The 57,053-nt window shown below is 67.3% G+C and carries 51 protein-coding genes and 2 pseudogenes (1 of these 53 running past the window's edge); 42 read left to right on the forward strand and 11 right to left on the reverse strand.

Translation table 11 applies throughout. From position 1 onward, the window contains the following. Positions 1-126 precede the first annotated feature (126 nt). On the reverse strand, positions 127-672 hold the full coding sequence (locus ABE487_RS06120; RefSeq protein WP_346442177.1) for a Smr/MutS family protein: 546 nt from the start codon (positions 670-672) through the stop codon (positions 127-129). A gap of 123 nt (positions 673-795) precedes the next feature. On the opposite strand from ABE487_RS06120, the gene surE reads away from it, so the two are divergent. The 4 genes from surE to ABE487_RS06140 are packed head-to-tail and all read left to right on the forward strand — an operon-like array spanning position 796 to position 3,576. Further along, on the forward strand, positions 796-1,578 hold the full coding sequence (surE, locus tag ABE487_RS06125) for a 5'/3'-nucleotidase SurE (RefSeq protein ID WP_346442176.1): 783 nt from the start codon (positions 796-798) through the stop codon (positions 1,576-1,578). Continuing rightward, positions 1,575-2,270 carry a protein-L-isoaspartate(D-aspartate) O-methyltransferase gene (locus ABE487_RS06130; protein WP_346442175.1) on the forward strand — a complete coding sequence of 232 codons (696 nt, stop codon included), beginning with the start codon at positions 1,575-1,577 and terminating at the stop codon, positions 2,268-2,270. The genes surE and ABE487_RS06130 overlap by 4 nt, the downstream gene beginning before the upstream one ends. After that, on the forward strand, positions 2,270-2,854 hold the full coding sequence (locus ABE487_RS06135) for a YqaA family protein (protein ID WP_346442174.1): 585 nt from the start codon (positions 2,270-2,272) through the stop codon (positions 2,852-2,854). Before ABE487_RS06130 ends, ABE487_RS06135 begins: the two co-directional genes overlap by 1 nt. Next, a complete protein-coding gene (locus tag ABE487_RS06140) occupies positions 2,851-3,576 on the forward strand; it encodes a peptidoglycan DD-metalloendopeptidase family protein (protein ID WP_346442173.1) in 726 nt (241 codons plus the stop codon). The genes ABE487_RS06135 and ABE487_RS06140 overlap by 4 nt, the downstream gene beginning before the upstream one ends. Positions 3,577-3,653: 77 nt before the next feature. On the opposite strand, the gene ABE487_RS06145 is transcribed toward ABE487_RS06140, so the two are convergent. Both ABE487_RS06145 and yhbY read right to left on the reverse strand, forming a co-directional pair. Further along, positions 3,654-4,037, reverse strand: coding sequence for an Mth938-like domain-containing protein (locus tag ABE487_RS06145; protein WP_346447409.1), 384 nt, complete (start codon positions 4,035-4,037; stop codon positions 3,654-3,656). Between the two features lie 17 nt (positions 4,038-4,054). Beyond that, on the reverse strand, positions 4,055-4,360 hold the full coding sequence (yhbY, locus tag ABE487_RS06150; RefSeq protein ID WP_346442171.1) for a ribosome assembly RNA-binding protein YhbY: 306 nt from the start codon (positions 4,358-4,360) through the stop codon (positions 4,055-4,057). Between the two features lie 82 nt (positions 4,361-4,442). Between yhbY and rlmE the strand changes: the two genes are divergently transcribed. The 20 genes and pseudogenes from rlmE to ABE487_RS06250 all read left to right on the forward strand — a co-directional run bounded on the left by rlmE (position 4,443) and on the right by ABE487_RS06250 (position 29,747). Further along, positions 4,443-5,069 (forward strand): 23S rRNA (uridine(2552)-2'-O)-methyltransferase RlmE, encoded by a 627-nt coding sequence (rlmE, locus tag ABE487_RS06155; protein WP_346442240.1) that lies wholly within the window; start codon positions 4,443-4,445, stop codon positions 5,067-5,069. A 115-nt stretch (positions 5,070-5,184) separates the two neighbouring features. Then, entirely contained in the window at positions 5,185-7,113 is a 1,929-nt protein-coding gene (gene ftsH / locus ABE487_RS06160) for an ATP-dependent zinc metalloprotease FtsH (protein WP_346442170.1), read from the forward strand. A gap of 233 nt (positions 7,114-7,346) precedes the next feature. Beyond that, a complete protein-coding gene (folP, locus tag ABE487_RS06165) occupies positions 7,347-8,246 on the forward strand; it encodes a dihydropteroate synthase (protein ID WP_346447410.1) in 900 nt (299 codons plus the stop codon). 82 nt (positions 8,247-8,328) lie between these two features. Then, the gene (gene putP / locus ABE487_RS06170) at positions 8,329-9,813 is read left to right on the forward strand and encodes a sodium/proline symporter PutP (protein ID WP_346451644.1); all 1,485 of its coding nucleotides are present in this window, start codon (positions 8,329-8,331) and stop codon (positions 9,811-9,813) included. A gap of 67 nt (positions 9,814-9,880) precedes the next feature. After that, complete coding sequence (gene miaA, locus ABE487_RS06175; RefSeq protein WP_346451645.1) at positions 9,881-10,861, forward strand: tRNA (adenosine(37)-N6)-dimethylallyltransferase MiaA; 981 nt, start codon at positions 9,881-9,883, stop codon at positions 10,859-10,861. A 144-nt stretch (positions 10,862-11,005) separates the two neighbouring features. Further along, on the forward strand, positions 11,006-11,284 hold the full coding sequence (gene hfq / locus ABE487_RS06180; RefSeq protein ID WP_346442166.1) for an RNA chaperone Hfq: 279 nt from the start codon (positions 11,006-11,008) through the stop codon (positions 11,282-11,284). Positions 11,285-11,304: 20 nt separating this feature from the next. Continuing rightward, the gene (gene hflX / locus ABE487_RS06185) at positions 11,305-12,627 is read left to right on the forward strand and encodes a ribosome rescue GTPase HflX (RefSeq protein WP_346447412.1); all 1,323 of its coding nucleotides are present in this window, start codon (positions 11,305-11,307) and stop codon (positions 12,625-12,627) included. Between the two features lie 197 nt (positions 12,628-12,824). Then, a complete protein-coding gene (gene hflK / locus ABE487_RS06190; protein WP_346442164.1) occupies positions 12,825-13,988 on the forward strand; it encodes an FtsH protease activity modulator HflK in 1,164 nt (387 codons plus the stop codon). Next, positions 13,985-14,848, forward strand: coding sequence for a protease modulator HflC (gene hflC / locus ABE487_RS06195; protein ID WP_346442163.1), 864 nt, complete (start codon positions 13,985-13,987; stop codon positions 14,846-14,848). Before hflK ends, hflC begins: the two co-directional genes overlap by 4 nt. Positions 14,849-14,856: 8 nt before the next feature. Continuing rightward, positions 14,857-15,048, forward strand: coding sequence for a DUF2065 family protein (locus ABE487_RS06200; protein ID WP_346447413.1), 192 nt, complete (start codon positions 14,857-14,859; stop codon positions 15,046-15,048). A 240-nt stretch (positions 15,049-15,288) separates the two neighbouring features. Next, positions 15,289-16,581 (forward strand): adenylosuccinate synthase, encoded by a 1,293-nt coding sequence (locus ABE487_RS06205; protein WP_346442161.1) that lies wholly within the window; start codon positions 15,289-15,291, stop codon positions 16,579-16,581. A gap of 200 nt (positions 16,582-16,781) precedes the next feature. Next, positions 16,782-17,837, forward strand: a complete 1,056-nt coding sequence (locus ABE487_RS06210; RefSeq protein ID WP_346451646.1) for a DUF2931 family protein — start codon at positions 16,782-16,784, stop codon at positions 17,835-17,837. A gap of 175 nt (positions 17,838-18,012) precedes the next feature. Further along, positions 18,013-18,624, forward strand: a complete 612-nt coding sequence (locus ABE487_RS06215) for an RNA polymerase sigma factor (protein WP_346451647.1) — start codon at positions 18,013-18,015, stop codon at positions 18,622-18,624. Beyond that, positions 18,617-19,768 (forward strand): FecR domain-containing protein, encoded by a 1,152-nt coding sequence (locus tag ABE487_RS06220; RefSeq protein ID WP_346451648.1) that lies wholly within the window; start codon positions 18,617-18,619, stop codon positions 19,766-19,768. Before ABE487_RS06215 ends, ABE487_RS06220 begins: the two co-directional genes overlap by 8 nt. Positions 19,769-19,871: 103 nt before the next feature. Next, the gene (locus ABE487_RS06225) at positions 19,872-22,160 is read left to right on the forward strand and encodes a TonB-dependent receptor (RefSeq protein ID WP_346451649.1); all 2,289 of its coding nucleotides are present in this window, start codon (positions 19,872-19,874) and stop codon (positions 22,158-22,160) included. A gap of 123 nt (positions 22,161-22,283) precedes the next feature. After that, positions 22,284-24,401 carry a TonB-dependent receptor gene (locus tag ABE487_RS06230; RefSeq protein WP_346451650.1) on the forward strand — a complete coding sequence of 706 codons (2,118 nt, stop codon included), beginning with the start codon at positions 22,284-22,286 and terminating at the stop codon, positions 24,399-24,401. A 55-nt stretch (positions 24,402-24,456) separates the two neighbouring features. After that, positions 24,457-26,607 carry a prolyl oligopeptidase family serine peptidase gene (locus ABE487_RS06235; protein ID WP_346451651.1) on the forward strand — a complete coding sequence of 717 codons (2,151 nt, stop codon included), beginning with the start codon at positions 24,457-24,459 and terminating at the stop codon, positions 26,605-26,607. A 448-nt stretch (positions 26,608-27,055) separates the two neighbouring features. Continuing rightward, a pseudogene (locus tag ABE487_RS06240) lies at positions 27,056-27,756 on the forward strand (EAL domain-containing protein). Positions 27,757-27,906: 150 nt separating this feature from the next. Then, the gene (locus ABE487_RS06245; protein WP_346442154.1) at positions 27,907-28,347 is read left to right on the forward strand and encodes a DUF2231 domain-containing protein; all 441 of its coding nucleotides are present in this window, start codon (positions 27,907-27,909) and stop codon (positions 28,345-28,347) included. Beyond that, positions 28,344-29,747 carry a sorbosone dehydrogenase family protein gene (locus ABE487_RS06250; protein ID WP_346447418.1) on the forward strand — a complete coding sequence of 468 codons (1,404 nt, stop codon included), beginning with the start codon at positions 28,344-28,346 and terminating at the stop codon, positions 29,745-29,747. Before ABE487_RS06245 ends, ABE487_RS06250 begins: the two co-directional genes overlap by 4 nt. 75 nt (positions 29,748-29,822) lie before the next feature. On the opposite strand, the gene ABE487_RS06255 is transcribed toward ABE487_RS06250, so the two are convergent. Beyond that, positions 29,823-30,224 carry a RidA family protein gene (locus ABE487_RS06255; RefSeq protein WP_346451653.1) on the reverse strand — a complete coding sequence of 134 codons (402 nt, stop codon included), beginning with the start codon at positions 30,222-30,224 and terminating at the stop codon, positions 29,823-29,825. A gap of 121 nt (positions 30,225-30,345) precedes the next feature. Here ABE487_RS06255 and ABE487_RS06260 point away from each other — a divergent pair, with 121 nt between their 5' ends. From ABE487_RS06260 to ABE487_RS06275, 4 genes are all read left to right on the forward strand, one after another. Then, positions 30,346-31,272 carry a LysR family transcriptional regulator gene (locus ABE487_RS06260; protein ID WP_346442151.1) on the forward strand — a complete coding sequence of 309 codons (927 nt, stop codon included), beginning with the start codon at positions 30,346-30,348 and terminating at the stop codon, positions 31,270-31,272. Positions 31,273-31,521: 249 nt separating this feature from the next. Further along, positions 31,522-32,289, forward strand: coding sequence for a histidine phosphatase family protein (locus tag ABE487_RS06265; protein ID WP_346442150.1), 768 nt, complete (start codon positions 31,522-31,524; stop codon positions 32,287-32,289). Next, positions 32,286-33,182 carry an NAD(P)H-hydrate dehydratase gene (locus tag ABE487_RS06270; protein ID WP_346451654.1) on the forward strand — a complete coding sequence of 299 codons (897 nt, stop codon included), beginning with the start codon at positions 32,286-32,288 and terminating at the stop codon, positions 33,180-33,182. The genes ABE487_RS06265 and ABE487_RS06270 overlap by 4 nt, the downstream gene beginning before the upstream one ends. 191 nt (positions 33,183-33,373) lie before the next feature. Then, the gene (locus ABE487_RS06275) at positions 33,374-33,706 is read left to right on the forward strand and encodes a hypothetical protein (protein ID WP_346451656.1); all 333 of its coding nucleotides are present in this window, start codon (positions 33,374-33,376) and stop codon (positions 33,704-33,706) included. Positions 33,707-33,815: 109 nt separating this feature from the next. Here the strand turns inward: ABE487_RS06275 and ABE487_RS06280 are convergent, their stop codons facing one another. Beyond that, the gene (locus tag ABE487_RS06280) at positions 33,816-35,207 is read right to left on the reverse strand and encodes an NAD-dependent succinate-semialdehyde dehydrogenase (RefSeq protein ID WP_346451657.1); all 1,392 of its coding nucleotides are present in this window, start codon (positions 35,205-35,207) and stop codon (positions 33,816-33,818) included. 420 nt (positions 35,208-35,627) lie between these two features. Here ABE487_RS06280 and ABE487_RS06285 point away from each other — a divergent pair, with 420 nt between their 5' ends. Continuing rightward, complete coding sequence (locus tag ABE487_RS06285) at positions 35,628-36,005, forward strand: hypothetical protein (RefSeq protein ID WP_346451659.1); 378 nt, start codon at positions 35,628-35,630, stop codon at positions 36,003-36,005. 5 nt (positions 36,006-36,010) lie between these two features. On the opposite strand, the gene ABE487_RS06290 is transcribed toward ABE487_RS06285, so the two are convergent. Then, positions 36,011-36,883 (reverse strand): hypothetical protein, encoded by an 873-nt coding sequence (locus tag ABE487_RS06290; protein WP_346452871.1) that lies wholly within the window; start codon positions 36,881-36,883, stop codon positions 36,011-36,013. A gap of 88 nt (positions 36,884-36,971) precedes the next feature. Here ABE487_RS06290 and ABE487_RS06295 point away from each other — a divergent pair, with 88 nt between their 5' ends. Together ABE487_RS06295 and ABE487_RS06300 are read left to right on the forward strand one after the other, a co-directional pair. After that, the gene (locus tag ABE487_RS06295) at positions 36,972-37,520 is read left to right on the forward strand and encodes a YaeQ family protein (protein WP_346451662.1); all 549 of its coding nucleotides are present in this window, start codon (positions 36,972-36,974) and stop codon (positions 37,518-37,520) included. Between the two features lie 57 nt (positions 37,521-37,577). Then, positions 37,578-37,799, forward strand: a complete 222-nt coding sequence (locus ABE487_RS06300; RefSeq protein ID WP_346451664.1) for a hypothetical protein — start codon at positions 37,578-37,580, stop codon at positions 37,797-37,799. Between the two features lie 201 nt (positions 37,800-38,000). On the opposite strand, the gene ABE487_RS06305 is transcribed toward ABE487_RS06300, so the two are convergent. Then, entirely contained in the window at positions 38,001-38,330 is a 330-nt protein-coding gene (locus tag ABE487_RS06305; protein ID WP_346451665.1) for a hypothetical protein, read from the reverse strand. Positions 38,331-38,508: 178 nt separating this feature from the next. On the opposite strand from ABE487_RS06305, the gene ABE487_RS06310 reads away from it, so the two are divergent. The 3 genes and pseudogenes from ABE487_RS06310 (at position 38,509) to ABE487_RS06320 (ending at position 42,065) form a co-directional block, all read left to right on the forward strand. Continuing rightward, positions 38,509-40,710 (forward strand): tetratricopeptide repeat-containing diguanylate cyclase, encoded by a 2,202-nt coding sequence (locus ABE487_RS06310; protein WP_346451666.1) that lies wholly within the window; start codon positions 38,509-38,511, stop codon positions 40,708-40,710. Positions 40,711-41,144: 434 nt separating this feature from the next. Further along, positions 41,145-41,644 (forward strand): annotated as a pseudogene (locus tag ABE487_RS06315) (winged helix-turn-helix domain-containing protein); the annotation flags it as partial. Between the two features lie 76 nt (positions 41,645-41,720). After that, positions 41,721-42,065 carry a DUF3024 domain-containing protein gene (locus ABE487_RS06320; protein WP_346442142.1) on the forward strand — a complete coding sequence of 115 codons (345 nt, stop codon included), beginning with the start codon at positions 41,721-41,723 and terminating at the stop codon, positions 42,063-42,065. Positions 42,066-42,167: 102 nt separating this feature from the next. Here the strand turns inward: ABE487_RS06320 and ABE487_RS06325 are convergent, their stop codons facing one another. The 4 genes from ABE487_RS06325 to ABE487_RS06340 all read right to left on the reverse strand — a co-directional run bounded on the left by ABE487_RS06325 (position 42,168) and on the right by ABE487_RS06340 (position 47,264). Next, positions 42,168-44,642: a hypothetical protein gene (locus tag ABE487_RS06325; RefSeq protein WP_346451667.1), complete on the reverse strand. Its 2,475-nt coding sequence runs from the start codon at positions 44,640-44,642 to the stop codon at positions 42,168-42,170. A gap of 398 nt (positions 44,643-45,040) precedes the next feature. Next, positions 45,041-45,553, reverse strand: coding sequence for a hypothetical protein (locus ABE487_RS06330; protein WP_346452872.1), 513 nt, complete (start codon positions 45,551-45,553; stop codon positions 45,041-45,043). A gap of 80 nt (positions 45,554-45,633) precedes the next feature. Next, positions 45,634-46,767: a hypothetical protein gene (locus ABE487_RS06335; RefSeq protein WP_346451669.1), complete on the reverse strand. Its 1,134-nt coding sequence runs from the start codon at positions 46,765-46,767 to the stop codon at positions 45,634-45,636. Next, the gene (locus ABE487_RS06340) at positions 46,740-47,264 is read right to left on the reverse strand and encodes a hypothetical protein (protein ID WP_346451670.1); all 525 of its coding nucleotides are present in this window, start codon (positions 47,262-47,264) and stop codon (positions 46,740-46,742) included. The genes ABE487_RS06335 and ABE487_RS06340 overlap by 28 nt, the downstream gene beginning before the upstream one ends. 169 nt (positions 47,265-47,433) lie before the next feature. On the opposite strand from ABE487_RS06340, the gene ABE487_RS06345 reads away from it, so the two are divergent. From ABE487_RS06345 to ABE487_RS06380, 8 genes are all read left to right on the forward strand, one after another. Beyond that, positions 47,434-47,697, forward strand: a complete 264-nt coding sequence (locus ABE487_RS06345; protein WP_346451672.1) for a YlcI/YnfO family protein — start codon at positions 47,434-47,436, stop codon at positions 47,695-47,697. A 3-nt stretch (positions 47,698-47,700) separates the two neighbouring features. After that, a complete protein-coding gene (locus ABE487_RS06350; protein WP_346451673.1) occupies positions 47,701-48,009 on the forward strand; it encodes a type II toxin-antitoxin system RelE/ParE family toxin in 309 nt (102 codons plus the stop codon). Between the two features lie 215 nt (positions 48,010-48,224). After that, positions 48,225-51,512, forward strand: a complete 3,288-nt coding sequence (locus tag ABE487_RS06355) for a helicase-related protein (RefSeq protein ID WP_346451675.1) — start codon at positions 48,225-48,227, stop codon at positions 51,510-51,512. Further along, positions 51,509-52,198: a DUF4391 domain-containing protein gene (locus tag ABE487_RS06360; RefSeq protein ID WP_346451677.1), complete on the forward strand. Its 690-nt coding sequence runs from the start codon at positions 51,509-51,511 to the stop codon at positions 52,196-52,198. The genes ABE487_RS06355 and ABE487_RS06360 overlap by 4 nt, the downstream gene beginning before the upstream one ends. A gap of 193 nt (positions 52,199-52,391) precedes the next feature. Next, positions 52,392-52,583: a hypothetical protein gene (locus ABE487_RS06365; protein ID WP_346451678.1), complete on the forward strand. Its 192-nt coding sequence runs from the start codon at positions 52,392-52,394 to the stop codon at positions 52,581-52,583. Positions 52,584-52,610: 27 nt separating this feature from the next. Continuing rightward, positions 52,611-54,488, forward strand: coding sequence for a site-specific DNA-methyltransferase (locus ABE487_RS06370; protein WP_346451680.1), 1,878 nt, complete (start codon positions 52,611-52,613; stop codon positions 54,486-54,488). Positions 54,489-54,497: 9 nt separating this feature from the next. Further along, entirely contained in the window at positions 54,498-55,553 is a 1,056-nt protein-coding gene (locus tag ABE487_RS06375) for a PDDEXK nuclease domain-containing protein (RefSeq protein ID WP_346451682.1), read from the forward strand. After that, positions 55,550-57,053: the start of a DEAD/DEAH box helicase family protein gene (locus tag ABE487_RS06380; protein ID WP_346451684.1), read on the forward strand. The gene runs 1,580 nt beyond the window's last position; 1,504 of the gene's 3,084 nt are visible here — the first part of the coding sequence; the start codon lies at positions 55,550-55,552; its stop codon lies off the right edge, out of view. Before ABE487_RS06375 ends, ABE487_RS06380 begins: the two co-directional genes overlap by 4 nt.

The following is a 57,053-nucleotide window of genomic DNA, read 5'->3' on the forward strand; positions in this document are numbered from 1 at the left end:
GCCCATTTTTTAGGGGTGTTCCCGGGCCGCCTTAAAACCCGCAAACCGGGGGTACTTTTTCCTTTTTCGCTACACTAATTGTCCATTTCACCCCGGTTCTGCCGGTTTGCAGCGTCTGCCGGCCGGTCAGCGCCGCGGGCGCAGCAGCACCAGCACCGCGCCGGTGCCGCCCTGGGCGCCGGGCGCGCTGTGGAATGCGAGCACATCGCCGCGCTGGCGCAGCAGGCGATCGACCAGGTTCTTGATGACCGGCGCGTCGGGCGAGGAGTTCATGCCCTTGCCGTGCACGATGCGCACGCAACCCACGCCGGCATCGATCGCGTCGCGCAGGAATAGCCGCAGCAGCGCGGTCGCCTGGGCGGCATCGGCATGGTGCAGATCGAGTTCTTCCTGGGCCGCGTACTCGCCGCGGCCGAGCCGGCGCAGCACCCGGGCGGGAACATCGTCGCGACGGTACTGCATCGCATCGCCGCCCTGCAGCAGCGGGCCGTCGAGTAACTGCCGGAACTCGCTGCGCGCCTCCTCGTCGTCGCGCTCGGCCATGCGCGTGGCCGGGCGCGGGCGGGGCGCCTGCGGCGGCGGCGGGGCGCTGGGCAGTTCGCGTACCGCGCCAATGGCGGCGCGGAACAGCGCGGCATCGTCGTCGTCGGGCGCGTCGTGATTGCGGCTCATGGCATCAGCGTAGCGCGGACGCCGGTCGTGCGCAGGATCGCGCGTCCGCGCAAGCTGGGGCGCGTGGGACGCATCCGCTATCATGTCCGCTTCGCCAACCGCAGGGGGCTTTCGGAAACGTTCATGCGCGTACTGGTCAGCAACGACGATGGCGTCGACGCACCGGGCATCCGGATCCTCGCCCAGGGGCTGCGCGATGCAGGACACGAGGTGCTGATCGTTGCCCCCGATCGCGACCGCTCCGGGGCCAGCAACTCGCTCACACTCGACCTGCCGTTGCGCGTGGTGCAGCTCGATGAGACGACCTGGCGGGTCCATGGCACGCCGACCGACTGCGTGCACGTGGCGATGACCGGCCTGCTCGAGCGCGAACCCGACATCGTCGTGTCGGGCATCAACAACACCGCCAATCTCGGCGATGATGTCATCTATTCGGGCACCGTCGCTGCGGCGATGGAGGGGCGCTTCTGCGGCTTGCCTGCGGTCGCGATGTCGTTGGTCACGGCCAATCACGACGGCCGCCATTACCAAACCGCCGCGCGCGCGGCGGTCGAGATCGTCGCCCGGCTCAAGGCCGATCCGCTGCCGGCCGACACGATCCTCAACGTCAACGTGCCCGATGTCGCCTGGGACGCGCTCGCCGGCTTCGAGGTCACGCGGCTGGGCAATCGCCACCGTGCCGAAGGCTGCACGCCGATCGTCGACCCGCGCGGGCGGACATTCTGGTGGATCGGCGCTGCCGGCCCCGAACAGGACGCCGGCCCCGGCACCGATTTCCACGCCGTGCGCACGCGGCATATCTCGATCAGCCCGATCCATGTCGATCTCACCCGATACCAGGCGCTCGAGCATGTCGCCAGCTGGGTCGGCGGACTGGAGGCCGGGCTCCGGGCGACGCAGGCATGATGGCGCGCTTGCGGCTGCAACCCGAGGCGTTGGGCGTGGGCATGACCTCGCAGCGCGTGCGCGACCGCCTGATCGAGCGACTGCGCGATGGCGCGCATCCGGGCGGCGGAATTTCCGATGAGCGCGTGCTCAACGCGATCCGTACCGTGCCCCGGCACCTGTTCGTCGATGAGGCGCTGGCGACCCGCGCCTACGAGGACACCGCGCTGCCGATCGGCCATGGCCAGACAATCTCCCAGCCCTGGGTGGTCGCGCGCATGACCGAGGCGCTGCTGGCCAACGGCATGCCGCGCAAGGTGCTCGAAGTGGGCACCGGCTCGGGCTACCAGGCGACGATCCTCGCCGCGCTGGGCATCGAGGTGCACACGGTCGAACGCATCGGCGAGCTGCTGCGCGTGGCGCGCAAGCGCTTCCGCTCGCTCGGCCTCAACGTTCGCAGCAAGCACGACGACGGCCGCATCGGCTGGCCGGAGAACGGCCCGTTCGACGGCATCGTGGTCACTGCTGCAGGCCCTGCGCTGGTCGATGCGCTGACCGCGCAGCTCGCCGACGGCGGCACGCTGGTCGCGCCGGTCGGCGCGGCGGGTGCGCAGCGGCTGTTGGTGCTGCACAAGCAGGCCGACGGTCGACTCGTGCAGCAGGATGTGGCAGCGGTGGCGTTCGTGCCGTTGCTTTCGGGGTATATCGACTGATGCGCCTGTTCGAAGCGCTCTACGAGCGCGTGCTGTCCTGGTCCCGGCATCGTCATGCGCCGCGTTACCTCACTGCGATGAGCGCGGCCGAATCGGTGGTGTTCCCGATCCCGCCCGACGTGATGCTCGCGCCGATGGCGCTGGCCCAGCCCCGGAATTGGTGGCGTTACGCGTTGCTGTGCACCCTCGGGTCGGTGATCGGTGGCCTCTTGGGCTACGTCATCGGTCACTACGCGCTCGATCTGGTCTGGCCATGGATCGTGCGCATGGGCTGGCAGCCTGCTTTCGAGCAGGTGCAGGCGCTGTTCCTGCGGCACGGTTTCGTCTTCGTTTTCCTCGCCGCCTTCACGCCGATTCCGTACAAGGTGTTCACGATCGCGTCGGGTTCGCTCGGTGTCGGGCTGTTACCGTTCATCGCCGGCTCGTTGGTCGGGCGCGGCGCGCGGTTCTTCCTTGTGGCCGGACTGATGGCCTGGGGCGGCCCGCGCGTGGAGCCGATCCTGCGGCGCTACATCGAGTGGCTGGGCTGGCTGATGGTCGGCCTGGTCGCGGTCGGACTGGTCTGGATGGAGTTTCGCCGATGAGGATCGTGGTACTGGTGTTGACGGCCCTGTTGCTCGTCGGTTGCGGCAGCAGCCGGGTGGTCCGGGAGGGTGGGGCGACGCGCGTCTCGACGCCCAAGCCCGGTCAGAGCGTGGTGGTGCAGCGTGGCGACACGCTCTACCGCATCGCGTCGGGCAATGGCATCAGCGTGCTGGACCTGGCGACCTGGAACAGCATCCCGCCGCCGTACACCATCTATCCCGGCCAGCGGTTGCGTCTGTATCCGGGCGGGCGCGGCACGGCCACCGCGGCGTCGTCCGGAGGCGGACGGCAGCCGGTCCGGCCGACGCAGTCGGCGCCGCAGCCGCCCGCGCCACCGCCGGCACGCAGCCCGTTCCAATGGCAGTGGCCGACCGACGGGCAGTTGATCGCGCGCTATGTCGCCAACGAACCCACCAAGCAGGGCATCGATATCGCCGGCACCGGCGGGCAACCGGTCCGTGCGTCCGCCGACGGCGTGGTGGTGTATTCGGGTTCGGGCCTGGTTGGCTACGGCGAGCTGATCATCGTCAAGCACGATGAGCAATGGCTGTCGGCCTATGGCCACAACCGCACCCGCCGGGTCAACGAGGGCGAGCGCGTCCGTGCCGGCCAGCAGATCGCCGAGATGGGCCGCAGCGGCGCGGCGCGCGACATGCTGCATTTCGAGATTCGCTACAACGGCAAGCCGGTCGATCCGCTGTCGTACCTCCCGGCTCGGTGAGCCGGCGTACGTAAGGGGGCAGGCGTGAAGGCGTGAGGCGTCGATGTCAGCGGTGAGTCGCTGACGTCAATCAGCGATCACCACGCGCCGCCGTCCAACACGAACGCCGCCACCACCCGCCGGCCTTCGCCGGCCAGCACGTTGAACGTACGCGCCGCGGCCGCATTGGTCATCGCTTCCAGGCCGACGCCGCGCGACAGGCAGGCGGCCATTGTCGCCGCCGGCGGGAAGGCCTGCGTGGCGCCGGTCCCCAGCAGGATCACTTCCGGCTCGAGCGCCAGGACCGGGGCGAGGGCGTCGAGATCGAGCGTGCGCACCGAGGTGGCCGGCCAGTCCTCGACCAGCGCGCGCGGCGCGACGATGAAACTGCGGGTCAGCAGGCGATCGTTGACCCGCGCACTGGTGCCGTCGGCGCCGCGCAGGACGTAATCGAAATCGGGCGTTTCGAGGCTGAGCTGCATCGGCGCGAACCGGCTGCTCAGGCCCGCGGCAGCACGATCTGGCGGCGGTCGCGGCTCTGCCGGTAGAGCACGGCGACGTGGCCGATGCGCTGGACCAGCGCGCTGGCGGTGCGCTCGGCCAGTTCTGCGGTCATCGCGTCGCGGGCCTCGCGGTCGGCCGCCCCGACCTTCACTTTGATCAGTTCGTGATGCTCGAGCGCGGCATCGATCTCGGCGACCAGCGCATCGGTGATGCCCTTGCCGCCCACCTGCAGCATGGCCTTGATGCCATGGGCCTGGCCGCGCAGAAAACGGGTCTGGGCAGCGGTCAGGACGTTACTCATGGATGAACCGGTCGCAGGAATGAAAACGGCCCGCAGGATATCATGGCCGTTCGCGTCCTCCGTTCAGCCCGACGAGCCGGCAATGGCCTCCCGCAGCAAAAGCAGCCAGCGCTGGCTGAAGGAACACTTCTCCGACCCCTACGTGAAGAAAGCGCAGGCCGAGGGCCTGCGCTCGCGTGCGGCCTACAAGCTCGAGGAACTGGTCGAGCGCAGCCGGCTGCTGAAGCCAGGCATGGTGGTCGTCGACCTGGGAGCCGCGCCCGGTGGCTGGTCGCAGTGGGTCCGGCAGGCCTTGGGCGACAGCGGACGGGTGATCGCGCTCGACATCCTGGAGATGCCGTCGCTGGCCGGAGTCGAGTTCCTGCACGGCGATTTTCGTGAGGATTCGGTGCTGGCCGCGCTCGAGGCTGCGCTCGGCGGCCAGCAGGTGGACCTTGTGTTGTCGGACATGGCCCCCAACAAGAGCGGTATCGACGCTGTCGACCAGCCACGGGCGATGCACCTGGCCGAGCTGGCGATGGCGTTCGCCGACGACCACCTGCGCACCGGTGGCACCTTCCTCATCAAGCTGTTCCAAGGCACCGATTTCGACGCCTACGTGAAGGACCTGAGGCAGCGGTACGAGAAGCTCTCGATCCGCAAGCCGGCTGCTTCCCGGCAGCGCTCGCCGGAGGTCTACGCCCTGGCCCAGGGCAAGCGGCCGCGCTGAGCGGACGCCGCTCCGGGCCTCGGGACCATGAACGGCGGCACCACATGGCCGTAGTACCATCGGCCGGCGTGGCGACGGTTTTCTCGCTCCACCTAATGAAGAGTCGAACAATCACATGAACGATCTGGTCAAGAATCTGTTGCTCTGGGTGGTGGTCGCCATCGTGCTGATGGTGGTCTTCCAGAGCTTCAGCCCCCGCACCGGCGCCGCCGGCGGCCAGGACGTCCAGTACTCGCAGTTCATGGAGCAGGTCCGCCGCGATCAGATCGGTTCGGTGAAGATCGCCGAGGACGAGCGCACCATCACGTTCAAGACCAAGGGCGGGCAGACGGGCACGGTGATCGCACCGCGGCGCGACGACCGCATGATCGACGACCTGATGAACCACAACGTCGCGATCGACCAGGCACCGCCGTCGAGCGGCATCTCGCTGGGGTACATCCTGATCCAGCTGTTGCCGGTCGCGCTGATCATCGGCTTCTGGTTCTTCATGATGCGGCAGATGCAACAGGGCGGCGGCAAGGGCGCGATGTCCTTCGGCAAATCGCGCGCCAAGTTGCTGAGCGAGGAGCAGACCAAGGTCACCTTCGCCGACGTCGCCGGTTGCGACGAGGCCAAGGAGGAAGTGTCCGAACTCGTCGAGTTCCTGCGCGATCCGTCCAAGTTCCAGAAGCTCGGCGGCAAGATTCCGCGCGGCGTGCTGATGGTCGGCCCGCCGGGCACCGGCAAGACGCTGCTCGCCAAGGCGATCGCCGGCGAGGCCAAGGTGCCGTTCTTCTCGATCTCCGGTTCGGACTTCGTCGAGATGTTCGTCGGCGTCGGTGCCTCGCGCGTGCGCGACATGTTCGAGCAGGCCAAGAAGCAGGCGCCGTGCATCATCTTCATCGACGAGATCGACGCGGTCGGCCGCCATCGCGGCGCCGGCCTGGGGGGCGGTCACGACGAGCGCGAGCAGACCCTCAACCAGTTGCTGGTCGAGATGGACGGCTTCGAGGGCGGCGAGGGCGTGATCGTGGTCGCCGCGACCAACCGGCCCGACGTGCTCGACCCGGCGCTGCTGCGTCCGGGCCGCTTCGACCGCCAGGTCGTGGTGGGCCTGCCCGACGTCAAGGGCCGCGAGCAGATCCTCAAGGTCCACATGCGCAAGGTCCCGCTGGACGAGGACGTGCAGCCGCTGGTCGTGGCCCGCGGCACGCCGGGCTTCTCCGGCGCGGACCTGGCCAACCTGGTCAACGAGGCGGCGCTGTTCGCCGCGCGCGAGAACGCCAAGGAGGTCCGCATGGACCACTTCGATCGCGCGCGCGACAAGATCCTGATGGGCGCCGAGCGCCGCTCGATGGCAATGAGCGAGGACGAGAAGAAGCTCACCGCCTACCACGAGGCCGGCCACGCGATCGTCGGTCGCCTGGTGCCCGAGCACGACCCGGTCTACAAGGTCACGATCATCCCGCGCGGTCGCGCGCTGGGCGTGACCATGTACCTGCCCGAGGGCGACAAGTACTCGATGAACCGCGTGGCGATCGAGTCCCAGCTGTGCTCGCTCTACGGCGGGCGCGTGGCCGAGGAACTGATCTTCGGCGAGGACAAGGTCACCACCGGGGCCTCGAACGACATCGAACGCGCGACCAAGATCGCCCGCAACATGGTCACCAAGTGGGGCCTGTCGGACGTCATGGGGCCGATCGCCTACGGTGAAGAGGACGACGAGGTGTTCCTGGGCCGTTCGGTCACCCAGCACAAGAGCGTCTCCGACGATACCGCGCGCAAGATCGACGAGGTGGTGCGCGAGATCCTGGATCGTGCCTATTCCCGCACCCGCGAGATCCTGACCGGCAACATCGACAAGCTGCACGCGATGTCCAAGCTGCTGCTCGAATACGAAACGATCGACGTGCCGCAGATCGACGCGATCATGGAAGGCCGCGATCCGCCGCCGCCAATGGGCTGGGGCAAGGCCAACCCGCCCGGCGGTGGGAGCGACGACGGCGACACGGGCGGCAAGCGCCCGCTGCAGCCGATCGGCGGCGCTGCCGAGCAGGCCTGACGCAGGATGTGATGATCCGCAGAACGGGATGCGTCCTGGGTGAGCGGTGATTGGACAACGGCGCCGGAGACGGCGCCGTTGTCGTTTGCGCGTCCGTCAGGCGGCTGCCGGGCACGTCGCGCCGACTCACGATGCCCGCGCCGCGTATACGATGGGCCCGACAGCCGCCAGCCGCGACGCCGTTTCGCGCTTGCGGCCCCCCCGCTCGAATGACCGATCACCATCACACGCCCATGTTCGACACCGCTCCCCAGCTCGATTGCAATGGCCGCGTCCTGCGGCTCGACCGCCCGCGGGTCATGGGCATCGTCAACGTCACACCCGATTCGTTTTCCGACGGCGGCACGTACGCGACTGCCGAGGCCGCGATCGCGCACGGGCTGCGGCTGGCCGAGGCGGGCGCCGACGTGCTCGACGTCGGTGGCGAGTCGACCCGGCCCGGCGCCGATGACGTGCCGGTCGACGAGGAACTGCGGCGGGTGCTGCCGGTCGTCGAGGCGCTGGTCGCGCAGACCGGGCTGCCGGTCAGCATCGACACCTCCAAGCCCGAGGTCATGCGCGCCGCGGTCGCGGCCGGTGCGGGCCTGATCAACGATGTCTACGGGCTGCGCCGCGAGGGTGCACTCGAGACTGCCGCCGCGCTCGGCGTGCCGGTCGTGCTGATGCACATGCTCGGCGAGCCGCGCGGCATGCAGGATGCGCCCGAATACGACGACGTGGTCGCCGACGTGCACCGGTTCCTGGCCGAGCGCATGTTCGCTGCCGAGATGGCGGGCATCGAGCGCCGCCGGATCGTCGTCGACCCGGGCTTTGGCTTCGGCAAGACCACCGCGCACAATCTCGCGTTGCTGGCGCAGCTCGCGCGCCTGGGCGAGCTCGGTGTCCCGGTGCTGGCCGGCCTGTCGCGCAAGCGCAGCATCGGCGAGTTGACCGGGCGCGAGGTGGCGGCCGAGCGCGTCGCCGGTTCGGTCGCAGCCCACCTGATCGCCGCCCAGAACGGCGCTCGGCTGCTGCGCGTGCACGATGTGGCGGCCACCGTCGACGCGCTGCAGGTCTGGCGCGCGGTGGCGGCGGTGCCGCGTCCCCGCGCCGCGTCGGCGGCGCCGGCGATCCAGTGGCCCGACGATGCGTAGCGCGCGGCGCGCGCTCACGACCACGGGCGATCGCGGTTAAGCTTCCGTCCCTGTCGCCGCCGCCCGCGGCAGGGGAGCCCGCATGACTGTCACGCCGCTGTACGTCACATTCGCCGCCTATCTGTTGCTGATGGTCGGGATCGGCCTGTGGGCCTGGTACCGCACGCGGACCTTCGACGACTACATCCTCGGCGGCCGGTCGCTGGGCAGCTATGTGACTGCATTGTCGGCCGGCGCCTCCGACATGAGCGGCTGGTTGCTGATGGGCCTGCCGGGGGCGCTGTACCTGACCGGCGTCTCTGAGGCCTGGATCGCCATCGGGCTGACGATCGGCGCCTGGTTCAACTGGCGCTATGTTGCCGGGCCACTGAGGCTCTACACCGAGCGCACCCATAACGCGCTGACGTTGCCGGACTACTTCACCCATCGTTTCGACGACCGCCGCAAGCTGCTGCGCGTCCTCGCTGCGCTGGTGATTCTTGTGTTTTTCGCGGTCTACTGCGCCTCGGGCATCGTGGCGGGTGCGCGGCTATTCGAAAGTGTCTTCGGCATTCCTTATGCGCAGGCGCTCTGGTGGGGGGCGGCCGCGACGATTGTGTACACGCTGATCGGCGGCTTTCTGGCGGTGAGCTGGACCGATATGGTGCAGGCGACGCTGATGATCTTCGCCTTGTTGCTGGTGCCGACCATCGTCGTCGTCGCCAACGGGGGGGGCGGGCCGAGTCTGGCATTGGTGGAGCAGGTCGATCCGACCCGGCTGGAATGGGTGGGCGCCGGAGGCCTGGTGGCCGTGGTGTCGGCGCTCGCCTGGGGCTTTGGCTACTTCGGTCAGCCCCACATCCTGGCTCGCTTCATGGCCGCCGAGAACGTGGCCACGATTCCCCGCGCGCGCCGCATCGCGATGACCTGGATGATCCTGTGTCTGGTGGGTGCGATATCGACCGGGTTCTTCGGAGTGGCGTATTTCTCGGCCAATCCCGGCCTGGCTGGCCCGGTCGATGACAATCCCGAACGTGTGTTCATCGTTCTGGCCGAGTTGCTGTTCAATCCCTGGATCGCTGGCGTGCTGTTGTCGGCGATTCTGGCTGCGGTGATGAGTACGCTCTCGTGCCAGTTGCTGGTGTGTTCGAGCGCGCTGACCGAAGATTTCTATCGCGGTTTCCTGCGGCCGGACGCAGGGCACCGCGAGCTGGTCTGGGTGGGCAGGCTCATGGTCGCGGCGATTGCATTGCTGGCAATCTGGATCGCACGCGATCCCGACAGCCGTGTGCTCGGATTGGTGGCCTACGCTTGGGCCGGCTTCGGCGCCGCGTTCGGGCCCGTCGTGCTCCTGTCGCTGTTCTGGCAGCGCATGACCCGCAATGGCGCGATCGCTGGCATGCTCGCCGGCGCATCGACCGTCGTGCTGTGGAAGCTGACCGGCAGCGCGCTCTACGAGATGGTGCCTGGCGTGATCGTCTCGACCGTGGCGATCGTCGTCTTCAGCGTGCTGGGCAGGGCGCCGCCGCAGCACGTCCAGGACACGCATGAGCAGGTGCGGATGGCGCTGAAGGAAAGCGGCTACTGAGCTGCTGGACGCGATCGCCGTGGTCGACCCGCCGGCTGGACGAGAAGAACGACATGAGAGATCGCGCATGACCGACGCGCGACCGCCCGCGATCGCGCTGATGGGCCCGACCGCGTCGGGCAAGTCCGCGCTGGCGCTGGCCCTGGCCGAGCGCTTCGGTGGGGAGATCGTCAGCGTCGATTCGGCGCTGGTCTACCGCGGCCTGGAGATCGGCGCGGCCAAGCCCGATGCCGCCGAGCGCGCCCGTGTCGCGCATCACATGCTCGACCTGCGCGATCCGTGGCAGACCTACTCGGCGGCCGAATTCGCCGACGATGGGCGCCGCGCGATCGACGCCATCCTCGCGCGTGGGCGGCTGCCGATCCTCGTCGGCGGTACCGGGCTGTACTTCGCCGCCCTGCTCGAAGGCCTGTCGCCGATGCCGGCGGCCGATCCGGCGGTGCGGGCGGAGATTGCCGCGCAAGCCGCCGCACTCGGCTGGCCGGCACTGCACGCCCAGCTTGCGGCGGTCGACCCGGACGCCGCGGCGCGGATCGGCCCGGGCGATCCACAGCGTATCCAGCGGGCGCTCGAGGTGCATCGCCTGAGCGGCGTGCCGATCAGCGAATGGCAGCGCCGCCCGCCCGAGGCGCCGCCGCTGCCTGTGCGCGTGCTGCAACTGGCGATCGCGCCGCCCGAGCGCGCCGAATTGCATGCGCGGATCGCCGCGCGCTTCGACGCGATGGTCGCGGCCGGCTTCCTCGACGAAGTGCGTGCACTGCGCGCCTTGCCGCAGTTGCGCGCGCATCCGGCGCCGCTGGAACTGCCGGCGATCCGTGCGGTCGGCTACCGCCAGGCCTGGGAGCACCTCGATGGGCTGGGCGATGCGGCATGGATGCGCGAGCGCGCGATCGCTGCGACCCGGCAACTGGCCAAGCGCCAGTTCACCTGGCTGCGCGGACGCAGTCAGGTGCGCTGGTTCGACCCGGCGCGCGAACGTGCCGCGCTCGATGCCGCCGTGGAACAGGCACTGGCTGCGCATCCCGGGGCGCCGGCAGTCGGCGGCTGAGCGTCTGGTTCGGCCGCGCGGGCCGCTCGAGACGAACCGTCCCGTACGCGTGAGGCGAGGGTTGTGTAACATCGGCGGGTCGCGTCACGGGGAGTGGCGTCGACGGGCCAGCGCCCGACAACAATAACCAAGCTGGGGAACACGATGTCCAAGGGACAGTCCTTGCAGGATCCTTTCCTGAACGCACTGCGCCGTGAGCGCGTACCGGTCTCGATTTACCTCGTCAACGGCATCAAACTGCAGGGCACGATCGAGTCGTTCGACCAGTTCGTGGTGTTGCTGCGCAACACCGTGAGCCAGATGGTCTACAAGCATGCGATCTCGACCGTGGTGCCGGCGCGCAATGTGCGCATGGCGTCCGGTGGCGGTGTCGTCGAGTCTGCCAACGGGGCAGGCGATGATCCCGCCGAACAGCCCGAATGACCCCAGAGGCCTGACCCCGCTTGTTTGAACGCTCCCGCAAGGGTGAAAACGCGCTGCTGATCCAGCCCCACGCGCACGGTCCGGCCGACGAAGGCGTGCTCGAGGAATTTTCCGAGCTCGCACGGTCGGCCGGTGCCCATGTCGCGATGGTGATCCCTGCGCGCATCGACCGCCCCAATGCCGCCACGCTGATCGGCAGCGGCAAGCTGGAGGAGGTCAAGGCCGCCGCCGAGGCCAGCGGCGCCGACCTGATCCTGGTCAATCACCGTCTCTCGCCTGGACAGGAGCGCAACCTCGAGCGTGCGCTCGAACGGCGCGTGGTCGACCGTACCGGGCTGATTCTCGACATCTTCGCCCAGCGCGCGCGCAGCCATGAAGGCAAGCTGCAGGTCGAGCTGGCGCAGCTGCGGCACATGGCCACGCGCCTGGTGCGCGGCTGGACCCACCTGGAGCGCCAGCGCGGTGGTTCGATTGGCCTGCGTGGGCCCGGCGAGACCCAGCTCGAGACCGACCGCCGCTTGCTGCAGAAGCGGGTCGAGCAGTTGCAGGCCAGACTGGGCAAGGTCGAGGTGCAGCGCACGCAGATGCGCCGTGCACGCGTGCGCAGCGAACTGCCGCGCGTCGCCCTGGTCGGCTACACCAACGCCGGCAAGTCGACGCTGTTCAACACGCTCAGCGGCGCGGATGCCTACGCGGCCGACCAGCTGTTCGCGACCCTGGACCCGACCGTGCGCCGGGTCGATCTGTCGGGCGGGGCGATCGTGCTCGCCGACACCGTCGGCTTCGTCCGCGACTTGCCGCACGAGCTGGTCGCCGCGTTCCGCTCCACGCTGAGCGAAGCGCGCGAGGCCGACCTGCTGCTGCATGTCATCGACGCCGCCGATCCATTGCGCAACGAGCGCATCGCCCAGGTCGACGCGGTGCTCGGCGAGATCGGCGCCGGTGAGCTGCCGCAGTTGCTGGTGTTCAACAAGATCGACCGTATCGAGGGCGCCGCGCCGCGCTACGACATGGATCCGGCCGCGCTCGCCGACGATGCGGTACGCGAGGCGGTGTGGATGTCCGCGCGCGATGGGCTCGGCCTGGATCTGTTGTCGCAGGCGCTGGCGCGTCGGCTGGGGATACGGCGGATCGTCGGCAGCTTGGCGCTGCCGCCCGAGGCCGGCCGGTTGCGCGCACGCCTGCATGCGCTCGAGGCGGTGCGCGAGGAAGCGGTCGAGGAGGCCGGCGGCTGGCGGCTTGAGATCGACCTGGCGCATGCCGACGCCGCGCGTCTGGCGGCACAGCCCGAAGGTGCTCCGTTGCGCGCGCTCTTGCCTGTCGACGACCCCGACACCATCTGATCCGTAGGGTGCGGGCGTGGGCGCGCCGGCGCCGGCGCACCGATCACGTCCGTTCCCCGATCTTCCCCCGCGTTTCCCCGACATCGACGACCGTGTTGCCTGCTGCCGCCGTGGCGTTCGCAGACCGGGAGCCGGTTAGACTATGCAATCCCCGCGCCGTCGCCGACGCAGGCTGCGCGCCCGAAACTGGAGCAGGCATGGCCTGGAACATTCCCGGCAAGAACAAGGACAACGAAACCCCGGACCGTCGTGGATCCGGCGGTGGCGACCGCAATCCCTGGCCACCGCGCCGCAATGGCGGTCGGCGTGGTCGCGGCGGTGGCGGTGCGTTTGACGGCCTGATCGACCAGTTGCGCGGCCTGTTCGGCGGCGGCGGTGGCGGCAACCCGCTGCGCTGGATTGCCGTCGCGCTGGTCGTCGTGCTGCTGCTCAACTGCTTCGTGCTGATCGGCGAACAGCAGCGCGGCGTCGTGCTGCGTTTCGGCCAGGCTGCGCGCGTCATGGGCCCGGGTCCGAACTTCAAGCTGCCCTGGCCGATCGAGCGCGTGACCAAGGTCGATGCGACGACGGTGCAGTCCTACAGCAACACCGTGCCGGTGCTGACCCGCGACGAGAACATCGTCGTGGTCTCGTTCAACGTGCAGTACCGGGTCGGCGATCCGATCAAGTACCTCTACGGGACCCGCAACGCGCGCGAGATGCTCGAGCAGACCGCGGTCAGCGCGGTACGCGAGCAGATCGGCCGTGCCAACCTCGACGCCGCGCTCAACGCCCGTGGCCCGTTGTCGACCGCTGCGCAGGAATCGCTGCAGGCCTCGCTCAACAGCTACCAGACCGGTCTGGCGGTCACCGAACTCAACCTGCAGGACGCGCGTCCGCCCGAAGAGGTCAAGCCGGCCTTCGACGAGGTCAACAGCGCCCAGCAGATGAACGAACAGCTGGTCAAGGAAGCCGGGGCCTACGCCGCCAAGATCGTGCCCGAGGCACGCGGTGAGGCCGCGCGCATCCGGGCGCAGGCCGAGGGTTACAAGACCGCCGAGATCGCCCGCGCCACCGGTGATGCGACCCGCTTCTCGTTGCTGGTCGACGAGTACGCCAAGGTGCCCGAGGTCACCCGCAAGCGCCTGTGGCTGGATACCGTGCAGCAGGTGCTCGCCAAGAACCGCACCGTGGTCGGCGGCGATGGCCGCCAGTTGATCTACGTGCCGATGGCCGGGGGTGGGGCGTCGTCGCAGCCGGCGCCGTCCCTGGTTCCGCCCGAGGTGCTGTCGCCGACCGTCGAGGCCACCCGCGAGGCCGCCCAGGCGCCCGCGCGGTCCTCGCAGTTGCCGCGCCCGCCGCGCGATGGAGGCTCCCGATGAGACTGAACTTCGTCATTCCGCTGCTGATCGTCGTACTGCTGGGCCTGATGGGCTCGGTATTCGTGGTCCGTGAAGGCCAGGTCGCCCTGGTGCTCAACCTCGGCCGTGTGGCCCGTACCGATATCGGCCCAGGCCTGCACTTCAAGATCCCGCTGATCGAGTCGGCGCGGATCTTCGACCGTCGCTTCAACGCCAGCGCGTTCTCGCCCGAGCGCTCGCTGACCTCCGAGCGCAAGGACGTCAGCGTCGACTTCGTCGCGATCGTCACCATCAGCGACGCCGCCGCGTTCTATCGCGCCACCCAGGGCCGGGAGGACGATGCCAGCCTGCGTCTGGAGCCGATCATCAAGAACTCGCTGCGCAACGAGATCAACGCCAACACGCTGACCGAGCTGGTCTCGGGCAACCGGGCGCAGTTCGTCGACCGCCAGCTGCCGGGCATCAACGAGGCCGCCAAGTCGCTGGGCATGCAGATCGTCGATATCCGCCTCAAGCAGATCGACCTGCCCACCGACAGTCAGGTCATCGTGCAGGTCTACGACCGCATGCGCGCCGAGCGCCGCGAGGTCGCCACCCGGCTGCGTGCCGAGGGCGAGGAGCAGGCGCGCGCGATCCGTGGCCAGGCCGACCGCGAGCAGACGGTGCTGCTGGCCGAGGCCGAGCGCGATGCGCAGAAGCTGCGAGGTGAGGGCGATGCCGAGGCGACCCGCATCTACGGCGAGGCCGCCAGCCGCGATCCGGGGTTCTATGCGTTCCAGCGCAGCCTGGAGTCGTACCGCAAGGCGTTCGAGAAGGGCGACAGCGTGATCGTGCTCGAGCGCAACGACCCGTTCCTGCAGTACCTGCGCAGCGACCGCTGAGTACGTCGATGTCGCAGCTGTGGGCGGCGCTGTGCCTGGTAGCGGTGATCGAGGGCCTGATCCTCTTCGTCGCTCCAGGGCTGTGGAAGCGCACCGCCGCCCAGATGCTGGCGATGTCGGCAGGATCGCTGCGGCGCGTGGGCGGGGTGATCCTGCTGCTGGGCGTGACCGCCCTGGTGTTGGTGCGCGGCGCAGGCTGAAAGGCGCCCGTGCGCGGGGGCTGAACCTCTGGCCCCACTGGGGTGGCCCCGCGCGAAGAAAACCCGGAGAATGCACAAAAGCCGGCTGGCCGCCCCTGTAAGGGCGCGCTTGCCGGCTTTTTCCGTGTCCGGGTCCGGCGCGGCGGACGTGCCCCGATGGCACGGTCCGCAGCAGCGCGTCGTCCCAGGTGCGGACCCACTCTGCGGCCCCGATGGCCGCACGCAACAGGAGTCATCAAGATGGGTCAGTCAGTCGTAGTGCTCGGCGCGCAATGGGGCGACGAAGGCAAGGGCAAGATCGTCGATCTGCTCACGCAGGATATCGGCGCCGTGGTGCGCTTCCAGGGCGGCCACAACGCCGGCCATACGCTGGTCATCGGCGGCAAGAAGACCGTCCTCCACCTCATTCCCTCGGGCATCCTGCGCGACGATGCGCTGTGCCTGATCGGCAACGGCGTGGTGCTCAGCCCCGCGGCGTTGATCAAGGAGATCGGCGAGCTCGAGGCTGCCGGTATCGAGGTGCGTTCGCGGCTGAAGATTAGCCCGGCCACGCCGCTGATCATGCCCTACCACATTGCTCTCGATCAGGCCCGCGAGAAGGCCGCCGGCGGCAAGGCCATCGGTACTACCGGCCGCGGCATCGGCCCGGCGTACGAGGACAAGGTCGCCCGTCGGGGTATCCGCGTCGCCGACCTGCACTATCCCAAGCAGCTCGAGGACCAGCTGCGCACCGCGCTCGACTACCACAACTTCGTGCTGACCCAGTACCTGGGCGTGGAGGCGGTGGACTTCCAGAAGACCTACGACGAGGCGCTGGCCTTCGGCGAGTACGTCGAGCCGATGAAGTCCGACGTCGCCGGCATCCTGCACGACCTGCGCAAGCAGGGCAGCAAGGTGCTGTTCGAGGGTGCGCAGGGGGCGCTGCTGGACATCGACCACGGCACCTATCCCTACGTCACCAGTTCCAACACCACCGTCGGCGGCGCGCTGGCCGGCGCCGGCGTGGGCGCGGATGCGATCGACTACGTGCTGGGCATCGCCAAGGCCTATGCCACGCGCGTGGGCGGCGGCCCGTTCCCGACCGAGCTCGACGACGAGATCGGGCAGGGCATCCGCGACCGCGGCCAGGAGTACGGCGCCTCGACCGGTCGCCCGCGTCGCTGCGGCTGGATGGACATCGTCGCGCTCAAGCGCGCGGTCGCCATCAACGGCATCTCCGGGCTGTGCATCACCAAGCTCGACGTGCTCGACGGCATGGAGAAGCTCAAGGTCTGCATCGCCTACGAGTACCGCGGCAAGCGCACCGAGTACGCGCCGCTCGATGCCGCCGGCTGGGACGAGTGCACGCCGGTGTACCTCGAGTTCCCGGGCTGGGAAGAAACCACGCACGGCATCACCGAATGGGACGATCTGCCGCCCGCAGCCCGCGCCTACCTGCGCGCGCTCGAGGAACTGGCCGGCTGCCCGATCAGCATCGTGAGCACCGGCCCCGACCGCGCGCACACGATGGTGCTGCAGGACCCGTTCGCCTGATCGCGGACGCGGTCTGAACGACACGGCCCGGCACGTCCGGGCCGTGTCGTATCCGGGCGCCGGCATTGCCGGCCGCGGCGGCCCGGCGGGCAGGCCACGTGCGTGCACGCCGGGCTTGCGCGCAGCGACGCCGGACGCAACGATGCGTCCATCACGCCGCCTCCGGCGTGCGATCGCCCGTTGCCGCCACCGAGACCCCGATGCGCCTGTTCCCCGCCGTCCTCGCCGTCGCCGCCGCCTTGTGTGCAGGCTGCCAGGCCGACGCGAAGGATCCGCCGCTGCCGTCGTTCGGCATCGACCTGTCGCATCCCGACAACCCCTATCTGGTCACGCCGGTCGAAGGCCATGTCGTGCTGCTCGACGGCCGTCAGGTCGCGCTGCCCTACGGCAGCAGTTCGGGTACTTGGGGCCAGTCGGGCAAAGGCGCCGGCGAGGACCGCGGCATTCCGGTGGGCGTACAGATCGTCTACTACGCCCGCTACGACGACACGTTCTACCGGCTGGATGCGGCCTTCCCGCGCGCGTTGATGGAAACGCTGGCCTACCGGGCCTATCCCAACAACGAGTCCGATTCCAGCGAGCAGCCGCTCCAGCCCTATATCGACGTGCGTCAGGTGCCGGACTACGCACGGCAGTTCAATCGCTTCGGCACGAGCTACTACCCGATGCGCGGGCTGGTGTTCGGCTTCGCGCCCGAGGGCCTGGTCGCGGTCTGGGTGCGCTACGGCGCCCAGCAGGTCCAGATCGGCACGTTCCGGGCCCAGCCGATCGAGGACGATGCGCGCTATGCGGACGCGCTGTTTTCGACCATCTCGGTGACGCGCGCGCAGATGCGGGCCCAGGTAATGCCCGACGCCTCGGCCCGTCCTTGGCTGGACTACCAGCAGCGCTACGACTGGGCCCCGGTGTTCGAGCCGCCCAGTTCCGATGCCGAGCTCTACCAGGTCGTCACCGAGTACTTCAACGGCGAGCGCGAGATCATGCTGCGTCCCTGGGTGGGGCAGGGGATCGCCCAGTCGCGCGCGGTGCCCCGGGAGATGACCCTGTACTGGCGCTCGCCCAGCGGCACGACACTCGAGACCGCGGCCCGGTTCGACTGGGCCGTGTTGAACCGGCTGTTCGCCACCCAGTCCGGCGCCCGTGCGCTGCGCTTCGTCGACGATGGCCACGGCGGCCTGGACGTCATGCTGGGCGATGTCGCCGTGCCGACGCTGCACCTGGATTCGGCGCGCAGCGGGTTCACGTTCAAGCCCTGAGCGGGGCCCGCCCGGCGCCGGGCCGAGACCGCCGCTGACAGTGGTCGGCGGGGCGCCGAGAAGGCGGCGATTGTCGGCGGCATCGCGGCTTGCCATGATGCGGGCGAGGGTTCATCGGTTTGCCGGATGCAGGCCACGCATTTCACTTTTGCAGGGCTGGTTCGTCCAGGCATCCATGGAGTCCGTCCGTCATCCCATCGAGCCCTTGCCCGAGGCCGGCGCGCCCGCTGCGCCGCCGCCGGGCCGGCCTGCTCCCGGCGCCCCCGGCACACTCGATGCGGCCGAGTTGGTCCGCAACCTCAACACGACCCTCGTGCGCTCGCTGCAGCATCGGCTGGGGTCCTACGAGGACGCGCGCGAGGTCGCCCAGGAGGCCTATGCCCGGCTGCTGCACTTGGGCAATGCCCAGGTCGTCAGCTTCCAGCGCGCGCTGCTGTTCAAGATCGCCCAGAACCTGGCCACCGACCTGCTGCGGCGACGCGCCTACACCGAGCTTCCCGAGCCGGACGGTCTGGAGCTGTGGCCCGACCCGGGCACCGATCCCGAGCGCTCCGCGCGCGCCCGGCGGGTGGTGGAGCGGCTGCCGGCCGTGCTCGCCGAGCTGCCGGAGAAGTGCGCCGAGGCGTTCCGCCTGGTGCGGATGGAGCAATGCAGTTTCAAGGAAGCGGGGGAACGTCTGAACCTCACCGACCGGATGGTGCGAATCCATGTCGCGCGCGCGTTGGCGCTGTGCCAGCAGCGTTTCGACGAACTCAGGGACGATGCGGAAGGCGACGACCATGCATGACCCCACTGCCGCGCGCCGCGCCCAGGCGCTCGAAGAGGCCGCGACCTGGCTCATCCGGCTGGGCGAGCACGACCTGAGCGACGCCGACGTCGACGCCTGGAATGCCTGGATGGAGGCCTCGCCGCTACATGCGCAGGCGTTCGCCGACATCGATCTGCTCTGGGAGGCGGCCGCCGACGTCGACCCCGGCCGCGTCCAGGCCGCGCGCGAGACGCAAGCGACGCGCGCAGTCCCGGCAGGCGGGGATGGGGCGCGCGCCGCGACGATTCCGGCCGTCACTGAGGCCACGTTCCGGCCGCGTCCGTCGGTGCGCACGCCGCGTGCGGGCCGCCGCGGTCGCCGTGCCGGCGCCTGGGCGGCGCTTGCCGCGGGCGTCGCCGCGGTCGCAGTGACGGTGGGCCTGTGGCGAGCCGATGTGCCGGACGCCGGGCCCGAGATGCACCTGGTCGCTGCCGTCGGCATGCCGCGACAGGCGACGCTCGCCGACGGCTCGCGCATCGATCTCGATGCCGGCAGCGAGGTCGTCGTGCAGTACAGCAGCCAGCGGCGACAGGTGGAACTGGTCCGCGGGCAGGCCTATTTCTCGGTTGCGAAGGATCCTGCGCGGCCGTTCGAGGTTCGCGCCGGTGGCGCGATGGCGCAGGCGCTGGGCACCCGTTTCGTGGTCGCGCGCCGCACCGAGGGCGAGCGCGTCTCGGTCACCGAGGGCCGCGTGCAGGTGACCGACCTGCGGGTCGACGGCGGTTCGGCGCACCAGGTGGTGCAACTGGCGGCGAACCAGAGCACCACCCTGGTCGAGGACGGGCCGCTGCTCGCGCCCGTGGCGCACGAGCCCGCGTCGACGCTGTCCTGGCTCGACGGCAAGGTGACCTATCGGCGCGAGTCGCTGCGCAACGTGGTCGCCGATCTCAATCGTTACTCGTCCCGCCCGATCGTGCTGCAGGACGAGGCCATGGCGCGGTTGCAGGTCACCGGCCGCTGGCAGACGGGCGACCTGGACGCCTGGCTCGACAGCGTCGCCCGTGCGCTGTCGCTGCGCGTCGTACGCGATGGCAAGCGGATCGTGCTGACCCGGTCCGGCCCCGACCCGCGCACGTCCGATCACAGTGGGCCGGATGCGGCGGCCGCGCGGGCGCTGCAATGACCGGGAGACGCCGAAGAACTTGAGCGCACACCGTCGCCGGGCGGCATCCTGCGTTCCCCGCGCTCTGCGGTCGGGGGCGGGCGCGCGATGGCTGCTGTCGGCGGTGGCGGCGTTTTCGCTGTGGACCGCCCCCCTGCACGCCGCCGAGCCAGCGGCCACGCGGACCGTCTTCGATCTGCCGCCGCAGGCGCTCGAGGATGCGTTGATCCAGTTCTCCGAGCAGTCGGGGCGGCAGTTCGTGGCGATCGGCGATCTGCGCGCCGCGCCCAGGACACCCCGGGTGCACGGCGCGATGGACGATCGCGATGCCTTGCGGCGATTGCTCGCCGGCAGCGGCTTCGATTTTCGCGTCAGCGAGGACGGCGTCGTCGCCATCGCGCCGGCGGCGGCGCCACCGCGCGTCCCGGGGCCGCCGAGGCAGCCGGCACCGGCGTCGACGCGTACGCCGGTCGATATGGGCAAAGTGCAGGTGACCGCACGGCGCCGGAGCGAGCGCAGCCTGGATGTGCCATTGGCGGTGACCGCGCTGCGCGGCGCGCAGCTCGAGGCTGCCGGTGTCATGAATGTCGCCCAGGCGATCGATTCGGTGGCCGGCGCCTCGACGGTCGATGTCGGCGGCGGCTTCACCCAGGTGCAGATCCGCGGGGTGTCGAGTTCGCTGGGCGGCAACGACAACGGGTACTACATCGACGAAATCCCGTTCACCGGCGTCACCGTGCCCTGGCATCCCGACGCGCGCGCATTCGACCTGGACCGCGTCGAGGTTCTGCGCGGCCCGCAGGGCACGCTGTTTGGCGAAGGCTCGATGGGCGGAACGGTGCGCATCCTGACCCATGCGCCGGCCTTCGATGGCGTCGCGCTGCGCGCCACCGCGGGCCTGTCGACCGTGCGCGGCGGCGGCAACGGCCGCAGTGCCAAGCTGATGGCCAATCTGCCGCTGGTGGTCGAACGCCTGGCGCTGCGTGCGGTCGCCACCGACGAATCGCTGCCCGGCTGGGTCGATGACGCCCGCGACGGTCGACGCGACATCAATACCCAGCACGTGCGCACCGGCCGCCTGCGCCTGTCCGCGCTGCCCACCGACCGCTGGCGGCTCGACGCCGCGCACTGGACTTACGACTCCGACGCGCCGGGCGGCGGTTATGCAGCCGATGACGCGATGCGGACGTCGTACTTCTACGGTCGCGATGTGCGTTGGACCACGTCCAACCTGGTCAGCACCTTCGAGGCCGACGCCTCGACGCTGGTCTACACGCATGCCCAGGCCGACCTCGCACAGCAGCAGGCTGGCGAGATCCTGCCCGGCGTCGCCTACGCCAGCGCGATCGACATCGCATTGCGGACCGACGAGTTGCGCTGGAGCTCGACCGGTCGCGGCGCGCTGTCGTGGACGCTCGGTGCCTACCGGCGGCATGCGGCCCGCGCCGATGTCGCCGCGATCGGGGCCGTTGCGCCCAGCCGCGCACGGCAGACCAACGACGGCGCGGCGTACTTCGGCGACGCGACGCTGCAGCTGCCGATGCCGGACTGGAGTGTCAACCTGGGGTTGCGCTACTTCGAGGATCGTGTGCGCGGCGCGTCGCTGACCACAGATGCCCAGACGCTGCTCGACGAGACCTTCCACAGCTGGAATCCCCGCTTGGGGGTGTCGTGGAAGCCGACCGCGGACGCCACTGTCTACGCGAGCGTTGCCAAGGGCTTCCGCTCCGGCCAGTTGCAGCCGGTGACCTCGGTGCTGCTGGCGCAGGCGGCCGGCATCGCACTGCCGACCAAGATCGACGCCGACCGCATCCTGACCAGCGAAGTCGGGGCGAAGCTGCTGCTGCACGATCGCCGGGTGCTGCTCGAGACCGCGGTGTTCGACAGCCGCTGGCGCGACGTGCCCATTCGCGTGCCGGTGACTGACGTGTTCAACGGCCTGGCCAATTCGGAAGGGGCGCACATCCGCGGGGCCGAACTGGGGCTGACCGTGCAGTCGCGCGCCGACACCGACTTCCAGCTCGAGGCCGCATGGATCGATGCCGCCTACATCGCACGCGTCGAGGGCACGACCATCGTGCCGGGCACGCCGGTCTACAACATTCCGCGGCTGACCGCGGGGGCATCGGCCGAGCATCGCTACGATGTGCGCAACGGCCTGCAACTCGTCACGCGTGCCGGGCTGCGCTATCACAGTGCGCGCCGGGTCTCGTTGACCCAGGGCACGCCGGGCGACGCCATCGTGTGGGCGAATGCCCGGGTGGGATTGGAGTCGGACGCGGGCTGGAGCCTGGCCCTGTACTGCGACAACCTGACCAACGAATCGGGCGCCGACGATGCCCGCAACATCCGCGGCATGGCGACGCGCCTGCGGCCGCTGACGGTGGGCGTGGAGTTCGAGACACGCTACTGATCCATGCGCATGACACGCGCATTTCACTTTTTCTTCATCCAATCGTCACGGCTTTCGGAAGGCCACGCACACCGCGGGTCTTCGACGCGCACATCGCGCCCCACCGATCGCCAGGAGAGAGCCGTGACCCGTATCGCCCGAGCTTCGCATCGTCCATCCGCCCCCGTTCGCCAGGTGCTGTGCGTGGGTATCGCCACGGCCCTGCTGTTCGCGGCGAATGCGCTTGCGAACGACGCCATCGCCACCGACGCCCAGGCCGACGGCGCGGCCCAGGCCACCTCGCACGACGCCACGGTCAAGGAGCTGGGCAGCGTCACTGTGACCGCGCGCAAGCGCAGCGAGCGCCAGATCGACGTGCCGATCGCGATGTCGGCCATTACCGGCGAGCAGATCGACGCCTTCGGCATCAACAACGTCTCGGAGATCATCACGATGACGCCCGGTGCCGCCTCGGTCGACAACGGCGGCGGCTTCACCCAGGTGCAGATCCGCGGCGTGTCCAGCTCGCTGGGCGGCAACGACAACGGCTACTACCTCGACGAGATCCCGTTCACCGGCGTCAGCGTGCCGTGGTATCCCGAAGCGCGCTCGTGGGACATCGACCGTGTCGAGATCCTCAAGGGGCCGCAGGGCACGCTGTTTGGCGAAGGCTCGATGGGCGGCACGGTGCGCATTCTCACCCGCAAGCCCGACTTCAACACCTTCGGCGGCGCCTTCGAGGGGTCGGCCTCGACGACCAAGGGCGGCAGCAACGGCTGGGGCGGCAAGGGCGTGGTGAACATTCCGCTGATCGAGGATCGTCTGGCCGCGCGCGTGGCGATCACCGACGAAAAGCTCTCGGGCTGGACCGACGACAATGTCACCGGCAACAAGGACATCAACGAACAGCGCGTGAAGACTGGACGGGTGAAGGTGCGCTTTGCGCCTGTCGACCAGTGGACCATGGACCTGGCGTACTGGAAGTACGAATCCAAGGCGCCCGGTGGCGGCAATGGCGCACTCGACGACCTGACGACCAACTCGTTCTACAGCAATGACGACAAGTGGCACACCGCCAGCTTCGTCAGCACCTATGACTTCGGCGGCTCGGAACTGTTCTACTCGTTCGCCGATGCCGAGCTCGATTACGCCAACGACGGCAAGCTCAACCCGACGACGACCTACGTCAGCAACATCAACCTGCAGGTGCGCACTCAGGAATTGCGCTGGTCGTCCACCGGCGACCGCCAGGTCGACTGGACCATGGGCTACTACCTGCGCAAGGCGCAGCGCAATGACGGCTCGCAGGTCGGCGGCGCGCCGCCGAGCCGGTCCAGCCAGACCAATGACGCCTACGCGGTGTTCGGCGAGGTCACGGTGAAGTTGCCCGATCCACGCTGGGCACTGACCGGCGGTCTGCGCTACTTCAGCGACGACGTCGACGCGATCTCGGTCTCCACCACGCGCACCTCGACGCTCAATGCGAACTTCGACAGCTGGAACCCGCGCGTGTCGGTGTCCTTCAAGCCTGAGCGCGACACCACGCTGTACGCCAGTGCGGCGCGCGGCTTCCGCTCCGGCCAGTTGCAGCCGATCTCCTCGATCCTGCTGGCCGAGCAGAACGGCATCGTGTTGCCGTCGACCATCGATCCCGACTCGATCACCACCTACGAGCTCGGTGCCAAGTCGCTGTTCCTCGACGGCAGCCTGCTGGTGGAAGGCGCGCTGTTCTACAGCGACTGGAAGGACGTGGCGGTGCGCGTGCCGATCACCTCGACCATCAACGGCCTGACCAACTCCAAGGGCACCGAGAACAAGGGCGTCGAATTCAACCTGGTCTACACGCCGACCGCATCGCTGATGCTGCAGCTCGGTGGCGCGGTCATCGACGCCACCTACGTTGCCGACGTGCCCGGCACCCCGCTCAACAAGGGCACTGACGTCTACAACGTGCCGCGCAATAGCCTGTCGGCCTCGGCCGCCTACAGCTGGGACATCCGCAGCGACCTGCGCGGCGTGGTGCGTTCCGGTCTGGTCCACGACTCGGCGCGCAAGACCGCGTTGACCGCGGGTTCGCCAGGCGATGCGATCACGATGCTCGATGCGCGCATCGGCGTCGAGGCCGATGCTGGCTGGTCGGCCTTCCTCTACGGCGAAAACCTCACCAATGAGGACGGTGCGCTCAATGCCCGCACGACCCTGGGCGTGGCCAACCGCTTGCGGCCGCGGACCTTCGGCGTGCTGGTGCGCTACAGCTTCTGACCCGCCCCGGCCGGCGCCCGGTGACGGGCGCCGGTCTTTCGACAGGACCGACCTCATGCCTTTCTCGCAACGGATTCACCCCGGTGCCCGGCTGCTGGCACTCTCGGCGCTCGCGGCCCTCGCACCGGCGATGGCGCAGACCGCCGATCCGCAATGGCTGGAACCGCCGCACGACGCCCGCGCGTTGGAGTGGGCGCGCGCCAAGACCGCGGCCTCGGAAGCCGCGATCCGCGCGATGCCCGCCTATGCCCAGGTCAAGGCCGAACTGGCCGGTGCGCTCGCCACCGGCGCCGCTGAACCGGACATCACCTTGATGGGCCCGCGGGCGCTGCGCTTCTTCCGCGACGCCGCGCATCCCTATGGCCTGCTGCAGCGCGCCGACCGCGACGCAGACGGCCTACCTGGGCCGTGGCGCACCGTGCTCGATGTCGGGCAACTGCGTCAGGCCGAAGGCACGCCGTTCGAGCTGCAGGCCTACGACCTGTCCAGCGCCTGCCTCGCGCCGACGTTCGCGCGCTGCCTGCTGCGATTGTCGCCGGCGGGCGGCGACGAGGTCGAGATCCGCGAGTTCGATCTGGACGCCGCGCGCTTCGTCGACGACGGCTTCCGCACACCGAAGGCCCGCGCCTTCGCCGAATGGATGGGCCCCGACCAGGTGCTCGTCGAACACACTGCCGATGGCGCGCCGACAACGATGGCCGGCTGGCCGGCGTCGGTACGTCTGTGGCAGCGCGGCGAACCATTGGCGCGCGCGCGTGAGGTTTACGCCGCCCAGCCGACCGATGCGATCGTGCAGTTGTTCGCGGTCGGCGAAGGGGCGCAGCGCCGCGGCGTGATCGTGCGCGCGATCGATTACTCGACGTTCGAAGTCTTCGGCGTCGGCCAGGATGGCGCCGTCGAACAAGCGCCGCTGCCGCGCGCGCTCAAGCCGATGGCCGTGCAGGCGCTGGTCGGCGGGCAGGTGGTCGTGCAACTCGGCGTCGATGCCACGGTCGAAGGCACGGCGTACCCGGCCGAGACGCTGCTGGCTTGGAACACCGATCCGGCGACGGCCGGTGCGCGCGTCACTCGGATCTATACCCCCGCCGACGGCGATTACCTGGGCGGCCGCAGCGACATCGCCAGCGCCCAGGGCAAGCTGGCGTTCGTGGTCAACCAACTGCTGGTGCCGCGCGTGCTGCTGGCGACGCCGGGCGAGGCGGGCTGGCGCGTGGACGAAGCGATCGCCGGCGCACCGGGCGATACGCTGTCGGTGCGTGGCGGCGGCAGTTCGGCCGACGACCTGATCATGACTCGCGAAGGGTTCGTCGCACCGCGCCGGCAGTCGCTGTACCGGCCCGGACAACCGCTGCGGCTGCTGGCCGAGGACCGCAGCCTGTTCGACGGCGCGGGCTACATCACCGAGATCCGCACCGCGACCTCGCGTGACGGCACCACGGTCGACTACTGGCTGCTGCGACCCAAGACACTGGCACCCGGCCCGCAGCCGTTGTTCATGACCGGCTACGGCGCGTTCGGCATCTCCTACCGCCCCGGTTACTTCGATCACACGGTCGGCGGCCCGGCCTTCAAGCTGTGGCTCGACCGCGGCGGCTCGCTGGCGATTCCGGCGGTGCGCGGCGGCGGCGAGCGTGGCGAGGCCTGGCACCAGGCGGCGATCCGCACCCAGCGCCAGCGCTCCTACGACGACTTCATCGCCGTGGCCGAGCAACTGGTGTCGAGCGGCTACACGGTGCCGGCGAAGATCGGCGTGTTCGGCATGTCCAACGGCGGCCTGCTGTCGGCGACGCTGGGCACCCAGCGTCCCGAGCTGTTCGGTGCGGTGGTCAGCGATGTGCCGCTGACCGACCTGATCCGGATGCGGCACATGGGCATGGGCGCGGCCTGGATCAACGAGTACGGCGATCCCGACAAGCCCGACGAGGCGGCGGCGATGCTCGCGTACTCGCCGATGCAGAACGTGCGTGCGGGCGTGACCTATCCGCCGTTCCTGGTGACGATCTCGACCGAGGACAACCGCGTCGGACCGGGCCATGCCCGCAAGCTGGCGGCGCGGCTCGACGACGTCGGCGCACCGGTGTACTTCCTCGAGAACGAGGAGGGCGGGCACGGCGTCAGCGACGCATTCCGCAACCCCGAACTCATGGCCTTGCGCATGACCTTCCTGATCGACACCTTGCTGCCTGCGACGAACGCCACGCCCTGACGGCGTTGGTATGACTGCCCCAAGACCACGCCGGGCTCGACCTGGCGTGGTTTTTTGCACGTGGCGCTGGCAAGGGCGCCGGCCTGCGTACCCTCCAGCGCGTGACGCCTGGCCCCACCCAATCCTCCCCCGCGAGCGGGGGAGGGCGACAGGGACGCGTCCGGCGTTTCGGTCGCTGATGTGACCCGGACTCGTGTGCGGTCGCTGATGTGAACAGGGTTCGTGTGCGTGGGAGCGCTTCAGTCTGGCGTAGAGCAGGCGCGCGATCGCGCTGCTCGCATCACGTGGCATGACGGGACTCGGGGGCACGATCGCGCCCGCGACCCACCGCAAGACCCGACGGCTCGAGGGAGCGCCCGTGTACCTGCAGACTGTGTTCGGCGATGCGCGCCATCCCAATCCCTGTCGTGGCTGTGGCGCCGACGATCCGCTCGGCTTCGATGTCCGCATGGCCTTCCAGCCGATCGTCGATGCGCGCGACCGCTCGATCTTCGGCTATGAAGCGCTGGTGCGGTCGATGGATGGCGGTGGCGCTGCGGCGCTCATCGCCCAGGTGCGCCCCGAGCAGCTTTATCGCTTCGACCAGACCTGCCGGGTCAAGGCGATCGAGACCGCCGCGCGTCTGGCCTGCGCGAGCGCCTGTCGATCAACTTCTTTCCCAACGCCGTCTACGAGCCGGCGACCTGCATCAGTCTGACGCTCGCCGCCGCGCAGACCTTCGGCTTCCCGACCGACAAGCTGATCTTCGAGACTGCGGAATCGGAACAGGTGCACGACCACGGCCACCTGACCCGGATCTTCCGCGACTACCACAGCCGCGGCTTTCTGACCGCGATCGACGATTTCGGCGCCGGCTACGCCGGCCAGAGCCTGTTGGCGGACTTCCAGCCCGACCTGCTCAAGCTGGATATGGCGCTGGTGCGCAATGTCGACGCCGACCCCAACCGCGCCGCGATCATCGGCGGTGTGGTGCGAATCGCCCAATCGCTGGGCTGCACGGTGCTCGCCGAAGGCGTCGAACGCGACGCCGAGTACCACGCGCTGCGGGCGCTGGGCGTGCCGCTGTTCCAGGGCTATCTGTTCGGCAAGCCCACGCTGGAAGCCCTGGCGCCGGTCCCGGACGCCCTCTGGGCCCATCTCGAGGCCTGAGGCGCCGGTGGCGGCCGCCTGGGCGTGGTCGGCGCGGGCAGGGCGCCCACATTGCGGCCGTTTCACCAGCTCTTGCCGCCGCTTCGGGGAGGATGGCCGGTGCCGCGCGTAGCCCGCGCGCGGCGCGTCCCGCCCTCATCGAGACCGTCCATGGACACACGCCCTGTCGTCGTGGCGCCATTGCACAGGCCGCTGCACCCCTTGCACATGCTGCTGGTCACCAGCGCATTCCCGCTGTTTCTCGGCGCGCTGATGGCCGATATCGCCTACGCGCGCAGCTACGAGATCCAGTGGACCAATTTCGCGTCCTGGCTGCTGGTCGGCGCGATGGTGTTCGCGGTCATTGGCCTGGTCTGGGCGCTGGTCTCGCTGGCCACGCCGACCGCGCGCACGCGCACTCGGTTCCTCTATGTCGGCCTGCTGGCGCTGACCTGCGTGCTGGGCTTTCTCAATTCGCTGATCCACGCGATGGATGCGTGGCAGAAGATGCCGCAGGCACTGGTGTGGTCGACGCTGTGCGTGCTGTCGATCGCCGCGACCCTGTGGTTTGCACTGGGCGGCACGCTCCGCCGCCGGGAGGTGGTGGCATGAACATCCGGCATTCCCGATCGAAAACCGCCTTGCGTGTGCTGGTGCCCGCGCTGGCGTTCGTGCTCGCGTCCTGCAGCGGTACGCCGGACGAGACCTATGTCGGCCCGTCGCCCGACCTGCCCAAGCCGCAGCGCGGCCTGTTCCCGACGCTGAAGGTGTCGCTGCCGGCGCAATGGGGCGACGCGCGCCCGCAGGTGCCCGAGGGCTACGAGATCACGCCGATCGCCGACAACCTGCAGATTCCGCGACAGATGCTGGTGCTGCCCAACGGCGACATCCTGGTCGCCGAGGGCCGCGGCGGCCGCGCGCCCAAGCTCACGCCCAAGGACATCATTGCCGGCGTCATCAAGGGCCGCGGCAATACCCAAGTCGAAAGCGGCAACCGCATCACCTTGCTGCGCGACGGCGATGGCGACGGTGCCTACGAGAGTCGCTCGATCTTCGCCGAGGGCCTGGATGCGCCGTATGGCCTGGCCTTCGGCAACGATTCGATCTATGTCGCGACGCAGGATGCGCTGCTGCGCTTCGACTACACGCCCGGCGCGGTCAATGCCGCCGGGCCGCCGCAGGAGATCACCCGGCTCCCGGCGGCGATCAACCACCACTGGACCAAGTCGCTGGCGATCAGCCATGACGGTCGCTACCTGTTCGTGGGCATCGGCTCGGACAGCAACATCACCGAGCGCGGGCTGGCAGTGGAAGAGAACCGCGCGATGATCTGGCAGGTCGACGCGCAGACCGGCTTCCATCGCGTCTTCGCGACCGGCCTGCGCAACCCGACCGCGCTGGCGATGCAGCCGGGCATGGACCAACTGTGGGCGGTGGTCAACGAACGCGACGAGATCGGCGACGAGCTCGTACCCGACTATCTGACCAGCGTGCGCCCCGGCGGCTTCTACGGCTGGCCCTACAGCTACTGGGGGCAGCATGTAGATGAGCGGGTGCGGCCACAGAAACCGGACAAGGTCGCCAGCGCGATCGTGCCGGACTTCGCACTCGGCTCGCACGTCGCCGCGCTCGGCCTGGCGTTCTCGTCGCCCGCGATGGGCGCGCAGTTCGCCAACGGCGTGTTCGTCGGCCAGCACGGTAGCTGGAACCGCGATCCGCCGGTTGGCTACAAGGTCTCGTTCGTCCCGTTCCGCGACGGCCGTCCGTCGGGCGAGGCGATCGACTTCGCGACCGGCTTTCTCGGCGAGGACGGCAAGGCCCGTGGCCGCCCGGTGGGCGTGGCGGTGGACCCGCGCGGCGCGCTGCTGGTCGCCGATGACCTGGCCAACACCATCTGGCGGATCGTGCCGACCGGGGCAGCGGCGGCCACGGCCCCGGCCGCAACCTCCGCGCCCGCGGAGCCCCCATCTGCCGACGCGCCTGCGCCGGCATCACCGCCGCCCGCCGGCTGACGGCGCTTCACACACGATGACGGACGGGGCCTGCGGGGCCCGTCCTGCCGATTGCCTTGATTGCGCCGTGGCGGCTCAGCCCGCGTCGCGCGGGAGCTTGGCGACCACCTTGATCTCGAAATCGAAGCCGGCCAGCCAGGTCACACCGACCACGGTCGCAGTCGGGAACGGCGCCTGTCCCCAGTACTCGGGCACGATCGCCCACGCCTGCTCGAAGCGGGTCGCCGGGTCGACGACGAAGAACGTCACATCAATCACGTCGTCGAATGTGCAGCCGGCGGCATCGAGTACCGCATTGAGGTTCTCGAACGCCCGGTGCACCTGGCGTTCGAAGTCCGGCTCCGGCGATCCGTCCTCGCGGCTGCCGACTTGACCGGAGACGAACAGCAGGCCGTCGGCGCGGACTGCCGGCGAGTAACGATGGCGCTCGTACAGCGCATGGCGGTTAGCGGGAAACACGACATCGCGTGCGGTCATGGCGGTGCACCTTCCAGAACAGGACAGACCCCAGTGTGGTGGCCGCCGGCGGCGGGATAAACGCGCTGCGCTGTCCAGCACTGTTCGTAGAATCCGGACAATCCTTTCTGTGGGACGCCCGATGGACCGTTTCGATGCGATGCAGGCCTTCGCGCGCGTGGTGGAGACCGGCAGCTTCACCAAGGCCGCGGCCACGCTGCACATGAGCCGCACGACAGTGACGCAGTTGGTCCAGCAGTTGGAGGCGCGGCTGCGGGTGCGGTTGCTCAACCGCACCACGCGCCAGGTCAATGTGACTGCCGATGGCGCCGCCTATTACGACCGCGTGGTGCAATTGCTGGCCGACATGGATGATGCCGAGACCAGCCTGTCGAGCGCCGTCGCCGCGCCGCGCGGGCGGCTGCGCGTGGACGTGCCCAGCCCGTTCGCGCAGTTGGTGCTGGTGCCCGCGCTGCCGCAGTTCCATGCCCGCTACCCGGACATCCAGCTCGACCTCGGCGTCAGCGACCGCCGCGTCGACCTGATCGGCGAACACGTCGATTGCGTGGTGCGCGGTGGCACGATCACCGACCAGTCCCTGATCGCGCGGCACGTCGGCGACCTGCAGCTCGGTGTGTACGCCGCGCCCGCGTACTTGCAACGCATGGGCCTGCCGGCGCATCCGCGCGAGCTCGAGGACAGCGCGCACCGCATCGTCGGCTTCCTGTGGGCGCGCACCGGCAGGGCGCTGCCGTATGCGATGCGCCGCGGCGACGAACACCTGCAGGCGCAAGGGCGCTACGTGGTCGCACTCGACGACGGCAATGCCTACCTCGCCGCCGGCCTCGCCGGTCTGGGCGTGCTGTGGCTGCCCGACTACATGGCCAAAGCCCCGGCGGCGAGCGGCGCCCTGGTGCGCCTGTTCGAGGACTGGCAACTCGATCCGATGCCGATGCACATCGCATTCCCGCCCAATCGCCACGTCAGCGCGAAGGTGCGGGTGTTCATCGACTGGATCATCGCGCTGATGGCCGAGCACGCCCCGCTGGCGCGACAGCCACCCACCTGACGCCCACCGCACGCAGCATCACTCCCTCCCCCGCATGCGGGGGAGGGCTGGGGTGGGGGCGGCCTCCGCCCACACGCGGATTCGCGCCTCCTTGACGATTCGCTGGCGATCCTGCGGTGCCACACAACGGAGATTTGCATGATGATGCGCGCCTGCGGCCTCGGCCGCGTCCCGATCGCAGTGTGGGCCAACCGCCTCACGTCGGCTTCGCCCCTTGCCCGCGGCGCACGCCGCGCGGAGCGCTGAGCGATGGCGCGGCTCCGTCACACCGATTGGCCTGACCGGCTGTGGATCGTGCGGCATGGACAAAGTGCCGGCAATGTCGCGCGCGATGAGGCCGAGCTCGCACAGACCCATCTGATCGACATCGAGACCCGCGACGCCGACACCCCGCTCTCGGACCTCGGACATCGCCAGTCCGAAGCGCTGGCCGCCTGGTTCGCCGAGCTGCCGGCCGACGAACGCCCCAACGTGCTGCTGACCTCGCCGTTCGTCCGCGCCCAGCAGACCATCCATGCGGTGGCCGATGCACTGTGCATCGATCGCGCCGACATCGGCGTCGACGAGCGCCTGCGCGAGAAGGAGTTCGGCATTCTCGACCGCTACACCGTGGCCGGCATCCAGGCCACGTTCCCGGAGCTGGCGGCGCAGCGCGCGCAGGTCGGCAAGTTCTACTTCCGCCCGCCAGGCGGCGAAAGCTGGTGCGACGTGCTGCTGCGCCTGCGCAGCGTGACCGAGGTGTTGCGCCGCGACCATGTCGGCGAGCGCGTGCTGATCGTCGCCCATCAGGTCATCGTCAACTGCTTCCGCTATCTGCTCGAGTGCATGGACGAACAGCAGATCCTCGCCATCGACCGCGAGGCCGACGTGCCCAACTGTTCGATCACCGAGTACGCACTCGACCGCAACTGGCGCGACGCCCGCTTCGAGCTGAAGGTCGCGAACTTCGCGCTGCCGGTCGAGGCGGGTGGGGCGCCGGTGACCGACGCGGCCGACACCCCGGCCGGACCAAAATGACCGCACGCACGCCGCGCCGGCCTGCCGTGCGCCGGCTGACTGCGCCGCTGCTGCGTGCCTGGCCGTTGCCGGACCCTTCGGCTGGCGAGAGCAAGGAGGACCGCGGCCGCGTGCTGGCGATCGGCGGCAGTGTGCAGGTGCCAGGTGCCGTGCTGCTGGCCGGTCTGGCGGCGCTGCGTGCCGGCGCGGGCAAACTGCAGGTAGCGACCGTCGCCGAGGCCGCGCTGCCGCTGGCGATCGCAATGCCCGAGGCCAAGGTCATGGGGCTGCCGGGCACCCGGCACGGCGCGATCCGCGACCTCGGCCGCGACGTCGTCGACGCAGCCCGCAGCGCAGGCGCGGTGCTGGTCGGCCCCGGCATGGACTGCACCACGGCCACGCGACGCGTCGTCGCGGCGGTGCTCGAGGCGGCGGCATGCCCGGTCGTGCTCGACGCGGGTGCCTTGCAGTCCGACGTCGTGCGCGCAGTGCGGCGACGGGCCGGGCAGGGCGCCACGATCATGACCCCGCATCTCGGTGAGATGGCCGGCATGCTGGACACCGATGCCGACGCGATTTCCGCCGACGCGCAGGCCGTCGCCCGCGATCACGCACGCGACTGGAACGTGGTGCTGGTGCTCAAGGGCCCGACCACCACCATTGCCGCGCCCGACGGCCGCATCTGGAGCAACACCACCGGCAGCGCAGGTCTCGGCACATCGGGCTCGGGCGATGTCCTCTCCGGTCTCATCGCCGGTCTTCTCGCGCGCGGCGCGGCGCCCGAACAGGCTGCCGCCTGGGGCGTGCACCTGCATGCCCGCGCGGGCGCACGGCTCTCGCGGCGGCGGGGCCTGGTCGGTTTCCTCGCCCGCGAAATCGGCGACGAGATTCCCGCGCTGATGCAGCGGCTGTAACCGGGCAGGAAGCAGGCGCGATTCGTCGCCATTGCGCGATGCCGCATGAGCAAAGGCGCCGCGGGGCGCTGGGCATCGCCGCGTTGCAGCAGAACTCAGCTCAGCGGCCCGGCCGGAATCAGCATCGGTCCGATGGGCCTGGCAGGCGGCCGGTTGCAGGCTGGGCTTGTCATCCAGGCAGGAGCAAGGCAATGCCGATCATCGACACCAACAAGAAGGCCACCACCGCCCGCAACAGCGCGATCAGCGAACGGCACAGCGAGAAGCAGAAAGGCATCGCGAAGTGGAAGTCGTACCTCAACCCCAAAAACACCAACCCGGACCTGTATGTCCTGGCCGGCGCCGTCGTCGTGCGCCTGGATCACTTTGAACCGAGCACCGACGACGGCGCGGGCACGGTCTACAAGGACAAGAGCGGCTATTACTACGGCGAAATCGTGCCGCCGAGCGACCAGGGCGGCGACGACATCCCCCCGCAGCCCGACCGCGGCATGCCGCCGTCCTCGGACGACGAGGACGACTAATGCCCCCAACGAAGTCGTCGTCAGAACACCCGCGGCTATCCGCCATCAGCGCGCCTATCCACTCCCTCCCCCGCACGCGGGGGAGGGCTGGGGTGGGGGCGAGCGTGCCTCAGAACGACCCGTGGATGTCCGTCACCACGACGACCTTCTCATTGACGAACTCCGTCAATCCCAGGTCGATCAACTCATGGCCGTACCCCGAGTTCTTGACCCCACCGAACGGGATATCGGCCTTCACGCCGGTGGGCTGGTTGATGTAGACCATGCCGGTCTCCAGCCGCGCGGCCACGCGCTTGGCACGCTCGGTGTCCTGGCTGAAGACCGAACCGCCCAGGCCGTAGGGCGAGTCGTTCGCCAGCTGGATCGCCGCGTCCTCGTCAGCCACGCGGTAGACCTGGCTCACCGGTCCGAAGAACTCGGTGCGATAGGCCGGGTTGTCGCCGGTGATGCCGGTCAGCAGCGTCGGCTGGTAGAACGCCCCCTGCGTGGGCACCGGCGCACCCAGCGTCTCGGCCTTGGCGCCGTTGGCGATCGCTTCTTCGACCTGCCGCGCCAGCCCGTCGCGCGCGCTCTGCGAGGACAGCGGCGCCAACGTCGTGGCCGGGTCCATCGGGTCACCGGCCTGCAGCGCGGCCACGCCGGCGCGGTAGTGCTCGAGGAACTGCTCGTACACCGGCGCCTCGACGATGATGCGCTTGGACGACACGCACACCTGGCCGGCGTTCCAGTGGCGGCCGAACACCGCCCACTTCGCGGCTTGTGCCACGTCGGCATCCGACAGCACGATGAACGCATCGGCGCCGCCCAGTTCCAGCGTGCTCTTCTTCATGTACTTGCCCGCCAGCGCCGCCACCGCCGAGCCCGCACGCTCGCTGCCGGTCAGCGCCACACCGCGCACGCGCGGGTCGGCAACCACGCGCTCGACGTTGTCATGCGAGACGAACAGATTGGTCAGCAGCCCGTCCGGCGCGCCCGCGTCGCGGAACAACTGCGCCATCGCCAGTGCCGACTGCGGCACATTGGCCGCGTGCTTGAGCACGATCGCGTTGCCCGCGGTCATCTGCGGCGCGGTGATGCGGATCACCTGGTAGAACGGGAAGTTCCACGGCTCCACCGCGAACAGCACGCCCAGCGGCTCCTTGACCAACTGCACGTCGGTCTCGCCGAAGCCCTCGGCGGGCAGGTAGCGCGGGCCCATCGCCTTGGCGCCGTGCTGGACGTAGTAGTCAAGGATCTTGGCGCACAGCTCGACTTCGGCCTCGGCCTCGCCGATCAGCTTGCCCATCTCCAGGGTCAGGATCTGCGCGAACGCACGCGGCTCGGCGCGCAGCAGCTCGGCGGCGCGGCGCAACACCTGCGCACGCTGCTCGAACGAGGTCTCGCGCCAGCGCAGGAACGCGGCGTGCGCGCGGCCGACGGCCGCGTCGATCTCAGCCGGCGTGGCCTCCTCGAACGTCTTGACGGTCTCGCCGGTGTAGGGATTGGTGGTCGCAAATGCCATGGGTGTCTCCTTCGCGGGGATGGGCAGCTCGTGGACACAACAGGCAGGGAGAGCTGTCCAAGGAGACCCTGCGTCGGCGGCGTCGCGATGCAAGCGGCTGCGTCCGGTCCACAGCACGTTGGGGCGAACCGGCGGGGTGCCAATGCGACACGATGCCGCGGGCGCAGAACGATGCGTGCCGCACGCAGGCGTGCCGCCGGCGGGAAGATCTGCACAAGACGGCGGCCAGCGCGTGTCCGCTGTACGCCGGTGTCCTACGATGCCCGCCCGCTCGTCCACGACTGGGTCATGTCCGCCCGACCATCTGCCACGTCGCCCCGTAGCGCCCGCTTCGCGAGCGCCGATTCGCCTGACGTCGCCGCCGCCCGGCTGGCTACCGGGGTACGGCGACGCGGCATCCTGCCGCCACACGAGGAGGTCATGATCGGCCGCGTCTCCGCGGGCCGGGTCGTACTCGAGCGCCACGTCCCACGCACGCGCAGCGCCTTCAAGCCGGTGTTCGTCGGCAGGTTCGAACCCGCGGGCACCGGCAGCGTGCTCGTCGGCCGCTTCGCGATGCACTGGAGCGTGCGCGCCTTCCTCGCGTTCTGGTTCGGCTTCGCCTTGCTTTGGACGGGCGGTGCCGTCTTGCAGGTGATCGCCGGAACGCCACGCGCCTGGCTGTTGCTGCCGGTGGGCGGCGTGTTGGGGCTGATCGGCGCCGGTCTCGTCGCATTCGGCCGGAGCCTGGCGCAGACCGACGTCGCCTGGCTGTCGGCCCGCATCGCCGCCGCGCTCGACAGCCCGCCCGATCGCTGATGCGACTAAGGCGTCTGGGCTTCCGGCGCCAGGGTGTGCACCACTTTGCCCTGCGCATCGAGGAACTCGATGGCGCCATAGCCTTCCGGCGTGACGGTCAAGCGCAGCCGGGTCCGGTCTTGCGCATCGCTCAGGGCGATCGCCGGCGTGCCATCGGCGGCCACGCGCATCTCGATCCGCGTGGGGACCTGCACGCCCGGCACCAGCTTGTTGTCCAACGCGGGTTCGCGGATCGGCGGCGGTGCCTGGTTGATCGAGAACCGGACGTCGCCATCAGGCGACACCCGCCAGCCGATCGCATCCATGGCCGGATGATCCAGTGCGAGCACCGCCATCCCCCCATCGATATCGGCGGTTCCCAAGCCGCCGCGCTCGCTGCCGGTCTCGTCGTACAGCACCATGCCCGCCACGTTGAACGCGCGCTTGTACTGGATGCCGTCGATGATCGGCGCCGGGGTCTCCCCCGAAAGCGTCATGCGGATCACGCCCTTGTCATCCACGATGTCGATGCGCCGTGCAGTGATGCGCTCGCTGTCGGGCGTGTCCACCCGCGTCTGCGGAGACCGATCGACGATCAGGCGCTGCAACTGCTCGGCCGAGGGGCGCTTGGGGGCGTCCGTGGAGTCGGCCCATGCATCGGCGCCCAGGAGTGCGGCCATGGCGATGGCGAACTGTCCGATCTGCTTCATCTGATCCCCTTCGTGGCGAGTGTTGTCCGCAACAGGTGCTTGCCGCACCGAGTGCCTACCAGAACGGCACGCGGACGCGCCAAGATGGCACGGTCCGCGACCGGGGCCGCGGCGCAGTCGGCGGTGCACGCAGTAGACCACAGCGCAGGCCGTCGGGATCGAATGCGCCTCCGGCCGATGCGCGTCCACGGGGCGTCGGCGGCAAGACAGCAGCGGCGCGACCGGCGGCGACCGCGCCGCGCGCCTACAATGGCGCTCCTCTCCAGATGGCCTGCGCATGGCGCCCAACGCGACGATCTACCGGCTGGAACTGCAGGTCAGCGACATGGACCGGCATTACTACGCCGAACACAACCTCACGCTCGCCCAGCATCCGTCGGAGACCCCGAACCGGCTGATGGTGCGGCTGATCGCGTTCGCGCTGTACGCGCACGAGCGGCTGGAGTTCGGCCGCGGCCTGAGCAACGACGAAGAACCCGACCTGTGGCTGCGCGATTACACCGGCGACACCGAGCAATGGATCGACCTCGGTCAGCCCGATGAAAGCCGCATCCGCAAGGCCTGCGCCCGGGCGCGCAGCGTCGTCGTGGTGAACTACAGCGGCGGCAGCGCCGAGATCTGGTGGAGCAAGCAGGCCGCCACGCTCGCGCGGCTGAAGAACCTGACCGTCCTCGATCTCGACCCGGCCGACGTCGAGGCCGCTGTCGGCCTGCTGGAGCGCGGCATGCGCCTGACCGCGATGATCCAGGATGGCGAACTGCAGCTGATGAGCGACCGCGCCAGCATCGCGCTGACGCCGCGGGTGCGGATGGCGCCCGCCGGATAGGGCACGCGTCGCCTTCGGAACGAACGCGGGCGGCATCTCCCGCATGCCAACACGCCGATGACGCAGAGCCTGGGCAACGGGTGCGAAGCGGACTGTTCGTCCTTCTCCGAGTTCATGCTCGACGCGATTGAGACGAGTCTTCAGGAGGCCATCCAACCAGAGACGCCGGGGAAAACGCCGGGGAAAACGTCGGACCGCATCCTGGACGTGTTGGCCAACGCGCCGACACTGTCGTTTCTCGAGATCCGCCCGGCTCGGCAAGTCCGAACATGCCGTTGAACGCGCCATTCGCACGCTGCGCGATGCCGGGCGTCTGGCCAGGATCGGCCCGGCCAAGGGCGGGTGCTGGCAGGTGTTGTCCTAGCGGCGAGCCGTGGCATTTCGAATGCGCTCGGCCGGCGAACCGCAACCGCTGCGCCGCCGATAGGCAATCGCGCTGACCCCAGGGCACGCACCACCGCCGAACAGCTCCCATCTTGCCTACCGCGCCGCGACGCCGCTGGCCCTGCTGCCACCGCGCCGGGTCCAGCCTCGCACCGCCAGCGCAAACGCCAGCAACACCAGCAGCGCGGGCACGAAGCTGCTCGGACCCAGGCGTTCGAGCAGGAGGCCGCCGATCAGGCCGCGGCCGGCGATCGCCGTGTTCCATGCCGGGCGGACGGCGGCGTTCCACCTGCTCTGGCCGGCAAGCCGGCATCCCGCACCGAAGGTCCGCGCGCTGGTCGACGTCCTCGGCGCACGGCTGTTTCCTGCGACCACGCCTGCCCACGATGCCGGCCCGTCCCCCACGAGGGATGCAACGTGATGCATCCCACCTCCCACACGTGACCATCATCACGTAATCTTCACTACAGGTCGGGCAGCCGCTGCCGATACGAGACATCCGGGCAATGCGACACCGCGTCGCAGACCGGGGAGGGCGATCGACGGCGGCGCGCCGGTCGGCCAGGGAGCGCCAGCGCGCCAGTGTCTTGCTGGGGACCTGTCCATGTCGCATCGCGCCCGTTCGCATTCGTTGCTGTTGCCGTGGCTGCTCGCTGCCGTGGGCCCCTCGCTGGCCGCCGACCCGGCCACCGCCGCATCCTGCACGACGCCGGACGACCTGCCGGCCTGCGTCGCCGACCTCACCTCGCGCGACCCGGCCGCGGCCCTGCGCATCGGCGAGCCCGCCTGGCAGGCGAGCGTGGCCGCTGCGCCGGATGTCGCGCTGGGCCTGGCGCTGGTCGACGCCGCGAGTGCCGCCGGCCGACGCGATGCCGTGATCGAGATCGGCAGCGCGCTGCGCACCGGCGCGCACCTGACGCCCGAGCAGACGCTGCGCCTGCTCAAGAAGCTCAACGGCGCCATCGGGCAGGCCCGCGATGGCGCGCGCATCGCCGAACTCGAAACCGAGACCGCGCGGCTGGAAACTCGTCTCGGCGGCGAGCAGGACCTTGCCGAACTGTGGCGGCAGCTCGCCGCGTCCTACTACAACATGGGCGCGCAGGACGACGCCTTGCGCGTGGCGCGCATCGCGCTGTTGAAGGTGCCCACGCACCCGCACCTGGTGGAATACAACGCCAACCAGATCGTCTTCATCATTTCCGCCCAGCAAGGCCGCATGCCCGAGGCGATCGAGGCCTTGCTGGAGGTCGAGCGCGTGGGCAAGGCGCTCAACCGCCCGGCCGACCCGGCCTTGCTCCAGAACGCCACCGGCGTGTTCGTCTACGCCCAGGACTGGCCCAAGGCCGTCGAGTACGGCCGTCGCGCGCTGGCCGCCTACGACGCCAAGCCCCGGCCCGGCCTGCCGCGTGCCGAGATCCTCAGCAACCTCGGCTCGGCCTACGAAGGCGCCGCCCGCCTGGGCCAGGCCGAAGCGCTCTACCGCCAAGCGCTCGACAGCGCCCGCGCCGAGGGCGCCTCGCCCGTCGCCGCCCTCAACAACCTGGCCAACGTGCTGCGTCGCCTCAATCGTCCGCGTGAAGCATTGCCGCTGCTGCGCGAGGCCGCGGACGCGATCGAAGGGGCCGGCGACAACGGCGATGCCGCGATCGTCTACTCCAACATCGGCGCCGCCCATGCGGACCTGGGCGAACACGAGGCTGCGGCCGTCGCGTTCGAGCGCTCGCGTGCACTGTTCGCCCAGTCCGACAACGTGCCGCGCCGGCTGGAGCTCTACCCGCGCATGATCGACACCCTCGATGTGCTGGGCCGCCACCGCGAGGCGCTTGCGCTGATGCGCGAATACAAGGCACTCAACGACGCATCGGTGAACGTCGAATCGCGCACGCGCATCGCCGAACTCGAATCGGCCATCGGCCTGGCCCGCAAGGAGAGCGAACTGGCCGCCGTCGAGCGTGCCCGCGCCGACGAACAGGTCGCCTTTGCCGCGCTGCAGACCAGCGAACAGCGCCAGCGCAGCATCGTCTACGGCCTGCTGGCGGCCCTACTGGCGCTGGGCACCTTCGTCGTACTGAAGCTGCGCGAAGGCCGCCGCCGCCGTCAAGCCAACGCCGAACTCGCCCGCAAGAATGTCGAGATCGAGGCCCAACACCGCGAACTCGAACTGCTCAACGCCGCGATCCGCCGCCAGAGCGAGGAAGACGCATTGACCGGCCTGCGCAATCGCCGCTACGTGCAGACCTGGTTGGACACGCGCGTCGCCGCCCAGACACAAGGTCAAGTGCAGGCACCGATGCTCGTCGCGCTGCTCGATCTCGACCACTTCAAGCGCGTCAACGACCTGCACGGCCACGAAGGCGGCGACCACGCCCTGATGCACCTGGGCGACATCCTGTGCGACTGCGGCCGCACCGGCGACGTCATCGCCCGCTGGGGCGGCGAGGAGTTCCTGTGGATCTGCCCCGGCAGCACGTTGGCTGACGCGCCCGCGCTGTTCCGCCGCCTGCGCGAACGCCTGCAGGCCGAACCGCTGGTGCGCCCCACCGGCACCGTCGTGCTCAGCGTCTCGATGGGCGCCAGCCTATTTCCCGCCCACCCCAGCCGCAGCGGCGACTGGCCGCTGAGCCTGCGTATCGCCGATGCCGCGCTGTATCGCGCCAAGCACGAAGGCCGCGGCCGCTGGGTGGGCTATGCCGTTGCCGGCGACGGCCCGCTGCTGGCCGACGACGAACTCGACCTGGCCGTGGACCTGCTGGAAACGCGGGGGCGGCTGCGCCTGGTGGGGGATGTGGCGCCTATGACGGTGTAACGGGGCGGGCAGGGCGGACGATGCAAGGCTGCTGTCACGCCGAGGTGTAGGCCACGCCTCTCCTTTGCTGATTGCAAGCGCGCTCGACTTGCAGCTTCACGCTCAACGCCGTCGGTGTCTCGGTTGTCATCGTACCTGTGACCCTGAGGCCATATACGGTCTGAAACGCACGCAGCGCCGTTTGGATCCCGAGTCTGACGAATGCGACCGGTGCGAACTGTGGGACCGGTGTGAACGATGGCTTCGATGGCCTGCATGGAGGTTGTCGAGCCCGGCGTTGAGCGATGAGCTCAATACAGTCGAATACTTGGCATCAGCGGCGACGAGTCCAGCAGGTCTGTCGGGCGCTGTGGGGGGGCTTTGGCGCAAAGGCGCTTGTAGATTCGGCCCATAAATAGTGTGGGCGATCTGCCGCCCGTGGTGTCCACTGCGTCATGGAGAACGAAGACGCACGCCGACTTAGCCCGTCAGAGCAACACGAACGTCGCCGGCAGGTCATCCGCAGCTGGAAGCGGGGCATCAACAAAAGGCTGATTGGCCGTGATGTTGGCTGAGCTACTCAGCGGTCCGCAAGATCATCGACCGGTACGAAGCTGGTGGGCCGAAGTCGCTGGTACGGCGCACACGCGGGCGCAAGGCAGGCGAGCAACGCAGGTTGAGCACCGGGCAGGAAGAGCACATCCAACGGCTGATCTGCGAGCGTCGGCCCGAGCAGCTGAAGATGGTTTTCGCGCTGTGGAGCCGGCCTGCGGTGAAGTATCTGGCGTGTTGGGGATTCACGCCACAGAAGCCGATTCGGCGTGCTTAAGAGCAATCGCCGCAGGCGGTGAGGGTTTGGCTGGACGATGAATATCCGGCCATCGCCAAGCGCGCGAAGGCCGAGAGTACCGAGATTCACTGGGGCGACGAGACGGGGTTGGAGGATAGGCGTGGCGCTTGCGTGCAGTGAGTTTGGAGACCGCGCGCCCCTTGGCAGCCAGCGGCTTTGCAGGCAACCTGTGTGCATGACGATGAGCGAGTTCGAGATCCACCGTGTCGAGCGGCTGCTGGCCGGTCTCGTGGAACGCAAACGCCCGCCACCGCATCTCCGCCCGCAGTTGGACCTGGCCTGGCGGCGCGAGGGGCATCGGTTCGAGGTGTTCGAAGTGCGGGCGCGCTGGCAAGGCGCTCCGGGCGAGACCATCGAGAACCCTGTGGCCCGTACTACCTGGGTCAAGAGCCGCCGGCTCTGGCGGCTTTACTGGATGCGTGCCGACGGGAAATGGCATCGCTACGACCCCTTACCCGAGGCCAGGACCCTGGAGGCAGTGCTCGAGGAAATCGAGGCCGACCGCTTCGGATGCTTCTGGGGGTGAAGCGGACCCTCGTTTGGCGCGGCGTGTCGGCATCGCGCGACCACCATGGTCTGAAACGCCGATAGCGGCGTCATGGCGCGCTCCTGCGCTCGTGGTGGCGCCTCAGCGCGGTTTGCGCTTGCGGCCACGGCCGGGGCGCTGCGTGTCCAGCCCCAAGCCGCCCGACAGACCGAACAAGGTTTCGAACTGTGCCAACTCGGCTGCAGCCTCCCGTTCCTCGGCGCGGAAACGCGCCTGCAGTCTGCGGGTCAACATGTCCACGCGCCGCGCATCGCCGAGTGCATCGATCTCGTCCTGGATTTCCTGGCACCACTGCCGGCACTGGGCGATGCGCATCCGCAAGGCACGTTCCAGCTCGCTGCGGCGAGGCCGGGCACCGATCAGGTCCATCTCCATCGCCACCGGATACAGCAGGGCGTCGAGCTCGCCGTCCAGGGCCTGCGCCTGATCGCGCAGGACCGCGTTGTAGTGCTTGAGCCGCACTGGCGGCAGCGCGGCCATGTGCGCCGCGTCGATCTGCTCGATCTGCAGTTGCAGGGTCAACAGCTGCAGCAGATCGTTGGCGCGGTAGGCGCGGTTGACTTGCTGCATCAGCTCGGTTTTGCGCGCACGTTGCGCAGGATCGGGCTCTCGGTCGGGATGCAGGCTGGTGATCAGCTTGCGGAAGATCTCCTTGACCGACTGGCTGGCTTCGCGCTCGGCCTGTGCCCGACGCTCGGCGGCCGCCCGCGTGCGTCCGTCGACCGGCTCGGCTTCCTGCTGCTCGGCCTCGCGCTCGCGTAGCCGCGCCTGGACGTGTTCGAACAGGCTCTGCGCGTCCTCACCCTCGTGGCCATCGACCACGTCATCGCCCAAGAGCCCGCCCAGCATCGTTTCGGCCATCGCCTTCTCGAATACCCGGTCCTGGTCGCGCAGTGCCTCGATGTCGTCGCCGGTGTGCTTGCGCAGCAGTGCGGCCAGTTCCGCCTCGTCCGGGCCGTCGTGGATCTGGAGCAGTTCGAGCGCGCGCTCGCCGAGGTAGGTGCGCAGGGTGTCGCGCTGCGCCTTGCGCAACTGCGGCTGTGCATCGGATGCGAGTGCGGCGTCCAGGCGGCGTACCAGCTCGACCTCGGCCGCGTACTGCTGCCGCCGCAGCGGCGCGTACTCATCGGTCATGCGCTCGGCATAGGTGTCCAGCCACGCCCGCCAGTCGGTGAGTTCGGTGCGCTTGCGTTCGATCTGCCCGACCAGGCGCGCGAAGGTCTTTTGCTCGCGCGTGGGAGCCGGGCCGGGCGTGGCGAGCGCGACCAGTGCATGGCCACTCGAGTGGGGCGATGCGGCCGCGCTGTGCGATGCCTTGGCCGATGCTGTCGCCTGTGGCTTGGACGGCTCAGGCCCCGGCGCCGCAGCGGCGCGTCCGGATGGCGGCAGCAGCGCATCGTTGGCGTAGCGGCCCTGCGCACGCAACTGCGACAGTGTGGTGGTGTAGCTGCGGCGCAAGTCCGGGCCGAGCCAGGCGCTGCTCAACAGCAGCGAATCGCAGACCAGGATGCCGCGATAGGGCAGTACCGCCGTCTCGACGAATAAGCCGGAACCGCCGGTGATGTCGCGCAGCCGTTGGGTCAGGCCGAGCACACCGTAGGCGACATCGCCTTCTGGATCGATGAAAATCGAATGGCTGCGCGTGTCGCGCAGGTAGACCCAGCGCTGAACGTGCAGCGCTCGCATTGCGTGCAGCAACTCGGCGTCCAGCGCCGTGCCGGCCTTGCGCAGCGTCTTGATCGCGGTCTCGAGCAACGCCGGCTCGCGGACCAGACGCGCGCGCGCATCGACCAGATGCTGGTGGAAGGCATCGCCGTCGGGCGGCGGCCCGCCGATCTGCAGCAGGACCGCCTTGTAAGTCTGGATGAACGTCTGGGCCGAGGCCGGATCGAGCATCAGCGGTTGCGAGGCGGCGCGGGTCGTGTTCGCAGACCGTTCCGCGCTCGGGGCCTTCGCCGCGTTCTCAGTGACCGACGGCAGCTTCCAGCGCCGCGCAAGCTTGACCAGTGCGGCATTGATCGCCTCGACATCGCAGGCATCCGGGTCGAACCCCTCGCCGAGCCATTCGCGCAGATCGTCGTGATCCTCGTGATCGGGATCAGCCAGCGCATCGCGCAAGTGCGCATAACCTGGCGGGCCGCCGCAGTCTTCCGGCGGGCAGGCGCCCGTCGCGCCCAGGCAATGCAAGGCGACCGTGGTCGGTGCAGGCGCGTCCACGGCCTCGACCACGATCGCGTGTTGCCAATCGTCGCCGAAATCGTAGCAATACCCGAACCGGCTGCCGGCATGCGGCGCGATCTGCGACAGCGTGTGCGCCGCCTCGCTCAGCGGCGGTGGGCCGAAACCGAAGGTTTGCAGGCGCGGGCCGAAGCGCTGGCGATGGCGCCCCTTGCCAACAGAGAACTCGTGCAGATGTTCGTCCTGCCAGCCCATTACGACCTGGATGACGGTGTGCAGCCGGGCCAGCGACAGATCGGCGGGCACCAGACAGATGCGTTCGACAGGCGGCGCGACATGGTTGAGGCGGAGACGCAGGCGGTAGAGCGGTGCGGACATCAGAGCGGCGGAAGGATGCGAAGCGATGTGGAGGGTCAGCATACTGCCGCCTCGGGCGGTGGGGGCAGCCCGGCCTGGGTGAGGGCCGGGCTGCTCCAACGTCGATGGCGCAGGGGACCCGTCCCGCGAGGTGATGGCTCGGTGTCGGTCGCGATATCGAGCCGGACACTTGCCGGAGGGCGTCAAGCGCCGCGTCGGCTCTGCGCCCCTATGCAGGACGAACAACGATCTGCATTTGTTGCGCTCGCTACTTGTCAGATGCCTGGGCTGCATCGAGCTTGTGCTGCAGGCGCTCCCTGACGGCATCCGGGTGGCCCCAAGCAGCTACGCGCCGACATGGGGGACGATCGGCGGCTGTGGTCGCGTACTGAGGGGGGGCAGGGCGTCCGCCTCGTGCCTCAGCGCGCGACAGGCGTCGCCGTCACCTCGATGGCGGCATCGCCCTGCAGCCGCGCCACGACCTCGGCCGCGCGCGTGGGTTCGTAAGCGATCGCGACGAAGCGCAGCACCGCCCCGGCGCCCGTGCGTTCGAGCGACGGCGCTGCGTAGGCGCCCCCCAGCGCGGCGATGGCCTCGATGTCGGCCGCGTTGCGTGCGTGCACCGCTTTGCCCTCGACGGCATCGGCGAAGCGCGCCACCACGTCCGCCCACCAGTCCGCCGGTGCGTCCGCACCGCAGGTCGAGAGCAACCGGGCCAGCCCCGCGGCGTCGCCTGCCGCCACGACCGTGCCGTCGGGCAGCGTGGCGAGCGCCCGCTCAGGCGCATCGAAACGGTCCTTGACGAGCGCGGTGTGGAACTGGCAGCCGGCATGATTGAGCCGCGTGTTGCGCAGGATCTCGATGTCCTCGCCGTGCGTGCCCGCAGCCGTGGCCGCCTCGAGCAAGGCATCGTGTCGGTCGGTGTGGTCCATGGTCGTATCCCGTGCGCAGGCGGTGGTGGCGAGCGCCAGGAGCAGGGCGGAGCCGAGCATCCTGGCCATATCAGGCGGGGTCATGCGTTGTCGATATTGCCGGGCGGCACCGGCGCATCACCGGTGGGATCGGCGTACTGCGAGGACGGCAGATCCACCTGGTCCTGAATGTACTGCTTGAGCTCGTCATGCGTCGCATTCTCCGGTACCGGCACGCCGGTCATCAATGACAACTGCTCGGCGAACTTCAACGCCTCCTCGGGACTGCTGTCGATCGCGGCCTCCGAGCTGGCACGGTAGGCGCCGGTGATCTGGTTGCGCCAGCGGCCCATCGCCTCGGCGTTCGTCGGCTCGCGCCCGAACTCCGCCTTGAAGGCGGTGTACCAGGCCCGGTACTCCTGCTCCAGGTACTCGAAGGTGCTGGAGACGCGGTCGCCGGCCAGGATGTGGTTCACCTCGTGGGCGACCGTGTGCAGCACCACGTGCTTGGAGTTGTAGGTCTCCGTCAGCGGTCCATTGCCGGCGTTGACCATGTTGGCGTTGAACGTGATCGTGCCGTTGCCGGCCGTCCCGTACAGGCCGCCACTGGAGTTGATATCGCCGCGGAAGCTGTCGTCCCAGGCGAACACGATGTCCGAATCGGGCGAAAGTACATGGTCGAGCGTATTCGCGTTGATCTGCGCATCGCCCGCATCGTTCTGCGAGATGTATGCGATCGCCTTGAGCGTGCGCTGCTTGTCGTCGAGGTCGAAACCCTGGAACCAGTCCTTCGCCAGCAGCCGTTCGATGTTCGCCACCGAGCGTCCGTCGGGATAGTTGGCCGCTTGACTCAACACCGCTGTCTGCTCGGCAGCGCCCAGGCCCTGGAAGTCACCACTTTCGAGCAGGGACTTCAGCGCGCCTGGCAGGGCGGTGTCATCGGCGCCACGCCCCTCCAGCGCCGTACGCACCAGCCGTTGGTCAGACGCCGACAGCGCCTGATACTCAGGCGACTGCAACACCGCGAACTCGGTGAGCTTGGCCTGCTGCTGCGCCGGCGGCAGCGCCTGGAACGCCGGATCTCCGATCAGCGCCTGCAGGTCGCGTGCCACATCGGCTTGGGCGCCGCCATCGCGCAGCGCCTCCACGACCAGCGCCCGCTGCTCTGGCGATAGCGCCTGGAACGCCGGGCTGGCCTGGAGCGCGGTCACGGCCTCCCAGGCATCGCCATCCATGCCGGCCAGCACCTCGCCGACGGGCCGGCCCTCGGTGCCGGACTGCAGCAGCCGGAGCGTGTCTTTGACCTCAGCCGGTACTCCCGGATCAGCGAGGGCCGCCTCGATGTCCCGCGCGCCGATCTCCCATCGCGCGCGCCCTGCACGAACGGATTCCACGACCCGCCGCGGCCGGCTGCCGTGTCCAGCAACTCGTCGTAGTACTCGCCCGACGCAATGGTTTCCAGCGCTGCTTCCAGGTCCTCACGGCTGATCCGGCCATCGGCGCCGCCCTTGCCGGCGCCGACATCGAGGAAGTTGCGCGACACCTTGCTGTCGAGCAGAAACTGCGCCGCATCGCGCAGGTCCTGCGGCGCGTCGGCATCCTGCGCAATGCGTTCAAGGTCGCCCTCGCGGATATTGCCGCCGCCGAAGACACTCGACAGGCCCGTGCGCCCGTCAAGCACCTGGTCGTAGTGGGTGAGCAGGATGTTGGTGGCGGACTGGAGGGTGGTCATGACACGGCGTTTCCATACGGGATGTTGTGACGCTATGCCGATAGCTGGCCCGATGAAAGCTGGGGCGTGTCCCAGGGGATCGCCATCCCAGACATAGCGTGAATGGGCCGGGTTGAAAAAGCCGTGTCCAGCGCGGATGATGCATCGCAATTGCAACGCAAGGTGCCGCATGAAGACTGCCACCCTCCCATCTCTGCGTGTCGACCCCGCACTCCGCCAAGCGGCGGAAGCCGTGCTGCAGGAGGGCGAGACGCTCTCGAGCTTTGTCGAACAATCGGTACGCGCCCAGGTCCAGTTGCGGCAGCAGCAGGACGCCTTCATTACCCGCGGCCTGGCTGCGCGTGAGAGCGCACGACGCTCCGGAAAATACGCCTCCGCGCACGACGTTCTTGAAAGCCTGAAGAACCGATTGGACCAAGCTCGGGGAGTTTGATTCTTGGCGTTCGACGTTCGTTTCACGGAAGAGGCGCAAGACGACCTTGAGCGCCTCTATGACTGGCTGCTGCAACGCGCAGACGGTGACTTCACTACGGCCGAGCGTGCGCTGCAGGTGATTCGGGACGGCATGTCAGTGCTGGCAGTCGCGCCGCTCGCATGTCGAAAGGCGACCGCCCATGATCCCTTTCTACGCGAGCTAGTTATCGGTTTTGGCGCCAGTGGCTATGTGTTGCTGTTCGAAGTAGAAGACAGCCGGACTGTGACGGTGCTGGCGGTGCGCCACCAGCGAGAGGATGACCACCGCTGAAGACTCTGGGCCAACGTTTGCGCCCAAGCAGAGGGCGCTAATACTCGGTAGGGGCAGTCCGGCGGTAGGCTTAATGGTCCTTGCCCTCCGAAAGCTCGGACATTCGTGGCGGCGGGGTTGAGAGCCACCCCTTGGGTGCTGAATGACCTGCGCTAATGAGACAATTGTCCAGCGACATGGCTGGAAGAAAAATCAAGCTGGTGTAGGGGGGCACGATGGAACTGATCGACAACATCAGCCGTTTGCTGGGTGATGACCTCAAGCAAGCCATTCGGTCGCGGGCGCGGCTGAAGGTCGCGGCCTCGTGCTTTTCAATGTATGCCTACGAGGCCTTGAAGTCCGAACTGGAAAAGATCGATGAACTGGAATTCATCTTCACCTCTCCCACCTTTGTGGCCGACGAAGTCACGGACAAGATCCGCAAGGAACGCCGAGAGTTCCACATCCCCAAATTGGAGCGGGAGCGCAACCTGTACGGTAGCGAGTTCGAAATCCAATTGCGCAACCAACTTATCCAAAGGGCGGTTGCCCGGGAGTGCGCCGACTGGCTACGACGGAAGGCCAAATTCAGAAGCAATCGCAGCAAAGCGCCCATGCAGCAGTTTGCCTGCGTGCAGTCGGGCAGCACTGATACGGCCTACACGCCGCTACACGGCTTTACCGCCGTCGATCTGGGTTATCAACAGGGCAATGCAGTGTCCAACTTGGTCAACAAGATGGACGAACCTGGCTTCACGGCCGCCTATCTGAACCTGTTCGATCAAATCTGGAACGACCCGGAAAAGCTGGAGGACGTCACGGCTCAAATCTGCGACCACATCGCCTCGGTCTATCAGGAGAACGCGCCCGAGAGCATCTACTTCCTGATGCTCTACAACATCTTCAACGAGTTCCTCGACGACATCGACGAAGACGTCCTGCCCAACGACCGCACCGGCTACCAGGACACGCTGATCTGGAACAAGCTCTTCAACTACCAGAAGGACGCGGCTACCGGCATCATCAACAAGCTGGAGACATACAGCGGCTGCATCCTTGCCGACAGCGTCGGCCTTGGCAAGACCTTCACCGCGCTGGCCGTGGTCAAGTATTACGAGCTGCGCAACAAGTCCGTCCTGGTGCTGTGCCCAAAGAAGCTGGCCGATAACTGGCTCAACTACAACCGCAACCTCAAGACAAATCCTTTCGCCAAGGATCGTTTCGGCTACGACGTTCTGGCCCACACCGACTTGAGCCGTACCAGCGGCGAATCGTTTGGCACGCCGCTCAATCGCATCAACTGGGGTAACTATGACCTCGTCGTCATAGACGAATCGCACAATTTTCGCAACAACGACGTCTACAAGGATAAGGAAACCCGCTACCAGAAGCTGATGAACAAAGTCATCCGTGAAGGCGTGAAGACCAAAGTATTGATGCTCTCTGCCACGCCGGTCAACAACCGCTTCACGGACCTGAGAAACCAGCTCGCGCTCGCCTACGAGGGCGACTCAGAAAGCCTCAGCAAGAAGCTGCGCACCAGCAAATCGGTGGAAGAGGTCTTCCGCAACGCGCAGAAAGCATTCAATGCCTGGTCAAAGCTGCCGCCCGAGCAACGCACGCCACGCGCCATTCTCGATGCGCTGGACTTTGACTTCTTCGAGCTGCTGGATAGCGTCACCATCGCGCGCTCACGCAGGCATATCCAGACCTTCTACGACATTAAGGACATTGGTCATTTCCCAGAGCGCCGCAAGCCCTTGTCGTTCCATTGTGCGCTGACGACGCGCAATGACGTGATGGATTTCAACGAGATTTTCGAGCGGCTGACCAAGCTCCTGCTGGCGGTGTACGCACCGGCCAAGTACATCCTCGCCAGCAAGCGCCAGCAATACATCGAACGCTACAACGCCCAATCCGGCGACGAAAAAGGCAACCTAAGCCTGGAAGGCCGGGAAAGCGGTCTGCAACGCTTGATGACGGTAAATCTGCTCAAGCGGCTGGAAAGCTCCGTCCAGTCCTTCAGGCTCACGCTGCAATCCCTGCAAGCCAACCACCAGAACACGTTGGCGCAGATCACGGCCTTCAAGCAGACCGGCAGCGCGGCCATCGTTGATGACATGACCGGCGTGCTGGAAGACCTTGATGCCGAAGAAGACGTCCTGCTCGATGAACTCGAACAAGGCAGCGAAACCGGTGGCAAGCTCAAGGTCAGCCTGTCCGATATGGACTTGCCCTCGTGGGAACACGACCTGAAAGCCGATCTCGCCCACATCGAAGTGCTGCTGACCTCGATGGCGAAGATCACACCCGAGGACGATGCCAAGCTCCAGCATCTCAAGGGGCATGTGCTGAGCAAGATCACCAGTCCCATCAACCTTGGCAACAAGAAGATCCTGATCTTCACCGCCTTCGCCGATACCGCTGACTATCTGTACGCCAATCTGGCTCCCTCTTTGCAGGCCCTGCAACTGCATACCGGCAAGGTGACAGGCAGCGATCGCCCCAAGTCCAACTTGCCCAAAGCGTATGACTTCCAAGAACTGCTGACGCTGTTCTCCCCTAGATCGAAAGAAAAGACCGTCGCTCTGCCGAATGAGCCAGCGGAAATCGACGTGCTCATCGGCACGGACTGCATCTCCGAAGGCCAGAACCTTCAGGATTGCGACTATGTCATCAACTACGACATCCACTGGAACCCTGTGCGCATCATCCAGCGCTTCGGGCGCGTGGATCGTATTGGCTCATCCAACACCAGCATCCAGTTGGTGAACTACTGGCCGGACATCTCGCTCGACGAATATATCAACCTCAAGGAGCGCGTCGAAAACCGGATGATGATCGTGGATGTCACCGCCACCGGCGACGACAACGTCATCTCCGCGCAAGCCAACGACGTGTCCTACCGCAAGGAACAACTGCGCCGACTGCAAGAAGAAGTCATTGAGCTGGAGGACGTGAAAACCGGTATCTCCATCACTGATCTTGGCCTCAACGATTTCCGCATGGACTTGCTGAACTACGTGAAGGCTCACGGCGATCTGGACAAATCGCCCAACGGATTACACGCCGTTGTTCCCGCCAACCCCGATCTCGGCCTCGCCCCCGGCGTCATCTTCACGCTGCGCAATCGCAACGCGGGCGTGAATCCGCCCGCCCACCTCCCACAGCACAACCGGCTGCATCCTTACTATCTCGTGTACATCAACCGTGAAGGTGAAGTTGTTCACGACCACACAGAGGTCAAGCGCCTGCTCGATCTGGTCCGCTCGTGCTGCAAAGGGCAAGCGGCACCGATTGCCGAGGTCTGCCAACGCTTCAACAAAGCCACCGCCGACGGCCGCAGGATGCAGCCGTATTCGGATCTGTTGAACAAGGCTATTCGTTCGATGATCGAGGTGAAGGAGGAGAAAGACCTAGACAGCCTGTTCACCGGAGGCAAGACCACGGCGCTCACGCACGTCATCAATGGGTTGGACGACTTCGAGCTGGTCGCCTTTCTGGTGATACAGGGGGCCGGATGAGCCAGCCTAGCCCTGCGCACCAGCATTCGGCCTTCATCGCTTACCCGACGCAGGCCGCTTTTGGCCGCGCGTTGCCCAAGAGCAAGGTATACGAGCACAGTGGCGCGAACACCCGCCTCAAAGATGTGTTCGTCAAGCAAGTCGAGCAGATCGTCTGGGCATTCAAGCTCGCGCCGGAAACGATTCACCTGCCTGCGCGGCCCGGTGTGCCAGAAATTCAGGTGTTCAGTCTTCAACTCAGGACGCCGGAGCTGCATTGTGATGTGTTGCGCTGCATCGACGGGGCTATCCCGTTCCCCATCGTGTTCGAGCTGGCCTTCGAGGGCAGGACTCAGGTCATCGCTGCCTATAAGCGTCAGAACGAGGCCGATGCGAACCGCTGGGTGATGTCGGACTACTTTGCGACAGACTGGCTGCCGGTCGGCAGCCAGCGGGCAACCATGCCAGTAGCGCTGCATCTGGGCAGCTTGTACGAACAGTTGCTGCACCGTCTGATCCCGCTATCCTTGCGTCCGCAGGAAACGCTTACCGAACTGGTGGCGCGCGTGGAGCAGGTGCAGGCCAAGCAACGTGAAGTGGGAAAAATAGCAGCAAGGCTAGCGAAGGAAAAGCAATTCAACCGCAAGGTGGAGATCAATGCCCAATTGCGGCAGTTGAAGAATGACTACGAAGCTCTGACCCGTTGAGGGGCTCAGGAACTTGACGTCATGCCGAAGGAAAGGAACCCAACACACTCAAACGATCGGTTCCCCAACATGTCAAGGTTAGAGACGATCACAAGCCGTTGCGCTTTGGACATGACGAAAAACGGAACTCTAAAGATTGCTCGAATGAAACTGGAAGCCTTGCAACGCCTCGGAGCTGCCGGTTTTGGTACAGATGAACAACCTGCCCAAGGATCAGCGGCCCAAATCGGATGATCCCGACTTCTGGGCCGTATGGTCTGGAGACGGGCTCGACAAGGATTCCGAGGGGAACGCCATTGAGCGAACCGTTGACTGGCAAGCCATTGCCGCCGACTGGCAGCAAATCCCCCTGAATTATCAGCCAGACGACGGCTCGGACAATTAACAACTTGCAAGTGATAAGAAGATTGATATGGAAAAGCTGAAGATGCACTCGCCCAACCTGACCGAGAACAACATCGCGCGCATTCGTGAGCTGTTTCCGGGTTGTGTGACCGAGACGCGTGGCGAGGACGGCAGTGTGAAGCTTGCGGTGGATTTCGACCAGTTGCGGCAGGAGCTTTCGGCTTCGTTGGTGGAAGGGCCACAGGAGCGATATCACCTGAACTGGCCGGGCAAGCGCGAGGCGCTGTTGACGGCCAGTGCGCCAATTGCTAAGACTCTGCGGCCGGTGCGCGAGGAAAGCGTGGACTTCGCTACGACGAAGAACCTGTTCATCGAGGGAGATAACCTCGACGCATTGAAGCTGTTGCAGGAGACGTACCTGGGGAAGGTGAAGCTGATTTATATCGACCCGCCGTACAACACGGGCCGAGACTTCATCTACGACGATGACTTCAGCAAGGATGCCGAAAGCTATCTGATTGAATCAAACCAAGTCGATGAGCAAGCTGGTCGCTTGGTCGCCAATACGGAGGCCAATGGCCGCTTCCATTCGGACTGGTTGAGCATGATCTATGCGCGCATACGGCTTGCAAGGAACTTGCTCAAAGATGATGGTGTCGTCTTCATCTCAATTGACGACAATGAAGTCGATAACCTGCGCAAAGCATGCAGCGAGGTATTCGGCGAAGATAATTTTGTTGCGCAGATCATCTGGCAGAAAGTTTACGCACCAAAGAACACGGCAGACTGGTTTTCAGAAGATCACGACTATGTTCTGGTTTACGCAAAGAACAAGCAGTCATGGCGTCCGCAGAAGTTGGCAAGAACTCCTGAAATGGAGGCGCGCTACAAGAATCCAGATAACGATCCGCGAGGCCCTTGGAAGGCGTCGGATATGTCGGCTCGCAATCGGTACGACGCAGGCATCTATTCCGTTATTGGCCCTTCCGGGAGAAGGATTTCTGGACCTCCCACAGGCCGGTATTGGGCAGTTGATGAAACAAAATTTAAGGCGCTTGATGCTGACGGGCGCGTCTGGTGGGGCGCTGACGGCAACAACGTTCCTGCCGTGAAGAAGTTTCTTTCAGAGGTAGCCGGTGGACGCACACCTCAAACGCTTTGGTTTTACGACGAAGTTGGGCATACGCAAGATGCAAAGAAGACGTTGCTCAAGTATGTTCAGTATCAGCACACGGAAAACGTTTTGAACTCCGTCAAACCCGTAGAACTGTTGCAACGCGTACTACAACTCGCTGGGCAACCGAACGACGGTGACATCGTGCTGGATTTTTTCAGCGGCAGCGCCACCACGGCCCATGCCGTACTGAAGCAGAACGCCGAGGATGGCGGTAACCGACGCTTCATTGGTGTGCAGATTGCCGAACCGCTTCCAAAGCCCGAGCCTGGCATGGCCTCGATCTTTGAAATGGGGCAGAGACGGATACGCAATGTGGCCAAAGAACTGGGTGAAAGCGATACGTTCCGGAAACTTGACCTTGGCTTTCGCGTTCTCAAGATCGACACGTCGAACATGGCCGACGTCTACTACGCACCCGATGCGCTCGACAAGGCCAACCTTGACCTGTTCGTGGACAACATCAAGCCCGAGCGCACGGCGGAAGACCTACTGTTCCAGGTGATGCTGGACTGGGGCGTTGATCTCGCGCTATCCATTGAGAAGAAGACGATCCAAGGCAAGGACGTGTTCTTTGTGGACGGCGACGCGCTGGCCGCCTGCTTCGACGCGCATGGCGGCGTAGATGAAGTCTTCGTCAAGGAACTGGCCACGCACAAGCCGCTGCGCGTGGTGTTCCGCGATGCGGGGTTCAAAGACAGCGCCGTCAAGATCAGCGTGGAGCAGATCTTCAAGCTCTTGTCGCCATCCACCGAAGTGAAGAGCATCTGAGGGGCGCAGATGAGTAAAGATGAATTGACTGCCAGCCCCACCGGCTATGCCGACTGGTTGGCTGAACTCAAGCAGCGCATCCATGCCGCGCAGCAACGCGCCACGCTTGCAGTCAATCGTGAGCTGGTGTTGCTGTATTGGCAGATCGGTCAGGACATTCTGGCGCGTCAGGCCAGCCAGGGTTGGGGCAGCAAGGTGGTGGACAGGCTGGCCCGCGATCTGCGCAACGCCTTCCCGAATATGAAGGGCTTTTCCCCGCGCAATCTCAAGTACATGCGGGCCTTTGCCGAGGCGTGGCCCGATGGCGAATTTGTGCAAGCGGTACTTGCACAATTGCCCTGGTATCACCAATTGGCCCTGCTGGACAAGCTGCAGACTGCCGAGGAGCGGCAATGGTACGCCGCGCAGGCGCTGGAAAACGGCTGGTCGCGCAACGTGCTGGTGATGCAGATCGAATCCGGCTTGCGCCATCGTACAGGCGCGGCCATCACCAATTTCGGCCAGCGTCTGCCGAGGCCGCAGTCGGATCTGGCCCGCGAGTCACTGAAAGACCCATACCGCCTGGACTTTCTCGGTCTAGGCAAGGAGGCGCAGGAACGTGCCATCGAAGATGCGCTGGTCAAGCACGTCACCCAGTTCCTGATGGAGCTGGGCGCGGGCTTCGCCTTCGTCGGACGGCAGGTACATGTGGAGGTGGGCGACAAGGATTTCTACATCGACCTGTTGTTCTACCACCTGAAGTTGCGCTGCTATGTGGTGGTGGAGTTGAAGGCCGGGGAGTTCCAGCCCGAATACGCAGGTAAGCTCAATTTCTACCTCAGCGCGGTGGACAGCCAGCTCAGGCATCCCAGCGACAACCCCAGCCTGGGCCTGTTGCTGTGCAAAAACCGCGACAAGGTGGTAGCAGAGTACGCCTTGCGCGACATGCACAAGCCCATCGGCGTTGCGGAGTATCAACTGGTGCAGGCGTTGCCCAAGGAGCTGCAAACCGACTTGCCTCGCATCGAGGATATCGAGAGTGAGTTGCGGGATGCGGACGATGCGTCCGGGGAAGCGCGGGCATGAAGCTGAAATTCAAGACCCAGGCCTACCAGACCGCCGCCGTGCAGGCGGTGGTGGATTGCTTCAGGGGGCAGGTGCGAAGTCATGGCGGCATCCGCTATCGCCTTGATCCCGGCACCCGCAAGGCGGCACCAGCCAGCCCACAGGGCGCGCTGGCGCTGGAGGCCGCGCCGGATGCGGCGGCAGAGCAGGAGGCAGCTTTCCGCAACGCCGACCTCACCCTATCGGAGCTGGCTCTACTGGACAACATCCACGCCGTGCAGCGGGGGCAGAACCTGCCGCTGTCGGATGCGCTGGTCAAGACCAAGGTGGCCAAGGTCAATCTCGACATCGAGATGGAAACCGGCACGGGCAAGACCTACTGCTACATCAAGACGATCTTCGAGCTGAACAAGCTGTACGGCTGGAGCAAGTTCATCATCGTCGTGCCCAGCATCGCCATCCGTGAAGGCGTGGCCAAGTCGCTGGACATCACCGCCGAGCACTTTCTAGAGACGTACCACAAGAAGGCGCGCTTTTTCATCTACAACTCCAAGCAACTGCACCACCTGGAGAGTTTCTCGTCGGACGCGGGCATCAATGTGATGGTGATCAACGTGCAGGCTTTCGCCTCGCGCGGGGCGGAAAACCGCCGCATCTACGACGTGCTGGACGACTTCCAGTCCCGCAAGCCCATCGACGTGATCAGCGCCAACCGGCCGATCATGATTCTGGATGAACCGCAGAAGATGGAGGGTGCGGCCACTCTGAAATCGCTGGAAGAGTTCAAGGCGTTGGCGGTGCTGCGCTACTCGGCCACCCACAAGACCACCCGCAACAAGATTCACCGGCTGGATGCGCTGGACGCCTACAACCAGAAGCTGGTGAAGAAGATCGCCGTGCGCGGAATCGCGGTGAAGGGGCTGGCGGGCACGGCGGGCTATCTGTACCTGCAATCCATCGAGATTTCGAGCAAGAAGCTGCCCGAAGTGCGCGTCGAGTTCGAGCAGAAGCTGGCAGGCGGCAACATCAAGCGCGTGGTGAGAAAACTCGGCAAGGGCGACAACCTGTTCGAGCTGTCGGGTGGACTGGATCAATACCGCGACTACGTGGTCGCGGACATCAACGCCAACACCGACACCTTGAGCTTTACCAATGGCGTGGAGCTGATGGTCGGCGACGCCACTGGCGACGTGACCGAGGCCGCGCTGCGCCGCATCCAGATTCGAGAGGCCATCAAAGCACACTTCGATAAGGAGCAGGCACTGTTCCAACAGGGCGTGAAGGTGTTGACCCTGTTCTTCATCGACGAGGTGGCCAAGTACCGCGACTACGTGCAGGCGGACGAAAAAGGCGAATACGCCCGCATCTTTGAAGAGGAGTACACGCAGTACCTAAACGAGATGCTCGACCTGGACGAGACGGCCTACGTCAAGTACCTGAAAGGCATCGCGGCGGACAAGACCCACAGCGGCTACTTCTCCATCGACAAGAAGAGCAAGCGGCAGGTGGATTCAGCGGTCG

Origin of the sequence: Luteimonas sp. TWI596 (genome assembly GCF_039674105.1) — a bacterium.
Taxonomy (GTDB): Bacteria; Pseudomonadota; Gammaproteobacteria; order Xanthomonadales; family Xanthomonadaceae; genus Luteimonas.

Bases quoted from the DNA above. Each gene is read 5' to 3' on its own strand.
- ABE487_RS06120 (WP_346442177.1), bottom strand. From the start codon at position 672: ATGAGCCGCAATCACGACGCGCCCGACGACGACGATGCCGCGCTGTTC.
- surE (WP_346442176.1), top strand. From the start codon at position 796: ATGCGCGTACTGGTCAGCAACGACGATGGCGTCGACGCACCGGGCATC.
- ABE487_RS06130 (WP_346442175.1), top strand. From the start codon at position 1,575: ATGATGGCGCGCTTGCGGCTGCAACCCGAGGCGTTGGGCGTGGGCATG.
- ABE487_RS06135 (WP_346442174.1), top strand. From the start codon at position 2,270: ATGCGCCTGTTCGAAGCGCTCTACGAGCGCGTGCTGTCCTGGTCCCGG.
- ABE487_RS06140 (WP_346442173.1), top strand. From the start codon at position 2,851: ATGAGGATCGTGGTACTGGTGTTGACGGCCCTGTTGCTCGTCGGTTGC.
- ABE487_RS06145 (WP_346447409.1), bottom strand. From the start codon at position 4,037: ATGCAGCTCAGCCTCGAAACGCCCGATTTCGATTACGTCCTGCGCGGC.
- yhbY (WP_346442171.1), bottom strand. From the start codon at position 4,360: ATGAGTAACGTCCTGACCGCTGCCCAGACCCGTTTTCTGCGCGGCCAG.
- rlmE (WP_346442240.1), top strand. From the start codon at position 4,443: ATGGCCTCCCGCAGCAAAAGCAGCCAGCGCTGGCTGAAGGAACACTTC.
- ftsH (WP_346442170.1), top strand. From the start codon at position 5,185: ATGAACGATCTGGTCAAGAATCTGTTGCTCTGGGTGGTGGTCGCCATC.
- folP (WP_346447410.1), top strand. From the start codon at position 7,347: ATGTTCGACACCGCTCCCCAGCTCGATTGCAATGGCCGCGTCCTGCGG.
- putP (WP_346451644.1), top strand. From the start codon at position 8,329: ATGACTGTCACGCCGCTGTACGTCACATTCGCCGCCTATCTGTTGCTG.
- miaA (WP_346451645.1), top strand. From the start codon at position 9,881: ATGACCGACGCGCGACCGCCCGCGATCGCGCTGATGGGCCCGACCGCG.
- hfq (WP_346442166.1), top strand. From the start codon at position 11,006: ATGTCCAAGGGACAGTCCTTGCAGGATCCTTTCCTGAACGCACTGCGC.
- hflK (WP_346442164.1), top strand. From the start codon at position 12,825: ATGGCCTGGAACATTCCCGGCAAGAACAAGGACAACGAAACCCCGGAC.
- hflC (WP_346442163.1), top strand. From the start codon at position 13,985: ATGAGACTGAACTTCGTCATTCCGCTGCTGATCGTCGTACTGCTGGGC.
- ABE487_RS06200 (WP_346447413.1), top strand. From the start codon at position 14,857: ATGTCGCAGCTGTGGGCGGCGCTGTGCCTGGTAGCGGTGATCGAGGGC.
- ABE487_RS06205 (WP_346442161.1), top strand. From the start codon at position 15,289: ATGGGTCAGTCAGTCGTAGTGCTCGGCGCGCAATGGGGCGACGAAGGC.
- ABE487_RS06210 (WP_346451646.1), top strand. From the start codon at position 16,782: ATGCGCCTGTTCCCCGCCGTCCTCGCCGTCGCCGCCGCCTTGTGTGCA.
- ABE487_RS06215 (WP_346451647.1), top strand. From the start codon at position 18,013: ATGGAGTCCGTCCGTCATCCCATCGAGCCCTTGCCCGAGGCCGGCGCG.
- ABE487_RS06220 (WP_346451648.1), top strand. From the start codon at position 18,617: ATGCATGACCCCACTGCCGCGCGCCGCGCCCAGGCGCTCGAAGAGGCC.
- ABE487_RS06235 (WP_346451651.1), top strand. From the start codon at position 24,457: ATGCCTTTCTCGCAACGGATTCACCCCGGTGCCCGGCTGCTGGCACTC.
- ABE487_RS06245 (WP_346442154.1), top strand. From the start codon at position 27,907: ATGGACACACGCCCTGTCGTCGTGGCGCCATTGCACAGGCCGCTGCAC.
- ABE487_RS06250 (WP_346447418.1), top strand. From the start codon at position 28,344: ATGAACATCCGGCATTCCCGATCGAAAACCGCCTTGCGTGTGCTGGTG.
- ABE487_RS06255 (WP_346451653.1), bottom strand. From the start codon at position 30,224: ATGACCGCACGCGATGTCGTGTTTCCCGCTAACCGCCATGCGCTGTAC.
- ABE487_RS06260 (WP_346442151.1), top strand. From the start codon at position 30,346: ATGGACCGTTTCGATGCGATGCAGGCCTTCGCGCGCGTGGTGGAGACC.
- ABE487_RS06265 (WP_346442150.1), top strand. From the start codon at position 31,522: ATGGCGCGGCTCCGTCACACCGATTGGCCTGACCGGCTGTGGATCGTG.
- ABE487_RS06270 (WP_346451654.1), top strand. From the start codon at position 32,286: ATGACCGCACGCACGCCGCGCCGGCCTGCCGTGCGCCGGCTGACTGCG.
- ABE487_RS06275 (WP_346451656.1), top strand. From the start codon at position 33,374: ATGCCGATCATCGACACCAACAAGAAGGCCACCACCGCCCGCAACAGC.
- ABE487_RS06280 (WP_346451657.1), bottom strand. From the start codon at position 35,207: ATGGCATTTGCGACCACCAATCCCTACACCGGCGAGACCGTCAAGACG.
- ABE487_RS06285 (WP_346451659.1), top strand. From the start codon at position 35,628: ATGATCGGCCGCGTCTCCGCGGGCCGGGTCGTACTCGAGCGCCACGTC.
- ABE487_RS06295 (WP_346451662.1), top strand. From the start codon at position 36,972: ATGGCGCCCAACGCGACGATCTACCGGCTGGAACTGCAGGTCAGCGAC.
- ABE487_RS06300 (WP_346451664.1), top strand. From the start codon at position 37,578: ATGACGCAGAGCCTGGGCAACGGGTGCGAAGCGGACTGTTCGTCCTTC.
- ABE487_RS06305 (WP_346451665.1), bottom strand. From the start codon at position 38,330: ATGCATCACGTTGCATCCCTCGTGGGGGACGGGCCGGCATCGTGGGCA.
- ABE487_RS06310 (WP_346451666.1), top strand. From the start codon at position 38,509: ATGTCGCATCGCGCCCGTTCGCATTCGTTGCTGTTGCCGTGGCTGCTC.
- ABE487_RS06320 (WP_346442142.1), top strand. From the start codon at position 41,721: ATGAGCGAGTTCGAGATCCACCGTGTCGAGCGGCTGCTGGCCGGTCTC.
- ABE487_RS06325 (WP_346451667.1), bottom strand. From the start codon at position 44,642: ATGTCCGCACCGCTCTACCGCCTGCGTCTCCGCCTCAACCATGTCGCG.
- ABE487_RS06330 (WP_346452872.1), bottom strand. From the start codon at position 45,553: ATGGACCACACCGACCGACACGATGCCTTGCTCGAGGCGGCCACGGCT.
- ABE487_RS06335 (WP_346451669.1), bottom strand. From the start codon at position 46,767: ATGGATGGCGATGCCTGGGAGGCCGTGACCGCGCTCCAGGCCAGCCCG.
- ABE487_RS06340 (WP_346451670.1), bottom strand. From the start codon at position 47,264: ATGACCACCCTCCAGTCCGCCACCAACATCCTGCTCACCCACTACGAC.
- ABE487_RS06345 (WP_346451672.1), top strand. From the start codon at position 47,434: ATGAAGACTGCCACCCTCCCATCTCTGCGTGTCGACCCCGCACTCCGC.
- ABE487_RS06355 (WP_346451675.1), top strand. From the start codon at position 48,225: ATGGAACTGATCGACAACATCAGCCGTTTGCTGGGTGATGACCTCAAG.
- ABE487_RS06360 (WP_346451677.1), top strand. From the start codon at position 51,509: ATGAGCCAGCCTAGCCCTGCGCACCAGCATTCGGCCTTCATCGCTTAC.
- ABE487_RS06365 (WP_346451678.1), top strand. From the start codon at position 52,392: ATGAACAACCTGCCCAAGGATCAGCGGCCCAAATCGGATGATCCCGAC.
- ABE487_RS06370 (WP_346451680.1), top strand. From the start codon at position 52,611: ATGGAAAAGCTGAAGATGCACTCGCCCAACCTGACCGAGAACAACATC.
- ABE487_RS06375 (WP_346451682.1), top strand. From the start codon at position 54,498: ATGAGTAAAGATGAATTGACTGCCAGCCCCACCGGCTATGCCGACTGG.